Raw genomic sequence first — 52,263 nt, 5'->3', positions numbered from 1 at the left:
CGCGAGCGGTCGCGGCCTCGCGTGGTTCGAACTCTGCCTGCCGGACGAGAAGGCGCGTACCGCCGCCCGTGACCGACTCGCCGACGCCGGGTACGAGGTGCGAAGGCACGACGACGGCGTCTCGGTGAGTGACGACGACGGCATCACGCTTCGACTCCGGACGTGAGTTCGGACTTGGTGTGCCATTTTCTGACACGCGCTACTGAAAAGGATTGACCGGGTATGCCGTGTATGGCGACCGGAGACAGCAGCGACAGAGCGCAGGGGACAGACATCGAGACACCGGAGGCCGGACGATGAGCGGTCCGCATCAGGACCAGCAACTGCTGACAGCGGGGACCGACCTCGGGGAGGCGGAAGCGGCGATGGTGCTGGTCCACGGCCGCGGGGCGACGGCCCGGAGCATCGTTCAGATGGGTCGCGAGGTCCACCGCGACGGGGTGGCGCTGCTCGCGCCACAGGCCGCCCGGAACACGTGGTATCCCAACTCGTTCCTCGCGCCGGTCGAGCAGAACGAACCCGGCCGAACGTCGGGCCTACAGGCCGTCGAAGACGCCGTCGAGACGGCGACCGACGCCGGGATTCCGCTGTCGAAAGTCATCCTCCTCGGGTTCTCGCAAGGAGCCTGTCTCGCCAGCGAGTACGTCGCGCGCAACCCCGGCCGCTACGGCGGACTGGTGGCGCTCTCCGGGGGTCTCATCGGCGAGTCTATCGACCGGAGCGAGTACGAGGGGGACCTCGACGGGACGCCGGTGTTCGTCGGGTGTAGCGACGTCGACCCGCACATCCCGCTGGAGCGAGTGAAGGAGACGACGGCCGTCTTCGAACAGTTGCACGCGGACGTCGACGAACGCATCTACGAGGGGATGGGCCACGGGGTCAACGAGGACGAACTCGACGCGGTCGGGGCGCTCGTCGAACGCGTCCTCGAAAAGTGAGGCCTATTCGACGTCGGTGAGCGTCCCGAACTCGTCGACGGGGACCACGGAGTAGTCGATGTTGAGGGTGTCTTTCGTCGCTCGAATCTTTCCGACGAAGGTCGAAATCTCCGCCAAGTCGCCCTCTAAGACGAACAGTTCCATACAGCGGTGTTCGCCGACGTGACTGTGGAAGTTCGAGGCGACCAGTCCCTCGTGTTCGTGGCGCAGGTGCATCATCTTCTCCTCGACGGCGGTGGTGTCGTAGTCGAAGAGGACGGTGACGATGCCCATCAGTTCGCGCCCCTCCAGACGCTTGTCCTCGAACTCGCCGAGTAGGTTCCGACTGGCCTCGCGGATAATCTCGCTGCGGCCGGTGTAGCCGTGTTCCTCGGCGAACTCGTCGATGCGTTCCAGTAGCGACTCCGGCATGGAGACACTGACGACGGTCATGTATTAACTGACACCCTCTTCCATATTAAGGATTATTGAATGAGTGTGGAACCGACCGACGGCGGGTCGTTCGTTCCGCGACGGGGGAAACTTATAACTAGCTCGTAAGTCCGTCTTACCAGTATGACAGCTAACGTCGTGACCGACGTTAACCGGCCGTCCGTCCCCGCGTCGGGGGCGAAACTCACCGCCGAGATAGAGGTCGAGCCGGGACAACAGACGGCGCGGCCGACCCGACAAATCGCGCTGTGTATCGACGCGAGCGGGTCGATGGCGGGCGACGACATCGAGCGCGCGAGGGCGGGGGCCGAGTGGGTGTTCGGGTTGCTGGAGGACGACGACTACCTCTCCATCGTCGCCTTCGACACCGAGGTAACTGTCGCGCTCGAAGCGACCCGATGGGGAGGTATCACTCGGGACGAGGCGATGGACTGCCTCGACGACATCGCGGCGGGCGGCGGCACAGATATGTACAGCGGACTCGCGGTGGCCGCGGACTCGCTCGACCACCTCCCCAACGACGGGAACACGGCCCGGCGGATACTCCTGCTGTCGGATGGCAAGGACAACACGAACGGTCCCGAGGAGTTCGAGGCGCTCGCACGGGAGATAGACGAGGCGGGTATCCGCATCAAGTCGGCGGGTATCGGCGAGGAGTACCGCGAGGAGACGATTCGCACGCTGGGGTCGACGGCCCGCGGCGAGTGGACCCACCTCGCCGCGCCCGGGGACATCGAGGACTTCTTCGGCGAAGCCGTCGAGGAGGCCGGAACCGTCGTCGCGCCGGACGCGCAACTCGAACTCGACGTGGCCGACGGCGTCGAGGTGAGCGAGGTGTACCGCGCGCTTCCGCAGACACAGCAGGTCAGACCGGGGTGGCGGGACAACTCGGCGGTGGTGAAGCTTCCGGACCTGCTGGACCGCGAGACACAGCGCGTCGTCCTGAAGATTCACGCACCCCAGAACGAAGTCGGAGAAACCGTCACGCTCGCGGACGTGACGCTCACCGCGAGCGGCGAGACGGCGACCGGCGAGATAGCCGTCGAGTACACCGACGACGCCGAGAAACTGGGCGAGCACAACGAGGAAGTCGACCTCGACCATCGGCAGACGGTCATCCAGACGGAACTGGGGAAGGGCAACGTCGCCGAGGCCCAGACCCAAATCGAGCGGATGACCCAGATTCACGGCGCGGACACGCGGGCGGTCAAATCGGCCGAACGACAGACAGAGATGGTGATGGAGGGCGGCCGCGAGGAACAGAGCGATGCGACGAAAATCGTCACCGACGAGGGTATCCAGAAGTGACCGACGGTCGACCGGGCGACCACCGCGGGCGGGACGGTCACGGGACCTGATCGATGACGTGGGAACCCGAACCGGGCGACGTAATCGGCAGTCGATACGAACTCGGAGAGTTCCTCGGACAGGGGGGGTTCGCGAAGGCCTACCGGGCGGTCGACGGGCAGACCGGCCGCGACGTGGTGGTGAAACACCCGAACTACAGCGAGTCCCGCAACGACGTTGGCATCATCGAGGAGTACTTCGAGAAGGAGGCCGAGTCGCTCGAACGCATCGCCGCGGCGGGCGGCCACGAGAACGTGATGGCGCTGTACGACACCGTCGAGGAGCGCGACACGCCGTTTCTCGTGGTCGAACTCGTCGCGGGCGGTATCGAACTCGACGAGGTTATCGAGCAACACGGGCCGATAGAGGACACCGAGCGAGTCCGGCAAATCGGCATCGACCTCGCGGACGCGATGGGCTTCCTCCACGAGAACGAAATCGTCTACCGTGACCTGAAACCCGAGAACGTGATGCTCACGCCCGACATCACGCCGACGCTCATCGACTTCAACACGGCGACGGGGTTCGACGCGGCGGGCGACCCGTCGACGGGTAACAGCGGCACGACCATTCTCGGCCCGTTCAAGCCCCGCGAAGTCGCCGAAGCAAGCCGGAGCGACGTGCGACAGGGACCGTGGTCGGACGTGTACTCCATCGGGAAAATCCTGCTCTTCCTGCTGAAAGGGAGCGTCCCGAAGAAAGACGGCGTCAACCCCCACGACTTCGGGGCCGACTGCGACGACTACCTCGCGGAAATCGTCGAACGGGCGACGCAGTCGGACTACCGCCACCGCTACCGGAACGCGACGGTCCTTCGGGACGTGCTGGAAGCGAAGGACCCGACGCCACCGGCGACGGCCTCGGTCCGGTACATCCAGGCCGACGAGACTTTCGCGGTCGAACCCGGCGACACCATCGGCCGGGCGGGCGCAAGCGGGCCGCCCGCGTCCATCACCATCGACGACCCGCAGGGAGAGTACATCTCGTCGGTGCAGGTCCAGTTCGACACGAAGGGCGACGACTGGTACCTCGTCGACCGAAGCCTGAACGGGACGTTCGTCCAGAAGGGGTCGGGGTGGCAGCGCGTCCTGTGTGAGACGGGGCGGGAGCGACTGCGGCGGGAGGGCGAGGACCCGACCGACCGACACGGGAACGTCCCGCCGGAGTCGATTCGCCTCCGCGACGGCGACCTCGTCTCGCTGGTCCACCCCACCTACGGGGTCACGTTCGAGTTCCACTCCGAGTAACCATGCGATACAGCACCAACTACGACATCGGCGACCGGAAGCGCGGCGCGGGAATCAACGAAGACAGCGTCTCTATCACCGTCTTCGAGGAGGGGCATCGGGAGGGCTACCTGGGGCAGACGCGGGTGGCAAGTGAATCAGAGGAACGTGAAGATGCGGACGGCCGCCCCGCGAACCGCTCGGCCGCCGCGTTCGTCCTCGCGGACGGCGCGGGCGGCCACGACGCGGGCGACGCGGCCTCGTACATCGCGACCACCGCCCTCGCGGAACGACTCGCGCCGGTCGCGATTCGGGCGGTTCGGACCCATCCGGACACGTTTGACTTGGACATCGACGCCGGGGTCCTGCCGGAGACACTCGGACCGGAAGACGTACAGCAAGCCATCGAAGAGGCCGTCGTCGAGACTCACCGCGAGATACTCCGTTACGCGAGCGAGTCGGGAACCCAGTCGTACACCACCGTCGTCGCGGGCGTCTACGCCGACGGCAAACTCCACCTCGGATGGGTCGGCGACAGTCGCGCCTATCTGGTCAACAGCGCCCGCGAGGAAATCGTCCGCCTGACGAAAGACCACGCCGTCGTCCAACAGTGGGAAGACGCCGGGGAAATCGACGCCGTCGAGGCGCACGTCCACCCCAACGGCAACGAGATTACCCGGGCTCTCGGCGGGTCCGGCCACGAGGACGCCGAGCGAGCGACCGTCGACGTGGACACGCGGACGGTCAGACTGTTCGCGGAGGACACCGTTCTGGTTACGAGCGACGGTCTCATCGACGCCCAGACCGATGCGCCGAATCTGTACGAGGCGTACGTTGAGTCGAGGAAATCCGACGAGGCGGCCGACCGCGTTCTCGACGCCGTCGTCACCGACGACGAGATCCGCGACGTGTTGCTGGACGCCGACCACCTCGACGCGGCCGCCGAGCGGTACGTCTCCCTCGCCAACGAGCGAGGTGGGAAAGACAACATCTCGGTCTTGCTGTTCGACGATGCGACGCTCCCGGCGACGCCGACTAACGGGGGCTTACCGGTCCGCGCGGTCGACCCGGCTGTCGATATCACGGACCGCGAGACGGTCATGTTCACCGAGGAATGACGGCAGTAACTGTTTTCTTACTCCCCGCAAAACCCCGTTACGAACCAGAATGTCTGACGCCAACACGGAACAGTCAGTTGAGTGCCCGATTTGCGGGGAAGCGTTCGACCCGGCGATAGCGGGCGGGTGGTGTACGAACACGGACTGCGGCGAGTGGCAGTACACGGACGACGCAGCCGACGCGGGGGACGCGGACTCCGAATCGGACGAGGAAGAGAGCGAGGGGAACCTCATCTCGCAGGGGACCGAGCGGTCGGCGGACGAGGAGTTGGCGGCGGATGACGGGGGCGATTCGGAAGCGGACAGCGAGGCGGAAGACGCCGACGAGACGAGTTCCGAGGAGAGCGTCGCCGAGGAACCGGACGGTACGGAATCGACGACCGACGACACGGAGGCCGCGGCGACGGACGCGGAAGCGGTCGACCCGGTTGACCTCGACACCGAGGACGGGGGCGACACCGACCCCGTCGGAGCAGATGCGGAAGCCGCCGACCCGTCTGCGGACGTCGAGTCGGACACGGAGGCATCGAGTCCGCCCGAGGAAACAGGCGTCGAGAGCCCCGACGAGGGGGATTCGGCGGGCGAGGACAGCGCAGACGCAGACGCCGCGGACACTCTCGAATGCCCGGACTGCGGGACCGAACTCGACGGCGACGCCAACTTCTGTGCGAACTGCGGGGCCGACGTTCAGGATGTCGCGCCCGTCGAACCGCTGACGGAATGCCCGAGTTGCGGGACGGGCGTAGACGAGACGGACAGTTTCTGCGTCAACTGCGGCGAGGACCTCGAAGTCCATCGCTCGGGCGACACCGAGGACGACGAGACAGACGCCGTCGACGCGCTCCGCGCGTCGAACGACGAATCGGTCCCCGAGTCGCTGGTGCTGGAGGTGAGCGGGCGTGAAATCGAGGTTAGAGACGGCGACACAGTGGGACGAGAAGTCCGGGCGGCGCTGACAGACGCGGGACGGCCCGAGGACGAGGCGGTCCGCATCCACCGCGAACACGTCCGCTTCGTGCGCGAATCCGACAGTTTCTACCTCGTCGACCTGGGCGACAACCCGACCCGACTCGGCGGGCGCATGCTCCAGAAGGGCGACCGGGAACCGGTGGCCCCCGGCGACGAAATCGAACTGTCCGGGGTGGCGACGTTGACCGTCCACACCTCCTGATTCGCGCGGTCCTTCACACCACTACACCCTCATGTCGACTCGCCTTCCACGCTCGGAGTTTCGACGGTCCCTCGCGCTGTTGCGGAGCGAGTGGTGGGTCGCCGTCGGCGGCGGCCTCGGCTATCTGGCGTACGGCGCGTGGGTCGCCGCATCTGGCATCGGCCTGCGGCGGTTCGCACCGAGATTCGCCGACGGTACACTCGCGACCGTCGGCGGCGAAGCGGTGACCGGCCTCGCGGCCGCGGCCGTCGTCCTGTGGCTCGTGCTCCCCGCGCTGGTCGCGTCCCGACTCACGGGCGGCCGGTTTCTGAACCAGACCGGCAACCTCGCCTCCCGCTATCGCCTCGACCACCCGAGTACACTACTCGCGCCGCCGGGGCTGGTCATGCTCGGCTGTCTCGTCGCATCGCTCACGGTCGGTCGGTCCGCACCGCTCACGGCCGTCGCGCTGGTGGCGAGTGTCCACCTCCTCGTTCGAACTATCGCGTACGGTTACCGCGTGTACGCGCTGTCGGTTCCCCGTCTGTTCGGCGCCGTCCGCTGGGTGTCTGCCGTCGCGCTGGGTGCGGCGTGGCTCGTCCACGCGACCGCGCTGGCGGGACTGAGCGAGCAGTTCGCCGAAGTCGCGACGGCGAGCGGCGTCTCGGGTGTTGTCTCGATAGGCCTCACCGTGGCCGGGGTCGACAGCGGCATCGCGCTGCCGGCTCTCGTCTCGGTACCGGCGGTTCTGGCGAGCGGCTACCTGCTTGCACAGACCGCCGCCGGGGCCGCCGTCCGCCGCCGCGCACCGCTCGAAAACCCGACTCGTCGGGCCGGACAGCGGTTCCCGACGATGCGGCCCGGGGCGCACGCGTCCGGTGGTGGGGGGCCGCCGACAGGCGGGCGGGACGAGAGCACGGCGACCCACGACGCCGATGCAGTTGCCGAGTCCACCGACGCGCCGACGGGGGCAGTCGAGGACGCGGCGGTGTCGGACGGTCCGGCACCGGATGGGACAACCGGGGACGACGACTCGAGTACCCGAGTGTTCTCGCCGGGCCACGCCGCGGACGCCGCCGAAGCGGATACCGCGCTGGCCGCCGTCGACGATCTGTCCACTGACGACAAGGGCGAGGACGAGGGCGAGGACGAGGGCGAGGACGACCCGTTCGAGGACACGGCCGTCTTCTCGCCCGACCGGGCCGGATTCGCCGGGGACCGCACCTGTGACGAGTGCGGCACGGAACTGCCCGCCGACCGAACGCCGACGTTCTGCCCGGACTGCGGCGAACGGCTGGACGGCTAGACGTCGAAGACGACGTAGGCGCGCCACCCCTTCTCGGTCTCTCCTACGGCCATCTCGGAGTACGTGACCGCCTTTATTTCCCGGGCAGTCACCGCAGACAGCGGGACGCCGCGGGCGCTGGCGTCGACGCGCCAGTCGCCGTCGCCCGCCTCGACGCTGGCCTCGTTGTCCGTCGGGAGGACGTTCCGAACGTCCCGCTCGTAGATGAGTCGGTCGAGGTAGTCGAACAGGAGCGCCTCGCGGGATTCGGCGCTGACTGTCACTTCGAACCGGTCGCCGTCGTCGGGTATCGCATCGCACATCGCCGCGGCGAGGCCGTCGGCGACGGCGGCGAACGTCGCGCCGAGCGTCGGCCCCGTGGCTTCGACGGCGATGTCGGCGGTATGAGTACGGAGTTCGAACGGCATCGTCTGTGAGTGGGGCCGCCGGGGAGAAAGTCCTAGGCCGACCCGGTCAGTCGAGGTTCCGACGGACGACGGCGGCGAACGCCAGCGGCGAGAAGAAGGCCATCGAGATGACGGCGACGAGCGCCGCGACGGGGCCGTCGGCGGACCCAGTGCGTCCCGATTCCGCGGTACCGTTTTCGGCCCCGCTCTCGGCGCTCCCTGCCGCGTTTTCCGTGACCGTCGCCGTCGATTCGTCGCTCGCGTTCGCGCTCGTAGTTCCGCTTTCACCGCCGCCGCTCCCGCCACCGGCGGACCCGACGACGACGGCCCCCTTCATTCCCAACGCCTCGTGTGGCTCACACACGTACTTGTAGACGCCCTCGCTGTCGAAGGTGTGCGAGTAGCTTGTCCCCTCGTCGGAGGTGAGTTCGCCAGAGTCGAGCGGACCATCGCTCGGGGAGACGACGTTGTGACTGCCGCCCTCGCCGGTCCACGTCCAGACCACCTCCGTCCCGGGGGAGACGCGAACGGCGGCGGGGCTGAACGCGAACGCGCCGTTGTTGCCCTGCGCGCCGACGGCTATCTCGACGGTGTCCTGTCCCGTTTCGTCGACGGTCCCGTCGTAGTTCGAGACGCCGTCGAACCATCCGCCGTAGTCGGGTTCGGACGATTGCTGTGCCGATACCGTCGCCGTAGCGCCCAGCGCGGCCGCTCCGGCGGCCGCCTGCGCGAACTGTCGCCGTGTTATCGAACCAGTCATGCGTAGTTCCGGGGACGACGCGGGTGTGTCCGTCATCGGTCGTCCGTACGCAGTCGTCGTCGGCACAGGCGGGTAAAAACCGCAGACGGTTCTCACCGCGCAGGAATACCACCGACTGTGCGATGTGGTATCAACCGTACAACAGAATTAATATACGCCATCGCATTGTTGAAAATACACTCGACGTTTCGACTCGGTGAACCCATGACTATGACCGCACCAATCCCAGCGTCCGACGCCGCCGCCCGCCTGTACGCAGGCGGGCCCGTGGCCGCCGGACGCCTCGTGGCTCCGGTTTCCCTTCTCGGGGATTGGTGTGGTCGGGTCACCGCTCGGCCGCCCCTGCCCGGAGTGTAAGGGGCACGGCACACCGTGGGACGGCCGTCCGGTCGCGCGGACACCTACTGCGGTGCGCCCTCGATACGACATCCCGCCACCGCCGGTTCTCCGCTCCCCGGACCCGGCAGTACCGCTGACCGGCGTGCGATACCGCCCGTGTGTCGGCTCAGACCCCCGCTGACGCCGCGCCGTCGGTGGTCGGGAATCACGCATCGACACAGAGAGACATCGCTACCCGCCGGTAGCCGCGGTGCCGACTGGCTCGCCCGGTGAGCCCCCGTCCCGTCTTTCGGGGCCGGTTCGACTCCGGTCGTCGGCGTATGTCGCTCCAAGCGACTCCCCCTGTCGACGCATCGGTCGACGTCTCGCTTCGGGTCCCCCGCGGCGAGACCGGTGACCTAGAGAGCGGCGTCGCCGCCGTTCTCGGCCGCATCGACGGCGTGGCCGCCGTCACGGTCCAGCAAGTGACGAGCGTGCGGCCGACGTTCACCGACATCCGCGTCTCGGCCGACGCGACGGTACGAGTGGCGGTTCCCGCGGAGACGGACCCGCGGACGGCCGTCGCAGAGCGACTCGCCGACGGGTTCGGCGTCACCGCTGTCGACGACATCGCCGTCGACTCGCGGTAGCCCTTCGCCACCACCCGCTCGACGCCCTGTGTCCACCGGCGGACACCGGCCGCGGCCGGTTTCGGGTTCGACCCCCGACGGGGCGAGGAGAAGCATGCGAACGACGTATCTCATGGCTCTCGAAATGCAGCGACGAACACGGACAGATGGCGACGACGACTACCGACGCACCCGCCGTCGGTGACCACGCGGGATTTTGCGGTTCCGGTTTCGAGGGGTGACGCCGGTTCGAAAATAGCGGTGCGACCGCGTCAGGCCGCGTCTTCGACTTCGGTTATCTCGACGAGGTCCTCGTCCGCGTCGTCTTCGTCGTCCGCGTCGTCCTCGGGACCCAGTTCTCCGGCGAGCAGTCCGGTCAGGCCGGTGACGAGCATGCCGACGCCTGCGATCCGGGTCGACCGAACGTACCAGTCCTTGGGTTCGAGGTCACCGGGGTTCTCGTAGCCCGAGAGGAGGAGCTTAGCGTTCAGTTTGATCGCCTGCCGTGGGAGGAAGACGGCGAGGAGACCTTGGACGACCATCCACGCGTATCCGGCCGGGAGGAGTCGACGTATCATCGTGTCAAGATAGCGACTCCAGATACCTGAACCCTCGCATCGGGGCAGTTACTCGCCCTCGGTCCAGAGCGCGTCCGAGAGGGTTCGCTGGACGGCTTCCTCGCCGACGGCCCGCGCCAGCGTCTCGAACCCGCTCCGCTCGACGGGGTCGCCCGCGTTGGCGACCAGTCGGGAGACGATGAATTCCGGCGTGGACTTCCCGACCGTGCCGAAACGCGGCTGGTAGTCCACCTGCAAGTCCAGGTCCTGGTTCAGTCCCTCGGCGAAGATGCCGTCGGTCCGGGCCTCCTCGGGGAGCGGTTCGAGGTCCGCCGCGAGGTGGGTGACGAAGACGCCGAGTGCCGAGCGTTCGACGGTCAGCGTGACGAGGCCGTGGAGCAGGTTCGCCGCCGACCCGGGTTCCGTGATGGCTTCGAACTCGTCGACGAGCATCAGCGTCCGGTCGCCGCCGGTCAGCGGCGGGACGACCGACCGGAGCGTCGATTCGAGGACGCCCGCGTTGAACGAGGCGTGGCGGCGGTGGAAGACGACGGTGTCGACCAGTCCGACTTCGGCGGCCTCCGCGGGAACGGGCAACCCCATCTGCGCGAGCAGTTGCACCTGACACAGCGTCTCTAAGAGAGTGGTCTTCCCGCCGGAGTTCGCGCCGGTGAGGACCGCCACGCGGTCGCCGCTCGGCGGCGCGTTGGCGCTGTGGACCTCCAGGTCGTGGTCGCCCACGGCGTAGGTGACCGGTTGGACCGCGTCGACGTCCGCGAGCGCGAGGTTTCGGGCGTTACGAACGGCGATGGTCTCGCGGTCGACGAACGTCGGCCGTGTCAGGTCGTAAGCGACGGCGAACCGCGCCAGCGACACCGAGAGGGCGAGCGAGTCGACGGCGGCGACGGCGGCGTCCACGTCGTCGCGGGCGGCCGCGAGGTCGTCTTCGAGGCTCTCGGCGACGGTCCGTTCGCGCTCCTCGACGGCCGTCCGGAGCGCCCGCCGCAGTTTGCGCAGGGCGGCGTCCACGAAGTCCTGTGCGTCCGTCGCCTCGCTCGGCATCGCGTCCCGGACCCGCGTCCCGTCGACGCCCGTCTGGTCGGTGACGTGTCGCACCAGCGCGTCCTGAAACTCCGATGGTCGTCGCGCTCCGTCTTGGACGGCCTCGGCCACCTCGGGGGTCGCCGCCGCGAGGTCCTCGATTTGCCCCAACTGCGTCCGCAGGCGGTCGAGTTCGTCGTCGGCCCCGTCGCCCACGCGGTCGCCCTCGCCCGCGAGTCCGACGAGCGCGGCCCGCGCGTCTTCGAGGGCGTCGGCGTCGAGGTTCGCGGTTTGCTCGAAGATACCGCCCTCGATGCCCGTCTGCTTGAGGGCGAGCGCCGTCTCGACGGCCGAGCGTTCGCCGCCCTCCACGTCGTACGTCTCGAAGGCGTCGAGGACGGCCCGTTGGTCCGCCTCGCCGAGCGTCCGCCACGTTTCGGTCGCTTCGAGCACCTCGTCGAGGCGGTCGGTCATCGCTTCTCGCGTCGGCAGCGGCGTCAGGACTCGAATGCGGTCGGCGGCGTCGGGCGTGACGGCGTACTCCTCCGCCAAGTCGAGCAGTTCCTTGTACACGTCGCGGGTGTCCCGCGTCGCCAGCAGGTCCATCGACTCCGCGCCGGTGGCCCGCCGGAGGATGCGCGTCGCGCGGCCCCGCGAGAGTCCGGCCGCGGTCAGCGCGCGCGTGTCCGCCGCCTCGATAGCCTCGATGGCCCGTTCGACGCCCAGTTCCTCGGCCAACAGGTCGGACGTTTTCGGGCCGATACCCCAGTACTCCTCCAGTCGCATGGACGGCCCGACGAGCGGGGCCGATTTAGGCGTTTATCATGCTCTCCCTCGCGCTCGACGACGGTTCACGGCGTCACTCGGTCTCCGTTTCGGTTCCAGTGCGTCCCCGTCGGGAACGGGCGACTGGCGGCCGGGCCACTCAAGCCCCCGGGGGAGTAAGCGGGTCCTATGGACGAGTGGCGCGCCGACGAGGCCCCATCGTGTCCGGCCTGCGGCGAGTCCGCCCCGCCGGTGACGGTCGAATGCCCGTCCTGCGGCGAGCAACTACTCCCGCCAGCGGTGGCCGCGGCGCTCGACGAACGGATGGACGCGGCGTTCGACGCCGGACCGCGGGAAGCCCCTCGCTGGGCGGTGTTACTCGCCGGTCTCGCGCTCGGTATCGCCATCAGTCCGCTCGTCGGCTACGCCGTCGTCATCGCCGTCGGGGGCCTCTCGCTCCCGGTGCTCGCTGGGTTGCTGTTCGTCGGGTGGGTCGCCCCGGCGGCGTACTTATCACGCCTTCCGAACCCCAGCGCGGCCCTCGCGCGCGGTCTCTATCTCGTCGTCGCTGGCGTCGGTGCGGTGGTCCTCGCCGTCGCCTCCGACGCCCTCTCGGGCGGGCCGTCCGTGGTACCGGACGGAACCGCCGTCGTCGTCAGTGTCCTCGGTTTGGCCGCCGTCGTCGCCCTTCTGCTCGCGCGCCGGGTCGCCGGACGCGCCGCGCGACAGGCCCGCGGCGAACCCGGCCCGCTCCACGAGATGGCCGGACTCGACGAGGACGAGACGGACGACGACCCCTGACGGACATCTCGAAGGCGACTCGACGACCCACTCAGCCGTCGCTCCGCGAGTCGATTCGGCAACTGAGCTGAGCCGAGCGAACGCCTACCCCCAGAACGACTGGGTCCGGGCGTACTCTCGCTCCTGCCGGAGGATGTCGCGGTAGAACTCGTCTTCATCCTCGCGCAGGCGATTGATGATGCGCGCGGCGTTGTGCGGCCCGACGCCGCGGGCCGCGAGGGCGACGACGGCCTGCTTCCCGTGGCTCTGGACGAGCGACCCGGCGCGGTAGGCGCGTTCGGTCATCTTCTCTTGCTCGTCGTCTTTCTCGTCGGCCCGCACTGCGGCGACGACTTCCTCCGCCCACGGGTTCAGCGCGGCGACGTGCGTCGACCCGCACTCCGGACATTCGGGTTGGTCGCGGACGCGGCCGACCTGCTGTTTGCGGTCCCACTCCTGACAGTGCAGGCAGAGGAGGATGACTCGGTCGCTCTGGATGCGCTCTCTGACCGTCTCGATGACGCTCGCGTCGGCGTTCTCCGGTGAGAGGAGTTCCCGACCTGAGGAGCGCCCGCCGAGGCCGACCGGCGTGCGGTCTGCGACGGTTTCGAGGGCGATATCGCCGGATTGCAGGTCCCGAAGGAGGTCCGCGGTCTCGTCCAGCGCCAAGTCCTCGTGACGAACCTCTCGCAGGGCCTCCTCGTACATCGGCGTGTCCTCCAGCGCCGCGAGCAGTCGGTCGCGACCGAAGTTCGTCGACCCGCGGCCGCGCCAGCGCTTGAGCGACCCGAACTTCGTGGCGACCTGCGCGAGTTTGAACTTCAGCGCGTCGGCGTTCTTCAGGCTCAGTTCGACGAGGGGACCGAGGTGGTCCGGGTCGGTCTCCTCCAACACTTCGACCACGTCGCCCGCGGTGATGCGCCGCGGGACTTCGAGTTCGATGCGGTAGGGGTCCACCTCCATCGCCACGGAGGACCCGGCCCGCTGACCCAGTAGCGACGACAGCACCCGGCCCAGCGTCTCGTTTATCTGGTGACCGTTGCAGGTGTTGACGACGACTTCCCGGCCGTGGAACTCGACGAGCATCGTCCCGTCGTCGGGTATCGGGGCGTCGTGACCCTCCAGTTGCGAGAGGCCGTCGGCCACCGTCTCGGCGTCGGCGTCGTACCGGGCGGCGACGTGGTTGGCGACCGAATCGGCGGGCGCACCCTCTTGCAGTTGCCGTCCGGCGACGCGCCGCAGCTCGCCCACCTCGCGGGCGACGGCTTTCGGGACAGGAATCTCCGACCCGGTCCACGACGGCACCTCCCCGGCGGGGTCCTCGATGGGTGAGACGGTGACCGTCTCTTCCTCCTCGTCGATGTGGGTGATGCGCCACATCTCGCCGCGCTGGACGAACACCTCGCCGGGGGTGGCGAAGTTGACGACGAACCGCTCGTCGAGCGTCCCGACTTGCTGGCCCGAGGCCACGTCCTCCACGTCGTAGGTGGCCTCGTCGGGAATCATCGAGAGGTTCTGGTAGAAGTACTGCCACGTCCCGCGGCGCTTCTCGACGGTGTCTCGCTTCTCGTCCAGCCAGACGACGTTGTTCGCGGCCAGTTCCCGAACCACCGATTTGAACGCGTCCTCGTCCACGTCGCGGAACGGGTACGCGCGAGTGAGTATCCGGTAGGCGTCCATCGCTCGCACCTCGCCGAAGTCCATCACGATGCCCGCAATCTGGTTGGCGACGGTGTCGAGGCTCCCGTCGTGAATCTCGGCCGGTTCCACGTCGCCGTTTCGCGCCTGTCGGGCGATTGCGAGCGCTTCCAGCGTGTCGTCGGCGTGGGTCGTCACCACCGTCCCCGACGATATCTGGTCGCGGCGGTGGCCCGCGCGGCCGACACGCTGGACCAGTCTGGACACCTGTCGCGGACTGCCGTACTGAACGACGTGGTCGACGCGGCCAACGTCGATGCCCAGTTCCATCGAGGAGGTACACAGAAGCGCGTCGAGTTCCCCGGCTTTGAACCGGTCTTCCACGTCGATGCGGGCCTCCTTCGAGAGGGACCCGTGGTGGACGCCGAGGTTCGTCCCGAGTTCCTTGAACCGCGAGCCGAGCGCTTCGGCGGTCTGTCGGGTGTTGACGAACAGCAGGACCGACTCGTTCTCGGCTATCAGGTCGTCGATGAACCGGACGTGACTGGCCGTCTCGGCGTCCGTGACGAGTTCGCTGGAGAGGCGTTCGTCGCGGTCGGTGACCTCCGGGCGGACCACTTCTACGTCGAGGCGACTGCCGATGTCGACTTCCACGACCGAACACGGGCCGCCGCCGGTCAGGAAGCGGCCGACTTCCTGCGGGTCCCCGACCGTCGCCGAGAGGCCGATTCGCTGGAACCTGCCCGCGACTTCCCGCAAGCGTTCGAGGCCGACGGTCAACTGCGCGCCCCGCTTGGCGGCGGCGAGTTCGTGGACCTCGTCGACGACGACGTGTTCCACGTCTTCCAGCGCGACCCGGAGTTTCGACCCGGTGAGCATCGCCTGCAGGGTTTCGGGGGTCGTCACCAACACGTCCGGCGGGTCGTCGGCCTGCTGGCTCCGCCGGTACTGCGTGGTGTCGCCGTGGCGCACGTCCACGTCGAGGCCGAGCGTCTCGCCCCACCACTCCAACCGCTCGCGCATGTCGCGGTTCAGCGCCCGGAGCGGGGTGATGTACAGCGCGCCGATGCCGAACCGCTCGCCCTCGTCCTCGTCGCGCACGAGGGCGTCAAGCACCGGAAGCATCGCCGTCTCCGTCTTGCCGGTGCCCGTCGGCGCGACGACGAGGGCGTCGTCGCCGCGCGCCAGTTTCGGGATGGCCTTTCGCTGTGGCTCCGTCGGCGTCGCGAACCCGCGCTCCGAGAGGGCGGCGCGAACCTCGTTCCCGAGCGCCGTGAACGCGTCTTGGCCCTGCGTCACCCCGTCGCTCATCGCCCTCTCCTAGCGACTACGTCGGGTTAAGCACACCGTGTCCCGAGTTGTCGGGTACGTTGAAGGGCGTCCCGAACGGACGTGACGTATGTATCTCGCCGACGAGGCGTGGCCGGACCTCGAATCGTACTTCGAGTCGGAGTCGCTCGCGCTGGTTCCGCTCGGGTCGACCGAACAGCACGGGCCGCACCTCCCGGAGGGAACCGACCACATCATCGCCGAGTCGTTGGCCCGCGCCGCCGCCGAAGAGACGGGCTATCTCTGTACGCCGACAGTCAATATCGGCGTGAGTTCCCACCACCGGCAGTTCCACGGCACGATGTGGGCCGACGCGCCCGCGTTCCGGGACTACGTCGAGAGCGTCACTCGGAACCTCGCGTCACACGGCATCGACCGCGTCGTCTACGTCAACGCCCACGGCGGTAACGTCGAACACCTGCGGGAAGTGGGCCGTCGTCTCCGCGACGACGGGACGATGTACGCCATCGAGTGGATGTGGGACGAGAGCATCATCGAGCGCATCGAGGAACTGTTCGAGACGCCCGGACCGCACGGCGGGCCGAAAGAGACGGCCCTCATCCAGCACCTCGCGCCCGAACTGGTCCACGAGGACCGTATCGCGGACGCTCGCGACGGGGGACTGGCCGAGTTCGACGAAACGACCGGCCGCGTCCACGGCGCTCGCACCTTCTACGATGCAATCGACACCACGGACAACGGCGTCTTCGGCGACCAGACCGACGCCTCCGCCGACGCGGGCGCGGAACTGTTCGCGGCAGCGCTCGACCATCTCTGTCGGCTCTGTGACTGGCTGGACGACCAGCGGTTCGACGACCTGCTACCGAAGGGACACGTCTAACCTTATGTCGGTGGGCGTTCGACCTCTCGGTGACATGCACACGAGCGCGGACCGAGCGAGGGCCGAGCGATGAACACGCTGGACGACATCGAACGCGCGGTGAAAGACACCGCCCATTACCTCCGGAGCAACCTCGCCAACTACGCCAACCGGTCGGGAACAGAGAACCCCAGCGGCGAGCAACAGGTCGGCGGCGACGTGTGGGCGGACGACCTGTTCTGGGACGCGCTCAGCTACGTCGACGGCGTCGGCGGCTACGCGAGCGAGGAGCGAGAGGACGTGGTCGACTGCGGCGAGGGGTACACCGTCGCCATCGACCCGCTGGACGGGTCGGCCAATCTCGCCTCGAACAACTCCGTCGGCACTATCGTCGGCGTCTACGACTCGGACCTCCCGGCGACGGGCCGTGACATGGTCGCCTCGATGATGGTGCTGTACGGCCCGTACACCACGATGACCGTCGCTCGCGAGGACCGCGACGTGGTCCAAGAGTACCTCCTCCGGGACGGCTACAGCGAGCGCTGGGGGACGTTCACGCTCCCCGAGGAAGCCACCGTCGTCGGCATCGCGGGCAAGACGGGCGAGCGCACCGACCGGGTCAACGAGTTCGCCCAGCAACTCGCCCGTGAACTGAAACTCCGGTACGGCGGTGCGACCGTCGCGGACCTCGCGCAGGTCTTGGAGTACGGCGGCCTCTTTGGCTACCCGGCCACGGAGACGTATCCCGGCGGGAAACTGCGCGTCCACTTCGAGGCCGCGCCGCTGGCGTACCTCGTCGAGGCGGCCGGTGGTGGCTCGTCGGACGGCCAGCAGTCGCTACTCGACGTGGACCCGGACGGCCTCCACGGCCGGACGCCGACGTATCTCGGCAACACGGAACTCGTCGACAGACTCGAAGCCGCGCTGGCGGAGTAGTTCTCTCAGACTCGGCGGTACTGCCCGAGGCGCGTTCCATCGAGTAAGAACGCCTCCGTTCCGGTCATCCCGTCGGGGAGGAACGGTGCGAGAAAGTCCTGCCCGTCGACGTTGACCCACGTTCCGCCCGAGCGGTCGTTGAACGCCGGGAAGACGACGAGGTCGGCCGTCGGCGCCACGTCGTGCCCGTAGTGGTCGGTAAAAGGGTCGGCGACGAGCGACCCGCGGAGCCACGTCCGCTCCTTTCGCGTCCCGCCCACCTCGTCCTCCAGACGGACCACGGGGTGCTCGTGGCCCATACAGACTACCTCCGCCGTCAGCACGTCCGGCGACGGCCACGTGTGGCCGTGGACGAATCCCACTTCGCCGAGGCGGACCCCGTGGCCCGGCGTCATCGTCACGTCGACGCCAAAGGCCTCGAACACGCTCTCCAAGTCGCCGTCGTGGTTGCCCTTCACGAGCGTCACGGGCACGTCGACGGCGTCGAACAGGGCCGCCAACTCCTCGCGCTCGTCGTCGAACGGGTCGCCGATGGCGTGGCCGAGGTCACCGAGGACGACGAGGCGGTCCGCGCCGGTCCGGTTCAGTAGGGCCAGCACTCGCTCGCGGCGGCGCTCGGCGGCCGACTGGAGCTCTACGCCCTCGTAGCGCAGGCCTGCTTCGAGGCCCGCGTGGTAGTCTGCGAGGACTAACAGACGGTTCCCGTCGGCGCGGACGGTGGCGGCGGGTTCGCCCGGGACCGGTTCGACACGCATCGCTGTCGGGTTGGCGACGACGGGAGAAAAGCGGCCCGCCTCAGATGGGCGTGAGTTTGCCGTCGTCGGGTTCGTAACAGCGCCCGCCCATCAGCGCGTCCTGAATCGCGTCCTCGACGGCGTCCGAATCGGCCCCGTACCGTTCGACGACCGTCTCGCGGACAGCCTCGCGGTCCGCGCCGCCGCCGTCGTTGAGTTCTTTCATGGCCTCCATGACCGCGTCTTCGAGGTCCACGTCCTCGGCGGGTTCGGCGGCCTCGTCGGCCCCGGCTTCGGGCGTCGTCTCGTCGGCGGCTTCCTCGGTTGCCGTCTCCGGCGTCTCGACGGGCGCGTCGCTGGTGGCCGCCGCGGCGTCGGGTTCGACCGACTCGTCGCCGACGGGCGCACCGCCCGCGTCGGTGGCCGTGTCCGCGTCGGCGGCCCCCGCGGGCGCGCCAGCGTCGGTCGCCTCGGCCAACTCGTCGGGGTCCGGCGTCTCGATGTCGGCCTCGCCGGGGTCGTCGACTTCGGTACCGGTCTGGAAGTCGGTCCCGTACTCCTGTTCTATCTCCTCGCGCTCGTCGTCGTCGAGTTCGAACTCGCCGTCGAAGTCGTCCACCTCGTCCCCGTCGTCCGCGCCGCCCTCGTCTCCGTCCTCGTCGCCGACGCCGCCAGCGTCGAAGTCGCCGAGTTCGTCGTCCGCGGTGAGGTTCTCGCTCGACGCCGAGGCCGTCTCGGTCTGTGTCTCGGTCGGCGCGACCGTCTCGCCCGCGTCGGCGGTGGCGTCGGCCGTCCCGACGCTCTCCGTCTCTGTCGCGGTCTGCTCGGCCGTCGTCGATTCGGTCTCCGTTTCCGGTTCGGACGACGGTTCGGGTTCTGACTCTGGCACCGGCGCTGATTCCGGTTCAGTCGTCGACTCAGCGGCGGGTTCGGTCGCCGTCTCTGCCGTGGACGGTGACTCGGCGTCCGCCTCGGTCTCCGATTGTTCGGTGTCCGCGGCTGAGGCGGCGTCGGCGGCGCTCACGTCGCGGTCCGCCAGCAGCGCCAGCGGGTCGTCGCCGCCCTCGCCGGGCGACAGCGACAGCGACCCCGCTTCGTCGAGGTCACCGGAGACGACGCGGGCGGCGTCGAGCGACAGGTCGCGAACCGCCTGTAAGTAGTCACCCGTCGTCCCGTAGTGGTCCAACGCGAGCGTGATTCCGGCGGCGAGACTCTCCTCGACGCCCGACTCGACCAGCGAGGCGTGGAGTTCGTCGCCGGTGAGGGCCGACTGTTTCGCGCCCGCCATCGCGCCGACGCGGGCGACGGTCTGCTCTGCGGCCTGGACCACCCAGCGGTCGCGCGTCTCGGCGTCGACCTCACTGATGGACTCCGGCCGGATAGAGGTGAACACCCGGTCGCCGTCTTCCGGTTCGAAGGTTCGGGCCTTCCCGGTGACCGCGACGAACAGCGGCGGCGTCGCGGCTTCGAGGAACGCCAACGCGTCGGGTTGGTACTGCCCGGCGTAGACGACGAAGGGGCCGGTCGGGTCGACGATGCGCGCCCGCAGGACCTCCTCGTTCACGTTCTCGATTTCGGTGAGGACACCGACGACGAACATCCGGTTGACGCGCGCGCCGGTCGGCGTCACGACGTAGTTCGGGGCACGCTCCTCGTCGGATTCGGAGTACGAGAAGTCCGAGTCGTCGAACTCCGCGGCGAACAGGCGGTGGGCCACCTCGCGGCGTCCCGGTCCGCTGTCCTCGGACTCGCTCATGCCTCGACCTCCTCGATGAGGGCGGCGGCGCGGTCGGCGGGGTCGTCGTCGGCCTCGTCGAACTCGCTGGCGTTGAGGTTCGCGCCGTACTCGTCGACCGACAGCGACCCGCGGACGACGTACTCGCGGCCGACCACTCGCTCGGCGATGCGGTCGGCGACGACTTCCTTGTCCATCGCGTCGCGAGCGTGTTCGCGGGCGTCGTCCAAGTCGCCGCCGTAGATTTCGGCGGTGAGGTCCGCGCCGAGGATGGCGGTGACCGTCGCCGTCCCGTCGTCCAAGATGGCCTTCGTCCGCAGGTCGTCTTCGCCCTCGACGGCCCCGTGAGAGCGACACTGGCCGTTCTGGACGACCCGACTGCACTCGGGACAGCGTTCGATGAGGCCGGAGCCGTCACGAATCTGGATGACGTTGCCGACCAGTTCCACGTCGAACTGGCCGCCGCTCTCGACGGCCTCCCGAATCGACAGCCGCGGAGCGTCCTCGGTCACGGCGACCGACTCGGACAGCGGCGTCACCGTCGAGAACTCCGAGACGTTGACCGACGGCGCGCCGCGGAACTCGCGGACGAACGTCTCCTCGATGCGGACGGACGCGCCGGGTTCGATGCCGTCGTGTGGCTCCCAGTCGGTGAAGGGGAGGCGGCCCGAGTCGTCGCCGATGACGCCGCTCAGGATGGTCGTCTCGCCGTTGCGGCCGTCGATGACCTTCTCCTCGCACTCGAGTATCTGCACCTCGACGGTGATGCCCCGGTCGCCGGGTTCGAGGTCCGCGAGGCGGGACTCGCCGCCCACGGCCACGTCGATATCGAGCGTCTCGTCCACGACGGTGGCCTGGGTGCTCTGTCCGAGGTTGAGTTCGGGCTTGCCGTCCCACTCGCGGACACCGGCGTTCCCGAACTGCACCGTCTGTCCGGGTTCGAGGTCGGCGTCGAAGCCGTCCCACGCGGTGTAAGAGATGGTGCCCGATTCGTCGGCGAGTTCGCCCTCGCGGATGACGTGTTCCTCGCCGTTGTACTGGATGGACCGGCGACCAGACGTGCGGACGACGGCGGTGACCGTCACGTTCGAGTCGTCGGTCGACACCTCGCTGATGGCCTTACTCGACGGCGTGCCGTCACCACCGCCGCCGGAACTGCCGTCGCCGTACTTCCGTCTGAGGCTCTGCTTGGCCTCGTCCATCGGCACGGAGTAGTTGACGAGGTTCTCTAGGTCGCGTTTGACCTCCGCTTTGTCGACGCCGAGGTCGGAGGCGAGCTCCTCGGCATGGTCTTCGAGAGACATCAGGGAGTCGTTCGAGGGGGGTGGAGAAAAGGGTTTGTGGGGCGCTCTGAGTCTATCCGTCACTCGGGACACAAGTCGCGGTACGCTTAATTGCGACAGCCCGAATGATTCAGGACGTGGTGGGCCACTTCGGAACCAGAGTCGACGGACCGAGCGTGTGGTTCGCGGGGTCGCGACCGACGCGAGTGGCGCCGACTGCGGCCGCTACGGGGGTCGTGCGATAGCGTGGCCGGTATCTTCGGCTCCAAGCCGTCGAACTCGCACGTCATCTGGCGGAGCGGCCGCGACGACGACGGCAAGAAGCGGTTCGACTTCGAGTATCTGGAACTGTGGGCGGCGCAGTTCGGTGTCGACTACGAGACGTGGTCTCGCGTCGACCACGACAGGGGCGACGAACCGCGACAGCAGCACGCCTGCGTGTTCCGCTGGGCGAAACGCGGCGGGCAGGAACTCTCTATCGGGGGCGAAACCTGGACGATGGGGGCATCGAAGAAACCGCGGACGTTCATCGAGATAGACGAGGCCGGGATGGTCCGGTTGCGCGGTTGGACCAGCGAGACGACGCTCGACGTGGACGAACTGCTCATCGACGGGACGACGCTCAAACTCCGGACGGCGGCCGGGCAGACGAAGTCGCTCGACGTCAACAAACTCGCGCGCAAGCCGGACTCGGACTCCTCGTGACGGGGTGAACCGAAACCCGTTTTTCCCCCACTCGCTTGGCCCGTGGTATGCACGTGGTTGTCAACGCCGCGATGAGCGCCGACGGCAAACTCTCCTCGCGGCGGCGCGAACAAATCGCTATCTCCGGCCCGGAGGACTTCGACCGGGTCGACCAGTTGCGGGCCGACAGCGACGCGGTCATGGTCGGCGTCGGCACGGTGTTGGCCGACGACCCGTCGCTGACCGTCGACGACCCCGAACGACGGGCCGCCCGGCGCGAACGCGGCGACTCCCCGAACCCGGCCCGCGTCGTCGCCGATTCCCGGGTCCGGACGCCGCCGGACGCCCGGATTCTCGACGACTCGGCGGAGACGTATCTGTTGGTCAGCGAGGCCGCGCCGCCGGACTTCATCGAACAGATGGAGGAGACGGGCGCGTACGTCATCGCCGCCGGGGAGGACCGGGTCGACCTGCGGACGGTGCTGGCGAAACTCGAAGGCGAGGGCATCGACCAGTTGATGGTCGAAGGCGGCGGCGAACTCATCTTCGGCCTGTTCGAGGAGGGCCTGGTCGACGAACTCTCTGTGTTCGTCGGGCCGAAGATACTGGGCGGGAGGGACGCGCCGACGCTCGCCGACGGCGAGGGGTTCGTCGAGGACTTCCCGGCGCTCGAACTCCGAGATGTCGAGCGTCTGGACGACGGCGTCCTGTTGACGTGGTCGGTCGAAGAATAGCGCGCGGTTCGTTTAGTGGTCGTGGCCGGTCAGTTCGCCGAAGGAAGCGCCGAACCGCTCCTCGAAGAGGTCGAGCGTGAGCGATTCGAGGTCGGCGATTTCCTCGGCGGGTTCGCCCTGACTGTGGTGGACCGCGCCGTGGATGCGCTGGGCCAGTCCGAACATGGCGATGTCGCCGACGACTTGAGGGTCCGACTCGTCGGCCTCCTCGCGGAGCATGTCCAGCAGTTCCGTCGGCACGGTGAGTTCGTCGCTCGCGTCGTCGCTCTCGATGGTCAGGGTGACGGTGTCGTCAGCCATAGCACCCCTTTCGTCGACCCGACGGAAGGGTCTATCGGGTTCGTGCGTGAGAAAACTGGCTGCGTCGGTCGGCTATCGGTTCGCGGGCCGCTCTGTGAGTTTCGTCCTCAGTCGTCCGCGGCTTCGGGGGCGGCCTCGGATTCGGCCTCGCTCTCCGCTTCGGCGAGGTCTTCGAGGTAGTCGTCGGCGTCGATGGCGGCCTGACAGCCCATCCCGGCGGCGGTGACCGCCTGCTGGTAGTGGTAGTCCACCACGTCGCCAGCGCCGAACAGACCGTCGACGTCGGTGGCCGTCTGGTTCGCGCCCTTCCCGCCTTTCGTCACGATGTAGCCCGTCTCGTCGAGTTCGACGCCGGTGTCTTCGAGGTAGTCCGTGTTCGGCGTGTGGCCGATGGCGACGAACACCGCGCCCACGTCGAAGTCGAACACCTCCGTCCCCTCGTCGTCGAGGTTCTCGCTGGGGTAGCCCGACTCGTTCCGTGCGAGGGTGACGTGGTCGACGCCCTCCTCGGGAGAGCCGTGCATCTCCAGCACCTCGGTGTTGCGCATGATTTCGATTTCGCCCGCGTCGACCTTCTTCTGGACCTTGTCTATCCAGTAGTCCTCGGCGCGGAACTCCTCGCGGCGGTGGGCGATGTACACCGTGTCGGCGAACTTCGTGAGGAAGTGTGCCTCCTCCATCGCGGCATCACCGCCGCCGACGACCAGCATGTCCTCGCCGCGGAAGAACGCGCCGTCACAGGTCGCACACGTCGAGATGCCGTAGCCCATCAGTTCGTCCTCGCCGGGGACGCCCAGCGTCCGAGCGCTGGCCCCCGAGGCGGCGACGAAGGCGTCGGTCGTGTACACGTCGCCGTTCGAGAGTTCGACCCGGAACGGGCGCTCGCTGTCGTCTACGGACTCCACGATGCCGTGTTTCAGGTCGGAGCCGAACTGCTCGGCCTGCTCTTTCATCTTGTTGATGAGGTCCGGGCCGGAGATTCCCTCGGGGAACCCGGGGTAGTTCTCGACTTCGCTGGTCAGCGTCAACTGCCCGCCCGGTTCGTCCCCTTCGAGGACGAGGGGGTCGTTGTTCGACCGGGCGGCGTAGATGGCCGCCGTCAGTCCGGCGATACCCGTTCCCGCGACGATGAGTCGGCGGTGTTCCTCGGCGTCTGTCATTACTCGTGTTACTCCGCAGTGGCGTATTTACCTTGCGCTGTCGTGTCGAGCGCGTGCAGTGGCCCCCGACACGTTTACGCCGCCGCCGTCGCTCCGGTCGGGTATGGCCGCCGACATCCACGAGAAGACCGACCGCTACGAGGGACTGCTGGCCGAGGCGCTGGACGCCGCCGAAATCGCCCCGCCAGAGGGAACGCCGATGCACGACGCCGCTCTCGACTGCGAGGAGATGGCATCGGCGTATCTGGACGACGGGCGACACTTCCGCGACGACGACGACCTCGTGAACGCGCTGGCGTCGTTCTCCTACGGGCACGCGTGGCTGGACGCGGGCGCGCGAATCGGCCTGTTCGACGTGCCCACAGAGGGGCATCTCTTCACGCAGTGACGGTCGTGTACGCAACCTTGCGGTGGGCTTACGTATCGGCCCCGAGTCTACCCCGACGATGGAGGCCGTGCTGTGGTACGTCTTGACGAGTACGCGGGGCGGAGCGAACCGCATCCGCATCCTCAAGGCGTTGGACGAGCGGCCTCGAAACGCCAACAAACTGTCCGAGAACCTCGATTTGGACTACAAGACGGTCCGGCATCATCTGGACGTGCTCGCCGACAACGACATCGTCGTCGACAGCGGCGACGACTACGGGGCCGTCTACCTCCCCTCCGACCGCGTCCGGAACTACTGGGACACAGTCGAGGAGATAATGGAGGCCGCAGAGTGAGTCTGGTTGAATTTGGGAAAGAGTATATCCGCCGGAGTCTGGAAGGAGTGAACAATGGTCGGTTGGATTGACGTCGCCCGTGTCGCCGTCGCCCTCAACATGGCCTTACTGGTCGTGTTGGTCGCTGTTTGGGGGCGGAACTACGTGCAGATACGGTCGAAACACACGCTGGGTCTCCTGCTGTTCGGGGTGTTCCTGTTCGGCGAGAACGCGTTCGCCCTGTACTTCTACCTGCTGGACCCGCTTCTCGCGGACTGGTTCAGCACCGCGGTCCCCGACCCGGCGTGGCAGGCGATGGTCGTCCTGCACGTCCTCGAAACGGTGGGGCTGGCGGTGCTGGCGTGGGTAACGTGGGACTGACGAGCGACTGAAATGTACGTTTTGAGTCTCTTCGGTGACCGGACTTCATCTCGTCAGCCGTCGCGGACGTGACCATCGCGATACCGGCCGCGGACGGCGAGACGGAGGTGACGACCGGTGGGTCGGGGCCCGGATTCACCGCGGTGGTGGCACTGCTCGCGCTACTCGCTGTCGCGTTCATCGCCAGCCGCCGGTAGCTATAAGTATCTCTCTTTTGCGACATGATACCACGTGTCCTGTCGTTGTCTGTCGATTTTGGGCTAGAGTTGGGGAAACATTTAAATAGTTGTCGGACTTACTATTGGTAACGAGCGCTTCGGCAAGGGCGTTTATAAATTACGCACCCGGCAACCCGGGACCATCCCCATCATGAGTGAATCACCAGTCCACGAAAGTACCAGAGAACGAACGCAGGAGAGCGAAATCGAAGAGCAGACGACGGAACGAGAAGACGTCTGTCCGGAGTGTGGCGGCGACGTCACCACAGACACGGAGCACGGCGAGACGGTCTGTCGAGACTGCGGTCTCGTCATCGAGGAAGACAGCATCGACCGCGGGCCGGAGTGGCGCGCCTTCGATTCCTCGGAGCGTGACCAGAAGTCCCGCGTCGGCGCGCCGACGACGAACATGATGCACGACCGCGGCCTCTCGACCAACATCGGGTGGCAGAACAAGGACGCCTACGGGCGGTCGCTGTCGTCGCGCCAGCGCCAGAAGATGCAACGCCTGCGCACGTGGAACGAGCGCTTCCGCACTCGCGACTCCAAAGAGCGCAACCTGAAGCAGGCGCTCGGCGAAATCGACCGCATGGCGTCTGCGCTCGGCCTCCCGCAGAACGTCCGCGAGACGGCCAGCGTCATCTATCGCCGTGCGCTGGACGAGGACCTCCTCCCCGGACGGTCCATCGAGGGCGTCGCCACGTCGGCGCTGTACGCCTCCGCCCGGATGGCCGGGAGTCCCCGGTCGCTCGACGAGATGGCCGTCGTCTCACGGGTCGACAAGATGGAACTCACGCGGACCTACCGCTACATCGTCCGGGAACTGAACCTCGAAGTCCAACCCGCGGACCCCGAGCAGTACGTCCCGCGATTCGTTTCGGACCTCGAACTGTCCGACGAGACGGAACGACAGGCCCGCGAACTCATCGACAAGGCGCGTCGGGCCGGACTCCTCTCCGGGAAGTCGCCGGTCGGTCTCGCGGCGGCCGCGGTGTACGCGGCGGCCCTCCTCACCAACGAGAAGGTGACCCAGAGCGAAGTCGGCGAAGTCGCCAATATCTCGGAGGTCACTATCCGCAACCGGTACAAGGAACTCCTCGAAGCCGAGGACGTACCGGCCTGAGCGCGGTCAGGAAGCCCGTGCGCCGAAAGCAGAGGCAGTAGACTGGGGCGAAGGCAATCTTTTTCTGGTGTCGCTGTGTGTCAATACCACACATGGAAGAAGCGTACGTTCGGTTACTCTGTCCTGAATGCACGAAAGATTGGGAGTCGACGCCGAGCGACCTACCGACACACGATACGCTATTTCACTGTCCGAACTGCCACGCGAGCAGACGGCTCGCGGAGTTCACGCGCACGGACCGCGACTTGCAGACCCTGAAGGGGTTACAGTAAGGACTCGTCCTACTCCCCGGTCGGCGACCGGGCACCACAGGCCTCACAGCGGAGGAGCACGGCGTCTCCCTCGCGTTCGAGACGGGTGTCGGGGAGGCCACACTCCGGACACAGCACGAACTCGTCGAGATACGCGTCCAGCACGTCGGCGAGTCGGTCCGCGCCGAACGACCCCTTGAGGCGGGCGCGGCCGCGCTCGTCGATGTGGGCGCTCGTCCCGACTTCCGTCTGGATGAACTGGAGGACGTGGTCGGGGTCGCGGTTGAGCCGGTCGCAGATCGCCTGAAAGTTCTCGACGACCGTCGCGTTCCCCTCCGTCCGCGTCTCCGGGTCCGGGACCTCGAACCGCTCGGAGGTTCCCGAAATCTCCGGGGTCTGCTCGTCGGCCCGATCGAGCATATCGTCGTAGTCCATATCACGGTGTGGTCGGTCCGACGGCAAAAATCTTTCAGGCCGACGGCCGTGGTCACTGCTGGCACGTCTCGATGGCTATTCGGGCCGGACGGGGGCTGTCGTACACGTTTTATCATCCCCGGGTCGTGTGTTAACCACTTTCAGAGTAATACTATAACCCTCTACCTACTAGACTCGGGTGACCATGAAGAAGCAGGAGCTCATCCATCTTCACGGCCTGCTTGCACAGGTACAGGATCACTACGAACAAGAATCCGGCTCCACCGTCGAACACGACGAGTACGCCGAACTCGGTGTCAAGCCGACATCCATCCACAAGTCGAAGACGGACCACAAGGCCGCTGTCTTCGCCATCGCCGACGGAATCACCTCGGAGATGACTGCTGACGAGAAAGAACCTGTTTCTGCCGCCGCGGACTGAATCCTTCCCCACTCCTCCATAAGTGACGACCACGAGCCACAGCGCTCGCATTCGTTGGACGGCCGCGCCCGCTACTCGTCGATGAGCTCCTCGAACTCCGGTAAGATGTCGTCGTCCGATTCCTCGCTATCCGCGTCGGCCGCCGTCGTCTCTGCCTCGTCGTCCTCGTCCTCGTCTTCGTCTTCGAGGCGTTCGATTTCGAGCACTTCGAGCGGGATGTTCGTCAGTCGCTGACCGATTTCCTTGCGGGCGATGCGGGCCGCGTGCTCGTTTCGCTCGACGTTGAACACCGTCATTTCGAGTTCGAGTGCCACGAGGCTCTCGTCGGCGGCGATGAACGCCGGTTCGAGTTCTTCGCCGCAGTGAGGGCAACTCCGCTCGCCCATGTTTATCTCGACGTAGTTGAGGTCGGGATTGAGCATCTCGCCCGTCTTCGAGATGGCAATCCGTACGGCCTCGTCCGCCGTGCCCACGTCGTAGACGGGGACGGCTGCCTCGACGACAACTCTGCAGTCCATACGAGAGTGTTTGTGAGCCTATATAATGAAGGTTGGCCTGAAGGTTCAATCAGACTCAAAGCCGGTCGCTTCCTCGCCGACGCCGAGCCTGTCCGTCGAAATCGACGGCGATTCGCTGGGTAGAGACGCCCAGTCCGGGCGCGGGAGGGACTCGCCGCCCAGTATCACGAAACCGACGAATACGGTCAGGAAGCCGAGGACGGTCAGCTCCGAGATGGCTTCGTTCAGCAGTGCCCACCCGGCCACCGTCGAGACGACGGGGACGACGTAGAACACGAGGTTCGCGTTGGTCGCGCCCACGTCGTCCAGGAGGCCGAAGTACGCCACGTAGGCGATTGCCCCGGCGAAGACGCCGACGTAGAGGAGCGCCGCGAGCGCAACGGGGGTCCACGCCACAGCGGCGGGCGATTCCCCGGCGGTCCAACTGAGCGCGTGGGTCAGCGCCGCGCCGAACGGAAGTCCCCACGCGGTCCGGACGGTACTCGACAGCGTCCCCGAACTCCAGCGGACGAGCACGCTTCCGAGGGCACCGGTGACGGCACCGGCGAAGAGGAGCGCCTTCCCGCCGCCAGCCGACAGCATAGACGGGTCGGGGTCGACCACCAGTGCGACGCCGAGGAGGGCGACGAGCAGGCCCGTCGCTCCGCGAGCGGACAGGCGCTCGTCGGCCAGGAGGAGCGCCGCGAAGACGGGGGTCAGCACGGGGTTGAGGCTGAACACGATAGCGCCGACGGCGCTCGACGCGTCCTGCTGACCGACGAACAACAGCGCGTTCGTCAGCCCGAGCGCCAGCAGACCGGTCGCGAGGATGCCGACCACGTCACCGCGACTCCGCGGGAGTAACTCCTCGCGCGAGCGGGTGAGGACCACGTAGCCGAACAGCACAATCGCCGCCACGTCGAAGCGCAACGCGACGAACAGGAGCGGCGGGATGTAGTCGAGTCCGGCCTTCGCCGCGACGAACGTGCCGCCGAACAGCAGACTGGCGGCGACGCCGAACACGAGTTCTCGTCGTGACACCATCAGTAGCGGAACACCTCACGTACCGATATCGGCGGTGCGAGGAATCCGCGAAGAAGCGGAGAGAGATACCGTATCATCGTACTTCGGAGTACGAGACAGACGGGTATAATCTCGTTCAGAAATCCTTACACGACGGGAAAACCGCGACACGTTGGCGGCGCCTTTCACGGCGTGAAATAGTTTCACGACCCGAAACCGGTTTGTGTGGGGTCGCCCAACGGCGAGTATGGAGTCAGCACTGGCCGACATCGAGTTCCTCGCGCTCTCGCCAAACCGCGTGACGGTGCTGAAACGACTGGCGGCGGGCCGACACACGCGGCGGGAACTCGCCGACGTGACGGGGGCCTCGCAGGCCACGCTCGGACGCATCCTGAGCGACTTCGAGGACCGGCGGTGGGTCCGACGGGCCGAAGGGGGCTACGTCGCGACGGCGACGGGGGAACTCGTCGCCGAGGGGTTCGGTGACCTCCTCTCGATTCTGGAGACGGAACGCGAACTCCGCGATATCGTCCCGTTTCTGCCGACCGAGGCGATGGACTTCGACCTCCGACATCTCGCCGATGCGACCATCACGACGCCCTCCCAGACCCATCCGAACGCGCCGCTCCAGCGACTGTTGGCGCTCATGCGCGATGCGGACGAAGTGACGGCGTTCTCGCACGCGTTCAACGACCAGAGCCTCTCGGTGGCCGCCGACCGAACGGACGACCAGCGGTTCCGGGCCGTGCTGTCTCGGACCGCAGTCGACGCACTCGCCGCGGAAGCGCCGCTCAAGAATCGTCTCCGGTCGCTGGTCGACGCCGAGAGCGCGGCAATCCGGGTGTACGACGACGACATCCCGCTGGCGGTGACTGTCGTCGACGACGTGGTGAACCTCCTCGTCCGCGACGACCGCGGGGTGTTGCAGGCGTCGGTCGACACCGACAGCCCCGCGGTCAGGTCGTGGGCGATGGCGCGCTTCGACGCCTACTGGGACGCGTCGACGCCGCTGGACCGCGACTCGCTGGCCTGATTACCGGACCCGCCAGAGCGCGTCGCCGGGCAGGAATCGCCCCAGTTCCGCCTCTTGTCGGTAGTCCGTTTGGAGCAGTGCCGTCAGCGCCGCGACGAGTGTGTCCTCGTCGTCGTCGGTCCACTCCGCGGGGTCTTTGACGGGGTAGACCAGCCACCCGCTCCCCCGGACCTCTGTCGCGTGGAGTGCCGCCATGTCGACCGTGTCGGGGTGTTCGGGCGTCATGTTGGCGAAGACGTGCTTCGTCGCTCGCTCGCCGACGGGGAACAGGACGTGAGACGTGATGGCCCGAACCTCGGTGTCGAACATGGGTTCGTGGTCCCGGTAGTCATCCTCGGTCGGTGTCTGGCCGCCGCACATGAACAGGTACGAGAGGTACGTCTTGTCGACGGTCGGTGGCGTCCCCGCCTCTTCGAGGAGGCCGCCCGCGACGAGCGCTCGCTGGAGTCGTTCGGCGGCAGGGGTCCCCGTGAAGGGGATGCCCGACTCGCTGCCTCCGTGGACGGTGGGGTTGTCGCCGATGACGTGGAAGTCTGCGTTGGCGTCACCGTACCCCGGAACGAACGGCTCACACGGCGGGTCGAAGCCAAACGGGTTGTGCTGCGTAGCCGTGATGTTTTTCACGGGCGTCTCAAGGCAGAGGGGTGGCAAAACTCCGACGGTCTGTGACGCGCGGTCGACGCCGCGCCCGGTCCGGCCGTCGGGCAACGCTTTTCTCGGATGCACGCAACGACTCGGATATGCTCTGGTCCGGGAGCCGTGATGTCGCGTGAACCACGAGGACCGCGTCGACGACCTCCGTGAGCGGAAGGCGGAAGCCGAACGCGGCGGGGGCGAAGACCGCATCGAGTCCCAACACGAGAAGGGAAAACTCACCGCCCGCGAGCGAATCGATTACTTCCTCGACGACGACACGTTCGTCGAAATCGACGCCCTGCGGGAACACCGCTCGACCAACTTCGACATGGACGAGAAGCACGTCCCCGGGGACGGCGTCGTCGTCGGCTACGGGGAGGTCAACGGCGAACGCGTCTACGTCTTCGCCCACGACTTCACCGTCTTCGGCGGGTCGCTCGGCGAGGCGTTCGCCCAGAAGGTGTGTAAGGTGATGGACAAGGCCATCGAGAACGGCGCGCCCATCATCGGCCTGAACGACTCGGCGGGCGCGCGTATCCAGGAGGGCATCGACTCGCTCGCCGGATACGCGGACATCTTCCACCGCAACCAACAGGCCAGCGGCGTCGTCCCGCAGATTTCGGCCATCATGGGGCCGTGTGCTGGCGGCGCGGTGTACTCGCCCGCCATCACGGACTTCGTCTACATGGTCGAGGAGACGAGCCACATGTTCATCACCGGCCCGGACGTCATCGAGACGGTCACGGGCGAGGAAGTCGGGTTCGACGAGTTGGGCGGGGCACAGACCCACGCCACCGAATCCGGCGTCGCGCACTTCACCGCCGCCGACGAGAAGGACGCGATGGACGACATCCGCTATCTCCTCTCGTTCCTGCCGCAGAACAACGTCCAAGACCCACCGAGCGTCGACTCGTGGGACGACCCCGACCGGCGCGACGAGGGCCTCATCGAGACGGTGCCCGACCAGCCACAGAAACCGTACGACATGCTGGACGTCATCGACGGCGTCCTCGACAGGGACTCCTTCTTCGAGGTGGCCGAGGGGTTCGCCCGCAACATCGTCACCGGGTTCGCCCGACTCGACGGGCACTCGGTGGGCGTCGTCGGCAATCAACCGCGAGTGAACGCCGGGACGCTGGACATCGACGCCTCGCGGAAGGGCGCGCGCTTCGTCCGCTTCTGTGACGCGTTCAACATCCCCATCGTCACGTTCGTCGACGTGCCCGGGTTCATGCCCGGGAAAGACCAGGAGCGCAACGCCATCATCAACCACGGCGCGAAACTCCTCTATGCCTACTCCGAAGCCACGGTTCCGCTCCTGACCGTCATCACGCGTAAGGCCTACGGCGGGGCCTACGACGTGATGGCGTCGAAGCACATCGGCGCGGACGTGAACTACGCGTGGCCCACCGCCGAAATCGCCGTGATGGGACCACAGGGCGCGGTGAACGTCCTCTACGACGACGAACTGACGACGGCCGAGGACGTGGAAGCGCGCCGCCAGCAACTCATCGACGAGTACCGCGACGCCTTCGCCAACCCCTATACGGCGGCCGAACGCGGCTTCGTCGACGACGTGATCGAACCGCAGGACACGCGCCCCCGTCTCATCGAGGACTTGGACCTCCTGCGCGGGAAGCGAAAAGACCAACCCGACCGCAAACACGGAAACATCCCACTGTAACGATGGCCGCAGACACCGCAGCGACAGTCGACGACGCGTTGCTCGCCGAGGTACTCGACCAACTCCCCAACGCCTCCGCGTCGGAGGCGGCGGCCATCGCCGTCGCCATCGGCGCACACCTCACGGACCGAGAGCGCGCGGCGGCAGCGGCCGCCGTTGCCGCGGCCGCCGATGAGGCGACGTGGGACGGCAAAGAGTGGTCCTTCTCGGGCCGGGTCGACGAGACGCAGAAACGCCACGTCCGCGTCCACAAAGACGCGCCGACGGACCCGTGGAGCGCGGCCGGACGAACCGACTGGATGTGACCGCCCACGCTCGATTCCGTCGTGGGTCACCGACGGCGTCGTCGTTCGTTCCATCGATGCGACATTCCGCATAGTTTTATAGGGCAACTCTCGGTATGAGGGGATATGTTCGATAAGGTGCTCGTCGCCAACCGTGGAGAAATCGCGGTGCGCGTCATGCGCGCGTGCGAGGAGTTGGGAATCGACACGGTGGCAGTCTATTCTGAGGCCGACAAACACGGGGGGCACGTTCGCTACGCCGACGAGGCGTACAACGTGGGACCGGCGAGAGCGGCGGACTCCTATCTGGACCAGGACGCGATTGTCGACGCCGCCAAGCAGGCCGACGCCGACGCTATCCACCCCGGCTACGGGTTCCTCGCTGAGAACGCGGATTTCGCCCGGAAAGTCGAGAATACGGAGGGCGTGACGTGGGTCGGCCCGGAGGGCGACGCCATGGAGAAACTCGGCGAGAAGACGAAGGCCCGCAAAATCATGCAGTCGGCCGACGTGCCCATCGTCCCCGGGACGACGGACCCCGTCGAGGACCCACAAGAGGTCATCGACTTCGGCGACGAGAACGGCTTCCCGGTCGCTATCAAGGCCGAGGGTGGCGGCGGCGGCCGCGGGATGAAAATCGTCCACGGCCCCGACGAGGCCGAGGAGCAACTCGAATCCGCCAAACGAGAGGGCGAGGCGTACTTCTCCAACGACTCGGTCTACCTCGAACGCTATCTCGAGAACCCGCGCCACATCGAAATCCAGATTATCGCCGACCATCAGGGGAACGTCCGCCACCTCGGCGAACGCGACTGTTCGCTCCAGCGCCGCCACCAGAAGGTCATCGAGGAGGGGCCATCGGCGGCGCTTTCGGACGAACTTCGCGAGAAAATCGGCGAAGCCGCGCGCCGCGGTGTGCGAGAGGCCGACTACTACAACGCCGGGACCGTCGAGTTCCTCGTCGAGGAGGACCCGGACCGCGAGGCCGGTGAGGTGCTGGGGCCGGACGCGAACTTCTACTTCCTCGAAGTGAACACCCGGATTCAGGTCGAACACTGCGTCACGGAGGAGATTACGGGCATCGACATCGTGAAGTGGCAACTGCGGGTCGCACAGGACGAGGAACTCACCTTCGAACAGGACGACGTGGAAATCGACGGCCACGCGATGGAGTTCCGCATCAACGCCGAGAACGCGGCCAAGGACTTCGCCCCGGCCAACAGCGGGTCCTTGGAGACGTACGACCCGCCGGGCGGTATCGGCGTCCGGATGGACGACGCCCTGCGGCAGGGCGACGACCTGGTGACCGACTACGACTCCATGATAGCGAAACTCATCGTTCACGGGTCGGACCGCGACGAGGTCATCAAGCGCGGTCAGCGCGCCCTCGCGGAGTTCGAAGTCGAGGGCTTCCCGACGGTCATCCCGTTCCACAGGCTGATGCTCACCGACGAGGAGTTCGTCGCCTCGACACACACCACGAAGTACCTCGACGAGACGCTGGAGAAGTCCCGTATCGAGGAGGCCCAAGAGAAGTGGGGGAGCGTCACCGAGAGCGACGAGGCGGACGACGAGGAAGTCACCGAACGCGAGTTCACCGTCGAGGTCAACGGCAAGCGCTTCGACGTGGAACTCGAAGAGCGCGGCGCACCGCCCATCAACGTCGGCGACGTGGACGCCAGCGGCGGGGGTGACCGTCCCCAGCGACCCACGAGCGGCGACTCCGGCGGCGGTGGTGGCGGGTCCAGCGCCGAAGGGCAGGAGGTCACCGCCGAGATGCAGGGAACCATCCTCGAAGTGAACGTCGACGAAGGCGACGAAATCGAGTCCGGCGACGTGCTCTGCGTGCTGGAAGCGATGAAGATGGAGAACGACATCGTCGCCGAACGCGGCGGCGTCATCAACGAGATAGCCATCGGCGAGGGCGACTCCGTGGACATGGGCGACTTGCTGTTCGTCATCGGCTCTGCCTGACGCGACTGACGCCTTTTTCACCGTCGCCGTCGAACCGCTGTTCATGAACGAGACACGCCATCGAGTCCTGGATGCGCTCGCCGACGGCCCCGTCTCGGGGCCGACGCTGGCCGACGAGTTGGGCATCTCCCGGTCGGCGGTCTGGAAGCACGTCGAGGCCCTGCGCGACGCGGGGTTCGAAGTCACCAGCGGCGACGACGGCTATACGCTTTCGGCCGTCCCCGAGTTCGGCGGCCCGGCCGTCGAGTACGGCCTCGACGCGCCCTACACCGTGGAGTACCACGACAGCATCCCGAGCACGAACGCTCGCGCCCGGGAACTCGCGGCCGAAGGGGCAGAGAACGTGGTCGTCCTCGCCGACGAGCAGACCGGCGGGCGCGGCCGACTGGACCGCGAGTGGGCCTCGCCCAGCGGCGGTATCTGGCTCTCGCTGCTGTTCCGCCCCGACGTGCCGATGGCCCACGCGCCGGTGTTCACGCTGGCGGCCGCCGTCGCCGTGGCGCGGGCCGCCCGCGAGGCGGGGGTCGAAGCGACCATCAAGTGGCCCAACGACGTCCTCGTGAGCGTTGCGAGCGAGGGCACGTCGTCCGGGGAAGATGACGACGTGGTGGTGACCGCCGGGGACGAGGGCGAGGAGCGGAAACTCGTCGGCATCTTGACCGAGATGGAGGGCGAGGCGGACCGCGTCTCGTGGGTCGTCGTGGGCATCGGCGTCAACGCGAACGTCGACCTCGCCTCGCTGCCGTCGGCGGCAAATCCGACGAGTCTGGAGGCCGTGCGGGGGGCCCCTGTCGACCGGCGAGTGTTCGTACAGCGTCTCGTCGAGACGTTCGATGAGTTATCCCAGGACGTCGACTCGGTGCTCGACGCGTGGCGCGAGTACGCGACGACGCTCGGCAAAGAGGTGCGAGTCGAGACGCCCGGCGGCGTCGTGGAGGGAACGGCCGTCGACGTCCAGTTCCCGGGGAGTCTCGTCGTGGATACCGGCGACGGACAGGTGACCGTCTCGGCGGGGGACTGCGAACACCTCCGCCCGGTCGCTGACGACTAGTTCGGCAGGCGGGTCTGCGGTTCGCCCTCGGGTGGTTCGAGGGGCACGTCGCTGACGGGCATCGTCACGACGGGAACGGGCGACGTTCTGACGACGCGTTCGGCGACGCTCCCGAGCAACAGACGGTCGATGCCGCCCCGGCCGTGGGTGCCCATGACGATGGTGTCGCAGTCGTGCTCGCGAGCGTACTCGACTATCTCGTTGCTCGGTCCCCCTTCGACGATGGCCGTCTCGACGGGGATGTCCGCGTCCGCGGCCATCCGTTCGATGCTCTCCAGCGACTGTTCGCCCTCCTCGCGGAGCATCTCGGTGACGCCGTCCCACGTCGTCTCGACGGGGAGCGTGGCGTACCGTCCGGTATCGACGACGTAGAGGCCGTGTATCTCGGCCCCGTGGACCGTCGCGAGTTCGATGGCGTGAGCCACGACGCCACGCATGCTCTCGGACCCGTCTGTGGGTACCAGTATCCGGTGGTACATGCCATCACCTTGGATGGCCGATAGCTTAGTTGTTTGTGGCGTGATAACACGCGACAAAATTAGCCACGGCGGGTCAGGGGAGGATGACCTGTTCCACGTCGTCAGTCCCCGCCCGGCGGACGACGGCCCGGATGGCGTTTTTCGCGCCCGCGAGGTTGTCGGAGTCGCCGTCGAGGACGAGGAGTCGGGCGGGGCGACCTTCTTCGACGAGGCCGCAGTCGAGACCGGCGAGTTCGGCCCCGTTGACCGTCGCCATCCGGAGCACGTCGCGGGCCGAGATGTCGTACAGTTTCGCGGTGAACTCCATCTCGCGGAACATGGAGGGGCTGTTCAGGAAGACGTTGTCCGTGCCGAGAGCGACCGTGGTACGTTTCATCAGTTCCTCGACGGGAGGGCGGCCGACGCCGGTGACGAGGTTCGAACGGGGGCACACGGCGACCGGTATCTCGCTGTCCTCGACGCGTTCGAAGTGGAGCGATTCGGCGTGGACCATGTGGACCAGAAAGTCGGGGTCGAGGTCCAAGGCGGGGTTGATGTCGGAACTGTCGACTTCCCCGGCGTGGATGCCGAACAGTTTGCGGGCGTCGCGGGTGGCCCGTCGCTCCTGCTGGAACTCGGCGTCGTTGGCTCCGCTCGCGCCGAAGCCGTCGGCTATCTCCATCGCGTCGGTCGTCTCGCGGCCCAGGACGACGCTCTGAAGCGGGGAATCGGCGAGGGCCGCGCGGATGGCGCGCACGCCTTCGACGCCGCCTTCGCGGAACTCGACGAACGTCCCGGTGCCCGAGCGCTTCATGAACGACAGCGACCGCACCATCGCCGCGACGAGTTCCTCGCGGTCCGCTTCGCGGAGGAGGCGATGTTTCAAGCCGTCCGGCGGTGCGACCAGTTCTTCGAGCGTGAGGCCCTCTCCGGCCTCTTTGGCGATGGAGTCGCCGATGTGGGTGTGGGCGTTGACGAACGCGGGACAGACGATGGCGTCGCTGTCGACGCTGTCTTCCTCGACGGCGGCAATCTCGCCGTTCTCGACGACGACCCGGCCTTCGATGGGTTCGAACGCGCGTCCGCGCAGAATCGTGCCCTCGACAATCATGCACTCAGGTCGACGCGACGCTCAGTTAAATTCATCGAGGGTCGCGTGGACGCCGGGGCGTACCTCGCGCACCCGAGCGCCGTCGAGGTCGAGACCGAGTTCGCGGATGGCGGCGTCGCCGACTTGCTCGCGCTTCGATTCGGGAGCGTAGACACCGAGACGCCACTGGTCCCGTTGGGCGGCGCGGATGGCGTTGACGAGGGTCGACTGCTCGCCGAGGCGGCGCACCTCGCCGTTGACGAGGACGCGACTGCTCGATTCGGTCATGCTCGGTTCCGAGGGGATGTCGAGGATGATGGCGTCGGCGTCGACGCCCGCGGCATCGGCGATGCTGTACTCCATCGCCCGCACGTCGCGGTGGTCCGCTTCCAGCAACTCGTCGGGGACGGCGGTCCACTCGGCCCAGACGGCCCGCTTGAACAGGTCGCGTCGGGTGAGTCGCCGCGCGAACTGGTCGGTCTCGTCGCACTGGCGCAACCGAACGAGGAGGTCGCTGTCGTCCCAGCGCCGCAGGTCCGATGCGGTGAAGTTCGTCGCCGCCAGCAATCGCTCGGTCCCGCGCCGGAGCATGGACTTCGCGATGCGGGCGACGTGGTGCTGATAGACGGTCGGATTCATCAGCGCGCGTGCGAGGAGGAGAGACTCGGCGGTCTGGACGTTGCCCTCGTCCAGGACGAGTTCGCCGTCGACGAAGCGCAGTTCCCGGACCAGTCGTTCGGTGTCGATAGTGCCGTACGGAACGCCGGTGTGGTGGGCGTCGCGCACCAGATAGTCCATCCGGTCCACGTCGAGTTCGCCGGAGACGAGTTGGCCGAGTTCGCCGTCGCCCGCGACCATGTCGGCGACCCTGTCGGTGTTGAGGCCGTGGTCGGTCAGGACGCGGGCCACCTCGCCGGTGTCGAGCAGTTCGTGTACGTCGTCGTGGTACTTCCCCGTCTCGCGGTAGACGACTTCCTCGACGTTGTGGCTATACGGGGAGTGGCCCACGTCGTGGAGGAGGGCCGCGGCGCGGACGCGTTCGGCTTGCTGACCCTCGATACCGAGGTGGGACAGCGCCCGGTTGGCGAGGTGGTAGACGCCCAGCGAGTGCTCGAAGCGGGTGTGGTTGGCGGAGGGATACACCATCGTCACCGTCCCCAACTGCTTCACGTGACGGAGACGCTGGACGGGGGGCGTCTCCAACAGCGCCTCGGCCACGCCTTCGACCGCGATGTGGTCGTGGACGCTGTCCTTTATCGTGGTCATCTGAGACGAAATTGGCGGGCCACCGGCAAAACGGTACTGCCGCCCGCTTCACAGTCGAGCGACCGAACTGAGCAGGTCGAATAGCTCTTGCTCCGTGGCGTTCCCACAGTCGACGGGGTCCGCCGGGGCGCGGCCCACGTCCCGGACTGTCTCGATAGCCTCGTCCGGGCCGTAGTCGCGGTTGTAGATGAGCCACGCCGCGAGCACCTGTCCGGTTCGACCGATTCCGGCCAGACAGTGGACGACGACCGGTTCTTCCGCGTCTCGCGCGTCGGCGAGGAACGGCAGTATCTCGCCGTGGAGGCGGGACTCGGGGACGAGGTGGTGGTCGGGAACCGGGGCGTGGCGAACGTTCGATTCGCCGAACGCGGTTCGGTAGCGGTCGAGGTTCGCGCCGCTCCGGTCCAGTTGCCGACCCGGCAGGAGACAGCAAACGCGTTCGATACTCGCCTCGCACATCGCGGCTATCCAGTCGTCGATAGCCGTCTCGTGGTCGGCAGCGGTGTGCCAGCCCGGCGTACAGGCACCATAGACGTACTCCTCGTCTGGTGCGGCCGGTGCAAACCGGTGTGCGTTCACGGTGCGCATGTCACCTATCTAAATAGTTCTCACCGTCCACCGTCTTGAGTGTCCCCCCGCAGTTCTCAGGACTGATTCTTCGACGGTTGACAGGACGGCGGCGCTCGTCGCCGTGAGGGACCACGCTTATACTGTCAGTCCACCGTACGTCGGCGTATGGTGACGTTCCTTGCCGGCGGGACGGGGACGCCGAAACTCCTCGCCGGTGCCGACGACGTGTTCGACCCCGCGGCGACGACGGTGGTCGCCAACACCGGCGACGACGTGGAACTGGGCGGCCACCTCGTCTGCCCGGACCTCGATACGGTGCTGTTTCTCGACGGCGGCGAACTCGACCGGGAGACGTGGTGGGGCATCGCCGACGACACGGCGGCGACCCACGACGAACTCCACCGCCTCGCAGACGCGGCGGCCCTCGAACCCGGCCCGCGATACCTCCCCGCCAACCGCCAGACGACCGGCCGAGACATCGCTCGGTGGCGGCGCTTCTCGGGCGTCGCGGAGTTCATGCACATCGGCGACCGCGACCGCGCGGTCCACGTCACGCGGACCTCGCTGTTGGACGAGGGGCACACGCTGACCGAGGTGACTCGGACCCTCGCCGACGCGTTCGGCCTCGACCGGACGCTGTTGCCGATGAGCGACGACCCCGTCGCCACTATCGTCCACACGCCGCAGGGACAGATGCACTTTCAGGAGTGGTGGGTCGGGCGAAACGGCGACCCCGACGTCGAAGACGTGGAGTTCCGCGGGAGCGAGTTGGCGACGACGACGGAGGCCGTCCGCGACGCGCTCGACGCCCCCGTCGTCCTCGGCCCCTCGAACCCCGTCACGTCGCTCGGGCCGATGCTCGCCGTCGAGGGCATCCGAGACGCACTCGAGAACACGCCCGTCGTCGCCGTCTCGCCGTTCGTCGAGGACGAGGTGTTCTCCGGCCCGGCCGCGGACCTGATGGATGGCGTCGGCCGTGAGCCGAGTACGGCGGGTATGGCCGAGGGCTACCCGTTCGCAGACGCGTTCGTCCTCGATACCGAGGACGGGACCGAACTGGACCGCCCAGTCGTCCGAACCGACACGACGCTGGACGACGAGGCGGACGCGGACCGCGTGGCCCGCGCCGTCGCGGACGCCCTCGACGAGGTGGCCTGATGTTCGAACCGCGCCTCGCGCTGGCGAGTCTCAGCGGCGAGGCAGACGCCGACTGGGCGCGCGCTGCGGCCGACCACGCCGGATGTGCCTTCCTCGGCGGCATCGCCCTCGACGACGCTACGCGGGCGGCCGCACGCGAGATGGTCACCGGGCGGGACCGCTCGGAGTTCCTCCCAGAGGACCCCGTCGCGTTCGTCGACGCCCAGTTGGCGGCGCTCGCGGACGCACCGCTCCGCCCGGCGTTCAACGTCCGGAGCGCCACGCTCGGCCCTCTCGAACGGGCGGCAACGGTCTGCGAGCGACACGACGCGATTATCGAAGTCAATGCCCACTGTCGACAGGCGGAGATGTGCGCGGCGGGCGCGGGCGAGTCGCTGCTCCGGCATCCCGACAGACTGGCCGAACAGGTTCGTACGGCCGCCGACACCGGTGCTGACGTTTCGGTGAAGGTCCGGGCCGAACTCGACGGCGTCGACCTCTCGGCCGTCGCCCGACGTATCGAAGACGCGGGGGCCGCGGTCATACACGTCGACGCGATGGACTCCGAGGCCGTGGTCGGTGCGGTGGCCGACGCGACCGACTGCTTAGTCGTCGCCAACAACGGCGTCCGTGACCGGCAGACTGCGACCGAGTACTTCGAGTACGGGGCCGACGCCGTGAGCGTCGGGCGGCCGAGCGACGACCCCACAATTCTCCGGACGGTTCGGACGGCCGCCGACGAGTGGTTCGGACGAGAGGTGGCCCAGTGAGCCGTCGCTCTATCGCGCAGAACGCCGAACTCGCCCTCCTGTTGGAGGTGACCGGGACGCCGAAACCGGGCAACGTCGACCGCGAGCGAGACTTCGACGACCTGCGATTCGAGCACTTCATGGCTGGCGCGGTCGGTGCGCGACCGGGCTTCGAACTCGCCGAGGCCGGAGAGCCAGTGGGCCACGCCTTCGAGCGAGCGGTCGCCGGGATGGCCGACCAGTCGGCGGGCAACACCCAGTTCGGGGCGCTGCTGGTGCTGACGCCGTTGGTCGCCGCGGCCAGCGGCGGCGACCTGACGCCGGAGGGGGCCGCCGAGGTGGCCCGAGCGACCACCGTCGACGACGCCGCGGACTTCTATCGCGCGTTCGAACACGTCGAGGTGGCCGTCGACGACCCGCCCGCGGGGATGGAACCCCTTGACGTGCGCCGCGGGGCAGACGCGGTACCGACGCTCGAAGACCGCGGGCTGACGCTGTACGACGTGATGGACGGGAGCACGGACGCCGACGGACTCGCCGTCGAGTGGACCACGGGGTTCCGTCGGGTCTTCGACGCCGCCGACGGGATTCTCGACGACGACGGCCCTGTCTCGGACCGCGCCGCCCGCGCGTTCATCGAACTGCTGGCCGAGGAGGTGGACACGTTCGTACTCACGCGAAACGGCCCCGACGCCGCCGCTGAAGTCAAACGACGCGCACGCGCCGTCTTGGACGGCGAGGAGGACGCGACGGAACTGGCCGAGGAACTGGTCGCGCGTGACATCAACCCCGGCACGACGGCCGACCTCGTCGCCGGGGCGCTGTTCGTCGCCCTCGAACGGGGGCTGGTCGTCTGATGAGCGAGGTCGGATGGCCGGTCGAACTCGCGGGCGTCACCGAGTCGGTAGTGACGACGCACGGGCCGAACGACCGCTGGAACGTCGCGGCGCTCGGTCTACACGAACCGGAGGGCGGTGGTCCTGCCACGGCGACGACGTGGGGCCGCACCCGGACGTGGCGCAATTTCGACGCGGGTCGCGAGGCGTACGTCCAGTTCACGCGAGACCCGGTGGACTTCGCGAACGCGGCCCTGTCGGTGTGGGAGGTGGACGACCCCGTTCTCCACAGCGTCGACGCGTGGGTCGAAGTCCGCGCCGACCGACTCGCCGACGGCAGGGAGAGCGAGACGCAGTGGGTCGAGTGGGGTCTCTACCCGGAGAGTGTCGGCGTCGAGCGACGCGTCGTCCCGACGACGAACCGGGGTCACGCCGCCGTGGTCGAAGCCACCGTCGCGGCCTCGCGGCTAGACGTGGACGCTTACGACCGCGAGACGCTACTGGACCGACTCGCGTACTTCGAGTCGGTCGTCGACACGGCCGGGAGCGACCGCGAACGGACGGCCTTCGAGCGGATTCGCGAACTCGTCGACGCGGAGTGGTGACCGCTGCGTGTTCGGCATCGGTCGGGGGGCGACGACACCGACAGGGACTCACACGCTGACAGAACCCGAAGTCGAACCCTTTTTGAACGCAACCTAGCAACAAACGCGCATGGCAATCAAGCCCGCCTACGTCAAGAAGACTGGGACACTGCTGATGGAGCGATACCCGAACGCCTTCGGTGCCGACTTCGAACACAACAAGGACGTCGTCGAGGAAGTCACCAACATCGAGTCAAAGGGCGTGCGCAACCGCATCGCCGGCTACGTCACGCGCAAGTACAACAACCCCGTCGAAGCGTAATCCGGTCTTTCTCTCTGCTCTTGCCGCCGAGCGATAGCGACGGCTCCTGCTACTGCTCGGCCTGCCCCGACTGCCGTTCGGACTGTCGCCGCCGGTGGACGATGCCCTGCATGTTGGCCGCTCGTCCGGCGATGTTCCGGAACGCGTCGCCCGTCTCGTCGTCCTCGTCCAAGACGAGTGGCTGCCCGCTGTCGCCGCCCTCGCGCACGCCGGGGTCCAGCGGAACCTCGCCGAGGAACGGCATGTCCGTCTCGTCGGCGAACTCGCGGCCGCCGCCGCTCCCGAAGATGTCGTGGTCCCCGCCGCAGTCCGGGCAGACGAACGTCGACATGTTCTCGACGATGCCCAGCACGGGCGTCTCGTGACGACCGAACATCCGCAGGCCCTTCCGGGCGTCGTCCAGCGCGACTTCCTGCGGTGTCGTGACGATGACGGCCCCCGAAACGGGCACGCGTTGGAGCATCGTCAATTGCGTGTCGCCGGTCCCCGGCGGCAGGTCGACCACCATGTAATCGAGGGTGCCCCAGCGAACGTCGTTCCACAACTGCGTGAGGACGTTGTCGACCATCGGGCCGCGGAAGATGACCGGGTCGTCCTTGCCGACGAGGAAGTCCATGCTCATCAGTTTCATCCCGTACTTCTCGACGGGGATTATCTGCTCGTCCTCGGTGGCCTGCGGAGACTCGTCGGCGTCCAGCATCCGCGGGACGTTCGGGCCGTACACGTCGGCGTCGAACAGTCCCACGCGTGCGCCCAGACGAGATAGTCCAGCGGCGAGGTTGACGGCGATGGTCGACTTCCCGACGCCGCCCTTCCCCGAGGCGACGGCGATGACGTTCTTGACGTTCGGGAGCGGGTCCTCTTCCTCGGAGACGCCGCGGTCGACGCTGGCCGAGAGCGCTATCTCGCGGTCGAGGTCCGAGAGCGCCTCGCGCACCTCGTTGGCGATGTCTGTTTCTGTCGGCGAGTAGGGGGCACCGAGGGCGAGGTCGACGTGAATCTCGCCGTCCGCCATCTCGATGCTGTTTACCAGCCCCAGCGACACGATGTCGTCCCCGAGGTCCGGGTCCTCGACGGTCCGGAGTCGCTCACGAACGTCGTCCTCGTTCATGCCTTCGGTTAGGCCACGGAGGTGCGATAAGGATTGTGACAGGCCTGTGGGTCACGGCCGCCGGAACGTGTAGGAAACCCCGCCGTCGGCCTCGACGTGGAGTTCGCCAGCCCGGTGGTCGAAGACGAGTCTCTGGGCGGTCCCGTCGAATCCGTGGAGCGGCATCCCAGTCGAGACGGCCCCGTTCGGACCGACGGCGACGAACGTCGACCGGCTAAATTCGACGGTCAGCGTGCCGTCGTCGGCTTCGCTCACCGCCGTACTCCCGGCGAACCGTCCGAGGTGTTCGCGGAGGGCTTGGCGGTCCGCCGGGTCGACGGTCGTGGTGTCTTCGTCGGGTGCGTGCTCGTCCATAGCGGTGCGTCGGTCGCCGACCGCAAATCGGTTGTGTATCGGTGCCATACCGCGCCCGTGCAACGGAATCACGCGCCCGAGCCGGTTCGTTGCGTTTAAATACAATCCCAGAATAGGTCATCTCACACTCGTGTAGGGGGACCGGCCCCCGAGTCCGTGCGACGCGGGCGCGAGTTTCAGAGACAGCGTGTGTCGTGGTAGCCAAGCCTGGCCCAAGGCGCAGGGTTGCTAACTCTGTGGCGTACAGCCTCCTGGGTTCGAATCCCAGCCACGACGCTCACCCCTAACCGATTACCCATATATGAGTGCAGAAGACCCCAACGCGGGCGAGGACGCGGATGCAGAGGAGGAGGACATCCGCTATTTCGTCCGTATCGGACAGACAGACCTCGACGGGACGAAGTCCGTCGAACGAGCACTGACAGAACTGAACGGCATCGGCCACCGCGCCGCCCGCATCATCGCCCAGCAGGCTGGTGTGGACCGCCGCGCGGTCTTCGGGAAACTCGACGACGACGTCATCGACACCGTCGTCGAACACGTCGAGAGCTTCGCCGACGAGGTTCCCGAGTGGATGACCAATCACCAGAAGGACTACTTCACCGGTGAGTCCTCCCACGAGACGGGCAACGACCTCCAGCTCACCCGTCGGCAGGACATCAACCGCATGAAGATGATCGACTCGTACCGCGGCGTCCGCCACAAGCGCGGGCAGAAGGTCCGCGGTCAGCGCACGAAGTCCACCGGTCGTACCGAGGGGACCATCGGCGTCAACGTCGAGGCGATCAAAGAAGAGCAGGCCGAAGCTGCCGAGGAGGGTGACGAATAATGGCGCTCGGCTCCAACACGAAGTTCTACGAGACGCCGAACCACCCGTTCCAGGGCGAGCGAATCGCCGACGAGAGCAATCTCCTCGGCCGCTACGGCCTGAAGAACAAGGAGGAGCTCTGGCGCGCCCAGTCCGAGCTTCGTGGCTACCGCCGCGAGGCCCGGAAACTGCTCGGCCAGACCGCCGACACGGACGAGGCCGACGAGTTCCTCGCCCGCCTCAAGCGCTACGGCATCCTGAGCGAACAGGACACGCTCGACGACGTGCTGTCGCTCGACGTGACCGACGTGCTCGAACGCCGACTCCAGACCGTCGCCTACCGCAAGGGCTACGCGAACACGCCCGAGCAGGCGCGACAGTTCATCGTCCACGGCCACATCGTGCTGGACGGCCAGCGCGTCACGCGCCCGTCGATGAAAGTCGACGTCGCCGTCGAGGACACGGTCGGCTTCGACGAGAACAGCTCCCTTTCGGACGAACTGCATCCTGAGCGCGCGGAGGCCCAAGAATGAGCGAATCACAGAACGACGGCATCTGGGGCGTCGCCCACGTCTACGCATCGTTCAACAACACCATCATCACCATCACGGACCAGACCGGCGCGGAGACGCTCGCAAAGAGCTCCGGCGGGACGGTCGTGAAGCAGAACCGCGACGAGGCGTCCCCCTACGCCGCCATGCAGATGGCAGAAGTCGTCGCCGAGAAGGCCCTCGACCGCGGCGTCGAGGGCGTCGACGTCCGCGTCCGCGGACCCGGTGGGAACCAGCAGACCTCCCCCGGGCCGGGCGCGCAGGCGACCATCCGAGCGCTGGCCCGTGCCGGCCTCGAAATCGGTCGCATCGAGGACGTCACGCCGACGCCGCACGACGGCACTCGCGCACCCAAAAACTCCGGATTCTAATCCATGACACAGGACTACGAGGTTGAGTTCGTCGAACGCGGCGACCGAGAGTCGCTCGTGCTGATTCGGGGCATCACCCCGGCGTTCGCCAACGGCATCCGCCGGGCGATGATCGCCGACGTGCCCACGTTCAGCATCGACACGGTTCGGGTCATCGAGAACACCAGCGTCATGTTCAACGAGCAGATCGGCCTCCGACTGGGGCTGGTCCCGCTCACGACCGACCTCGACGACTTCGAGGTCGGCGACGAAGTGACGCTGTCGCTGTCTGTCGACGGCCCGAACACGGCCTACTCAAGCGACATCGTCTCCAGCGACCCGCTGGTCGAACCCGCCGACGACAACGTCCCCATCATCGACCTGAAAGACGGCCAGCGCCTCGAATTCGAGGCCGAGGCCGTCCTCGACACCGGCAAGGAACACGCCAAACATCAGGGCGGCGTGGCCGTCGGTTACCGACACCTTCAGCGTGTCGAGGTCGTCGGGGACAAAGGCGAGTTCGAAGACGACGAGCCGAACATCCTCCGTGGCGTCATCGAGGAGGGCGCGGCCGAACACGCCGCCGACCCCGACGCGACGGACGGGGACCTCGTCCCGACCGAGGCGTTCGACAACGACCTCAGCAAGCGCTACCCCGGAAAAGAGGTCGAAGTGACCGACGTCGAGAACGCCTTCGTGTTCCACGTCGAGACCGACGGCTCGTTCACCACGGACGAACTGGTCCTGCGCGCGGTCGACACGCTGCGTGACCGCGCGACCGAACTGAAAGACGCAGTCCAACTGTAACGACACATGCCCCGAAACACCCATTCGACGCCGATGACCGCCCGCTCCCCGAGCGCGAGGACCGAAAGGGGTTTTACGGGGCACGCAATACGCAACAATGCGAGCAGGGATAGCCAAGTCTGGCCAACGGCGCAGCGTTCAGGGCGCTGTCCCGTAGGGGTCCGCAGGTTCAAATCCTGCTCCCTGCACTTTTCCTACAAAGGAGGAACTCTATGAGCAAGACGAACCCGAGACTCAGTAGTCTCATCGCCGACCTGAAGTCGGCCGCCCGCTCCGCGGGTGGCAACGTCTGGGGCGACGTCGCCGAGCGCCTCGAAAAACCACGGCGCACGCACGCGGAAGTCAACCTCGGTCGTATCGAACGGTACGCCCAGGACGACGAAACCGTCGTCGTGCCCGGTAAGGTGCTCGGCTCCGGTGTCCTGCAGAAGGACGTCACCGTCGCCGCAGTCGACTTCTCTGGAACCGCCGAGAAGAAAATCGACCAGGTCGGAGAGGCTGTATCACTCGAACAGGCAATCGAAAACAACCCAGAGGGCTCTCACGTGCGGGTGATTCGATGAGCCTCGCAGAGTTCGACGCCGACGTGGTCGTCGACGCCCGTGATTGTATCATGGGCCGCGTGGCATCGCAAGTCGCCGAGAAAGCCCTCGACGGACAGTCCGTCGCCGTCGTCAACGCCGAACGCGCGGTCATCACCGGTCGTGAAGACCAGATTACCGAGAAGTACAAGAAGCGCGTCGACATCGGCAACGACAACGGGTACTTCTACCCGAAGCGACCGGACGGCATCCTCAAGCGCTCGATTCGCGGCATGCTGCCCCACAAGAAGCAGCGCGGCCGCGAGGCGTTCGAGAACGTCCGTGTCTACGTGGGCAACCCCCACGACAAGGACAGTGATGTCCTCGAAGGCACCTCGCTGGACCGACTGTCGAACATCAAGTTCGTCTCGCTCGGCGAAGTGAGCGAGACACTCGGAGCGAACAAGACATGGTAACGAACACGTCTGGAAAGAAGAAGACCGCCGTCGCCCGCGCGACTATCCGTGAGGGCGAGGGCCGCGTGCGTATCGACTCCCAGCCGGTCGAACTGGTCGACCCGGAGCTGGCCCAGCTGAAGATGCTGGAGCCGTTCCGCATCGCGGAGGACGAACTCCGCGACGACGTCGACGTCGACGTCACCGTCGAAGGTGGCGGTGTCATGGGGCAGGCCGACGCCGCCCGAACCGCCATCGCCCGCGGTCTCGTCGACTTCACGAACGACGCGGAACTCCGCGACGCGTTCATGGAATTCGACCGCTCGCTGCTGGTCAACGACGTTCGCCAGTCCGAATCCAAGAAGTGGGGCGGTCCCGGCGCTCGGGCCCGCTACCAGAAATCCTACCGCTGAGGTGATTCAAGTATGATGGTACCGGTCCGGTGTTTCACCTGTGGTAACGTCGTCGGCGAGCACTGGGAAGAGTTCAAGGCACGCACGCGCGAAGCCGAAGACCCGGAGGACCCGGAGAAGGTCCTCGACGAACTCGGCGTCGAGCGACACTGCTGTCGCCGTATGCTCGTCTCACACAAGGACCTCGTCGACATCGTCGCACCCTACCAATGAACGCACAGGAAAGCCGCTACGAGAAGGCCCGCAAACTCGGCGCGCGAGCGCTGCAGTTGGCGCACGGCGCCCCGGTCCTCATCGAGACGGAACACACCCAGCCAATCCTCATCGCGGCCGAGGAGTACGACGCCGGTGTGCTTCCGTTCACAGTCAAACGAGGTGACCACAAATGACGCTCATCACTGACGTACGACTCCGCCGCGTCCTCGACTCGCGTGGGAACGCGACCGTCGAGGCCGACGTCCTCACCGAGAGTGGGGGCTTCGGCCGCGGCAAGGCACCGAGCGGCGCAAGCACCGGCGAGTACGAGGCCATCGAACTCCCGGCACAGGAAGCCATCGCGAACGCCCGCGAGGAAGCGTTCCCGCGCCTCATCGGTGAGGTCCACGCTGGCAACCAGCGTGACGTCGACGCGGCGCTACACGCCGCCGACGGCACGGACGACTTCTCGGGTATCGGCGCGAACAGCGCCGTCGCCATCTCGATGGCGGCCGCGAAAGCCGGTGCCGACGTGCTGGGCGCACCGCTGTTCCAGCACCTCGGCGGCACGTTCCGGGGCAACGAGTTCCCGACGCCGCTGGGTAACATCATCGGTGGCGGCGAACACGCCGCGGACGCGACGAACATTCAGGAGTTCCTCGCGGCCCCCGTCGGCGCGCCGAGCGTCGAGGAAGCGGTGTTCGCCAACGCCGCGGTCCACCAGGAAGTCCACGACATCCTGCAGGACCGCGACCTGCCCTCGGGCAAGGGAGACGAAGGCGCGTGGGCCCCATCGGTTTCGGACGACGAAGCGTTCGAAATCATGGACGAAGCCGTCGAAACCGTCGCGGACGACTTCGGCTTCGCCATCGCCTTCGGCCTCGACGTCGCCGGTGCGGAACTGTACGACGACGGCGAGGACGGCTACGTCTACGACGACGGCGTCAAGACGACCGAAGAGCAGATAGACTACATCGCCGAGAAGGTCGAGGAGTACGACCTCGTCTACGTCGAGGACCCCCTCGACGAGAACGACTACGAGGCCTTCGCGACGCTGACCGACCGGGTCGGCGACCAGACGCTCATCTGCGGGGACGACCTGTTCGTCACCAACGTCGAGCGACTGCAGGCCGGTATCTCGGCCGGTGCGGGCAACTCCATCCTCATCAAGCCCAACCAGATCGGGACGCTCACCGACGCGGTGGACGCCATCGAACTGGCGACCGAGAACGGCTACGAGTCCGTCGTCTCCCACCGGAGCGGCGAGACAGAGGACACCACCATCGCACACCTCGCCGTGGCGACCGCGGCCCCGTTCATCAAGACGGGCGCGGTCGGGGGCGAGCGCACAGCCAAACTGAACGAACTCATCCGTATCGAAGACAACGCAGTATGAGCGGCAACGAAAAAGAGGGTCTCGACGCGTCCGAATCCGACTTCGACCCGTCCGACGAGGACGAGGAAGTCGCCGACGCCGAGGGCCAGACGGAAGCCGAACAGTCCGCTGAAGTCGCCGAAGAGGCGGCCGACGCAGAGACAGTCGAAGACGAGGCGGAAGACGCCGGACCCCAGCTCGACGAGGACGTCATGCCCGACGAGCAGTCCGAGGCCGACCTCCTCATCCCCGTCGAGGACTACCTCGGCGCGGGTGTCCACATCGGGACCCAGCAGAAGACCCAGGACATGGAGCGGTTCATCCACCGCGTCCGTAACGACGGTCTGTACGTGCTGGACGTCTCGATGACCGACCAGCGCATCCGCACCGCCGCGGACTTCCTGGCGAACTACGACCCCGAGCAGATTCTCGTGGCCTCGTCGCGCCAGTACGGTCGGTTCCCGGCCGAGAAGTTCGCCGAAGCGGTCGGCGCTCGCGCCCGCACCGGTCGGTTCATCCCGGGAACGCTGACCAACCCGGACTACGACGGCTACATCGAACCGGACGTCGTGGTCGTCACCGACCCCATCGGTGACTCCCAGGCGGTCAAGGAGGCCATCACGGTCGGCATCCCGGTCATCGCGATGTGCGACTCCAACAACACCACCTCGAACGTCGACCTCGTCGTCCCGACGAACAACAAGGGGCGAAAAGCGCTGTCGGTCGTCTACTGGCTGCTGGCCAACGAGACGCTCGACCGCCGCGGGGCCGAACCCGCCTACGGACTCGACGACTTCGAGTCCGACCTGTAACCGACGCTCGAATTCTCGCTATCACTTCGCTTTCCCGAACCCCCGCCGAGTGGCGACGCCGGGCACAAGAGCTACCACAGACCCGCGAGTAGCCCGCGGCGATGGCAGAGCAAGATACCCTCCTCAACGCAGTTATCGGTGCCGTCGCGACGGCACTTCTGAGCGGTTTCGTCCCGTTTGCCCCCGTCTTCGGCGGTGCGCTCGCTGGGTACCTCGAAGGCGGCGACCGAAACGACGGCCTCCGCGTCGGCATTATCTCCGGCGTCATCGGGCTGGTGTTCGCCGCCGTCCTGTTCGCGCTCGTGTTCGTGGTGTTCGCGTTCGTCCTCGCGGGCGCGCCGCGGGCCGTCGGTGCGCTCGGCTTCCTGTTCTTCGTGGTCGGCGTCCTGTTCGCGGCCGTCTACGTCGTGGGTCTGAGCGCCGTCGGTGGGTGGCTCGGCAACTACGTGAAGTACGACACCGACATCGGCAACTGAACGGTCTTCGGGAGACACCTATTTACTGACAGCCGTCGACAGCGCCACGTGATGCGTGAGACGCTTCGAGACGCCGGGTGGGGCGCGCTCGTGACGCTCGTCCTCTCGGTGATTCCGTTCTCCTCAGTCGTCGGCGGTGCCGTCGCGGCGAACCGTCGCGGTGGGGGATACGCGCGTGGGATGTGGCTGGGGACGCTCGCGGGCGTCGGCGCGATGGTCCCGCTACTCACCATGTTCCTCCCGGCCGTGTACATCGCGGGGTTGCTGGGATTCGGTATTCCGCCGTCGTCGCCCGCGTACGCCCTGTTTCTCGCCCTCGTCGTCGGATTTTTCCTGTGTTACACCGTCGGCCTGAGCGCCGTCGGTGGCCTCGTCGGCGCGTGGGTCGCGGCGAACAGGGACTGGAACCTCGACCCCGGCCGGTGGCTGTAAGCGCGAGCGGGGCCGAACGGCGCGATTTGGCACACGATTCAAACGTGCGTAGTCCTAACCCCCGCCAATGTCGCGAACACCACCCGGGCCGAAGGGGGAACCGCTGTTCGGGAGCAGTCGGACGTACGCGAAGAACCCGTTCCGGTTCATCTCGGCGCTGGAACGGGCCTACGGCGACGTGGCCCGGTTCGACATGGGGCCGATGGACACGGTGATGCTGTGTGACCCGACGGCCATCGAGCGGGTGTTGGTGTCGGAGTCCGACCGGTTCCGGAAGCCGGACTTTCAGGGGGACGCGCTCGGCGACCTGCTGGGAGACGGCCTCCTGCTGAGCGAGGGCGAGACGTGGGAGCGACAGCGCCGCCTCGCCAATCCGGCGTTCTCGATGGCGCGCCTCTCGGGGATGGCGGGACGCATCACCGGCCACGCCGAGGACCGAATCGCCGACTGGAGCGCGGGCGACGTAGTCAACGCCGAACAGGCGATGACGCGAACGACGCTCGACGTCATCCTCGATTTGATGATGGGCGTCGAACTCTCGGAGGAGCGGGTCCGGACCATCGAGGAGCAACTGATGCCGCTTGGCCAGCGGTTCGAACCGAACCCGCTCCGGTTCGCCGCGCCGGAGTGGATGCCGATGCCGGACGACGCCGCGTTCGACACCGCCGTCGAGACGCTGGACGAGGTGTTGGACGACATCATCGCCGTCCGCGAAGACGCCCTCGGGACTGACGAGGACGGCCCGATGGACTTCCTCTCGGTCCTCCTGCGGG

General features: G+C 67.1%; 65 protein-coding genes and 2 tRNA genes (2 of these 67 only partly in view). 46 read left to right on the top strand and 21 right to left on the bottom strand.

Annotated features, from left to right (window positions below; translation table 11 throughout):
• Together NJQ44_RS11800 and NJQ44_RS11795 are read left to right on the top strand one after the other, a co-directional pair.
• On the top strand, positions 1–166 hold the 3' end of the coding sequence (locus NJQ44_RS11800; RefSeq protein ID WP_254271550.1) for a VOC family protein. The gene continues 668 nt to the left of window position 1, outside the view; 166 of the gene's 834 nt are visible here — the last part of the coding sequence; its start codon lies beyond the left edge, outside the window; it ends in the stop codon at positions 164–166.
• A 130-nt stretch (positions 167–296) separates the two neighbouring features.
• Positions 297–938, top strand: a complete 642-nt coding sequence (locus NJQ44_RS11795) for an alpha/beta hydrolase (protein WP_254271549.1) — start codon at positions 297–299, stop codon at positions 936–938.
• A 3-nt stretch (positions 939–941) separates the two neighbouring features.
• Here NJQ44_RS11795 and NJQ44_RS11790 read toward each other — a convergent pair whose 3' ends face one another.
• Positions 942–1,370: a CopG family ribbon-helix-helix protein gene (locus NJQ44_RS11790; RefSeq protein WP_254271548.1), complete on the bottom strand. Its 429-nt coding sequence runs from the start codon at positions 1,368–1,370 to the stop codon at positions 942–944.
• A gap of 123 nt (positions 1,371–1,493) precedes the next feature.
• Here NJQ44_RS11790 and NJQ44_RS11785 point away from each other — a divergent pair, with 123 nt between their 5' ends.
• The 5 genes from NJQ44_RS11785 to NJQ44_RS11765 are packed head-to-tail and all read left to right on the top strand — an operon-like array spanning position 1,494 to position 7,517.
• A complete protein-coding gene (locus NJQ44_RS11785) occupies positions 1,494–2,678 on the top strand; it encodes a vWA domain-containing protein (RefSeq protein WP_254271547.1) in 1,185 nt (394 codons plus the stop codon).
• Between the two features lie 53 nt (positions 2,679–2,731).
• The gene (locus NJQ44_RS11780) at positions 2,732–3,964 is read left to right on the top strand and encodes an FHA domain-containing serine/threonine-protein kinase (RefSeq protein WP_254271546.1); all 1,233 of its coding nucleotides are present in this window, start codon (positions 2,732–2,734) and stop codon (positions 3,962–3,964) included.
• A 2-nt stretch (positions 3,965–3,966) separates the two neighbouring features.
• Positions 3,967–5,061 (top strand): PP2C family protein-serine/threonine phosphatase, encoded by a 1,095-nt coding sequence (locus NJQ44_RS11775; RefSeq protein ID WP_254271545.1) that lies wholly within the window; start codon positions 3,967–3,969, stop codon positions 5,059–5,061.
• A gap of 49 nt (positions 5,062–5,110) precedes the next feature.
• Positions 5,111–6,232 (top strand): double zinc ribbon and FHA domain-containing protein, encoded by a 1,122-nt coding sequence (locus tag NJQ44_RS11770; RefSeq protein ID WP_254271544.1) that lies wholly within the window; start codon positions 5,111–5,113, stop codon positions 6,230–6,232.
• A 31-nt stretch (positions 6,233–6,263) separates the two neighbouring features.
• Positions 6,264–7,517: a zinc ribbon domain-containing protein gene (locus tag NJQ44_RS11765; RefSeq protein ID WP_254271543.1), complete on the top strand. Its 1,254-nt coding sequence runs from the start codon at positions 6,264–6,266 to the stop codon at positions 7,515–7,517.
• On the opposite strand, the gene NJQ44_RS11760 is transcribed toward NJQ44_RS11765, so the two are convergent.
• The gene (locus tag NJQ44_RS11760; protein WP_254271542.1) at positions 7,514–7,924 is read right to left on the bottom strand and encodes an archease; all 411 of its coding nucleotides are present in this window, start codon (positions 7,922–7,924) and stop codon (positions 7,514–7,516) included. The two genes, NJQ44_RS11765 and NJQ44_RS11760, sit on opposite strands and share 4 nt — an antisense overlap.
• Positions 7,925–7,970: 46 nt before the next feature.
• A complete protein-coding gene (locus tag NJQ44_RS11755; RefSeq protein ID WP_254271541.1) occupies positions 7,971–8,699 on the bottom strand; it encodes a halocyanin domain-containing protein in 729 nt (242 codons plus the stop codon).
• Between the two features lie 623 nt (positions 8,700–9,322).
• Between NJQ44_RS11755 and NJQ44_RS11750 the strand changes: the two genes are divergently transcribed.
• Entirely contained in the window at positions 9,323–9,631 is a 309-nt protein-coding gene (locus NJQ44_RS11750; protein WP_254271540.1) for a hypothetical protein, read from the top strand.
• 251 nt (positions 9,632–9,882) lie between these two features.
• Here NJQ44_RS11750 and NJQ44_RS11745 read toward each other — a convergent pair whose 3' ends face one another.
• Complete coding sequence (locus NJQ44_RS11745) at positions 9,883–10,188, bottom strand: DUF6199 family natural product biosynthesis protein (protein WP_254271539.1); 306 nt, start codon at positions 10,186–10,188, stop codon at positions 9,883–9,885.
• A 48-nt stretch (positions 10,189–10,236) separates the two neighbouring features.
• A complete protein-coding gene (locus NJQ44_RS11740) occupies positions 10,237–11,994 on the bottom strand; it encodes a MutS-related protein (RefSeq protein WP_254271538.1) in 1,758 nt (585 codons plus the stop codon).
• A 168-nt stretch (positions 11,995–12,162) separates the two neighbouring features.
• Between NJQ44_RS11740 and NJQ44_RS11735 the strand changes: the two genes are divergently transcribed.
• A complete protein-coding gene (locus NJQ44_RS11735; protein WP_254271537.1) occupies positions 12,163–12,774 on the top strand; it encodes a zinc ribbon domain-containing protein in 612 nt (203 codons plus the stop codon).
• An 84-nt stretch (positions 12,775–12,858) separates the two neighbouring features.
• Here the strand turns inward: NJQ44_RS11735 and NJQ44_RS11730 are convergent, their stop codons facing one another.
• Positions 12,859–15,702: a DEAD/DEAH box helicase gene (locus NJQ44_RS11730; protein ID WP_254271536.1), complete on the bottom strand. Its 2,844-nt coding sequence runs from the start codon at positions 15,700–15,702 to the stop codon at positions 12,859–12,861.
• An 88-nt stretch (positions 15,703–15,790) separates the two neighbouring features.
• Between NJQ44_RS11730 and NJQ44_RS11725 the strand changes: the two genes are divergently transcribed.
• Positions 15,791–16,561 (top strand): creatininase family protein, encoded by a 771-nt coding sequence (locus tag NJQ44_RS11725; protein ID WP_254271535.1) that lies wholly within the window; start codon positions 15,791–15,793, stop codon positions 16,559–16,561.
• Between the two features lie 69 nt (positions 16,562–16,630).
• Complete coding sequence (locus tag NJQ44_RS11720) at positions 16,631–17,476, top strand: class 1 fructose-bisphosphatase (RefSeq protein ID WP_254271534.1); 846 nt, start codon at positions 16,631–16,633, stop codon at positions 17,474–17,476.
• Between the two features lie 5 nt (positions 17,477–17,481).
• On the opposite strand, the gene NJQ44_RS11715 is transcribed toward NJQ44_RS11720, so the two are convergent.
• The 3 genes from NJQ44_RS11715 to NJQ44_RS11705 are packed head-to-tail and all read right to left on the bottom strand — an operon-like array spanning position 17,482 to position 21,249.
• Entirely contained in the window at positions 17,482–18,231 is a 750-nt protein-coding gene (locus tag NJQ44_RS11715; protein WP_254271533.1) for a metallophosphoesterase, read from the bottom strand.
• A gap of 40 nt (positions 18,232–18,271) precedes the next feature.
• Entirely contained in the window at positions 18,272–19,966 is a 1,695-nt protein-coding gene (locus NJQ44_RS11710) for a hypothetical protein (protein WP_254271532.1), read from the bottom strand.
• Entirely contained in the window at positions 19,963–21,249 is a 1,287-nt protein-coding gene (locus tag NJQ44_RS11705) for a Single-stranded DNA binding protein (RefSeq protein WP_254271531.1), read from the bottom strand. Before NJQ44_RS11705 ends, NJQ44_RS11710 begins: the two co-directional genes overlap by 4 nt.
• A 225-nt stretch (positions 21,250–21,474) precedes the next feature.
• Between NJQ44_RS11705 and NJQ44_RS11700 the strand changes: the two genes are divergently transcribed.
• Both NJQ44_RS11700 and NJQ44_RS11695 read left to right on the top strand, forming a co-directional pair.
• The gene (locus NJQ44_RS11700; RefSeq protein ID WP_254271530.1) at positions 21,475–21,933 is read left to right on the top strand and encodes a hypothetical protein; all 459 of its coding nucleotides are present in this window, start codon (positions 21,475–21,477) and stop codon (positions 21,931–21,933) included.
• Between the two features lie 47 nt (positions 21,934–21,980).
• Positions 21,981–22,646 carry a 2,5-diamino-6-(ribosylamino)-4(3H)-pyrimidinone 5'-phosphate reductase gene (locus NJQ44_RS11695; RefSeq protein ID WP_254271529.1) on the top strand — a complete coding sequence of 222 codons (666 nt, stop codon included), beginning with the start codon at positions 21,981–21,983 and terminating at the stop codon, positions 22,644–22,646.
• Positions 22,647–22,658: 12 nt separating this feature from the next.
• Here the strand turns inward: NJQ44_RS11695 and NJQ44_RS11690 are convergent, their stop codons facing one another.
• Together NJQ44_RS11690 and NJQ44_RS11685 are read right to left on the bottom strand one after the other, a co-directional pair.
• Positions 22,659–22,946: a DUF7545 family protein gene (locus NJQ44_RS11690; protein ID WP_254271528.1), complete on the bottom strand. Its 288-nt coding sequence runs from the start codon at positions 22,944–22,946 to the stop codon at positions 22,659–22,661.
• Positions 22,947–23,053: 107 nt separating this feature from the next.
• Positions 23,054–24,106 (bottom strand): NAD(P)/FAD-dependent oxidoreductase, encoded by a 1,053-nt coding sequence (locus NJQ44_RS11685; protein ID WP_254271527.1) that lies wholly within the window; start codon positions 24,104–24,106, stop codon positions 23,054–23,056.
• Between the two features lie 103 nt (positions 24,107–24,209).
• On the opposite strand from NJQ44_RS11685, the gene NJQ44_RS11680 reads away from it, so the two are divergent.
• The 6 genes from NJQ44_RS11680 (at position 24,210) to NJQ44_RS11655 (ending at position 26,801) form a co-directional block, all read left to right on the top strand.
• Positions 24,210–24,494: a DUF357 domain-containing protein gene (locus NJQ44_RS11680; protein ID WP_254271526.1), complete on the top strand. Its 285-nt coding sequence runs from the start codon at positions 24,210–24,212 to the stop codon at positions 24,492–24,494.
• Positions 24,495–24,552: 58 nt separating this feature from the next.
• Positions 24,553–24,828: an ArsR/SmtB family transcription factor gene (locus NJQ44_RS11675; RefSeq protein ID WP_254271525.1), complete on the top strand. Its 276-nt coding sequence runs from the start codon at positions 24,553–24,555 to the stop codon at positions 24,826–24,828.
• A 54-nt stretch (positions 24,829–24,882) separates the two neighbouring features.
• Positions 24,883–25,188 carry a DUF8036 family membrane protein gene (locus tag NJQ44_RS11670; protein ID WP_254271524.1) on the top strand — a complete coding sequence of 102 codons (306 nt, stop codon included), beginning with the start codon at positions 24,883–24,885 and terminating at the stop codon, positions 25,186–25,188.
• 68 nt (positions 25,189–25,256) lie between these two features.
• A complete protein-coding gene (locus NJQ44_RS11665) occupies positions 25,257–25,385 on the top strand; it encodes a PGF-CTERM sorting domain-containing protein (protein WP_254271523.1) in 129 nt (42 codons plus the stop codon).
• A gap of 172 nt (positions 25,386–25,557) precedes the next feature.
• A complete protein-coding gene (locus NJQ44_RS11660; protein WP_254271522.1) occupies positions 25,558–26,529 on the top strand; it encodes a transcription initiation factor IIB in 972 nt (323 codons plus the stop codon).
• A 92-nt stretch (positions 26,530–26,621) separates the two neighbouring features.
• Positions 26,622–26,801, top strand: coding sequence for a DUF7836 family putative zinc-binding protein (locus NJQ44_RS11655; protein WP_254271521.1), 180 nt, complete (start codon positions 26,622–26,624; stop codon positions 26,799–26,801).
• A gap of 9 nt (positions 26,802–26,810) precedes the next feature.
• Here NJQ44_RS11655 and NJQ44_RS11650 read toward each other — a convergent pair whose 3' ends face one another.
• Positions 26,811–27,215 carry a translation initiation factor IF-2 subunit beta gene (locus NJQ44_RS11650; RefSeq protein WP_254271520.1) on the bottom strand — a complete coding sequence of 135 codons (405 nt, stop codon included), beginning with the start codon at positions 27,213–27,215 and terminating at the stop codon, positions 26,811–26,813.
• Between the two features lie 184 nt (positions 27,216–27,399).
• Here NJQ44_RS11650 and NJQ44_RS11645 point away from each other — a divergent pair, with 184 nt between their 5' ends.
• A complete protein-coding gene (locus NJQ44_RS11645; protein ID WP_254271519.1) occupies positions 27,400–27,636 on the top strand; it encodes a UPF0058 family protein in 237 nt (78 codons plus the stop codon).
• A 71-nt stretch (positions 27,637–27,707) separates the two neighbouring features.
• On the opposite strand, the gene NJQ44_RS11640 is transcribed toward NJQ44_RS11645, so the two are convergent.
• The gene (locus NJQ44_RS11640) at positions 27,708–28,154 is read right to left on the bottom strand and encodes a DUF555 domain-containing protein (RefSeq protein WP_254271518.1); all 447 of its coding nucleotides are present in this window, start codon (positions 28,152–28,154) and stop codon (positions 27,708–27,710) included.
• 45 nt (positions 28,155–28,199) lie between these two features.
• A complete protein-coding gene (locus tag NJQ44_RS11635; RefSeq protein WP_254271517.1) occupies positions 28,200–29,177 on the bottom strand; it encodes a DMT family transporter in 978 nt (325 codons plus the stop codon).
• A 226-nt stretch (positions 29,178–29,403) separates the two neighbouring features.
• Between NJQ44_RS11635 and NJQ44_RS11630 the strand changes: the two genes are divergently transcribed.
• Complete coding sequence (locus NJQ44_RS11630; RefSeq protein WP_254271516.1) at positions 29,404–30,189, top strand: helix-turn-helix transcriptional regulator; 786 nt, start codon at positions 29,404–29,406, stop codon at positions 30,187–30,189.
• Here NJQ44_RS11630 and NJQ44_RS11625 read toward each other — a convergent pair whose 3' ends face one another.
• Positions 30,190–30,813 (bottom strand): uracil-DNA glycosylase family protein, encoded by a 624-nt coding sequence (locus NJQ44_RS11625; RefSeq protein WP_254271515.1) that lies wholly within the window; start codon positions 30,811–30,813, stop codon positions 30,190–30,192. It abuts the gene before it with no gap.
• Between the two features lie 145 nt (positions 30,814–30,958).
• Here NJQ44_RS11625 and NJQ44_RS11620 point away from each other — a divergent pair, with 145 nt between their 5' ends.
• From NJQ44_RS11620 to NJQ44_RS11605, 4 genes are all read left to right on the top strand, one after another.
• Positions 30,959–32,509, top strand: a complete 1,551-nt coding sequence (locus NJQ44_RS11620; RefSeq protein WP_254271514.1) for an acyl-CoA carboxylase subunit beta — start codon at positions 30,959–30,961, stop codon at positions 32,507–32,509.
• Positions 32,510–32,511: 2 nt separating this feature from the next.
• Positions 32,512–32,814, top strand: coding sequence for a DUF8022 family protein (locus tag NJQ44_RS11615; protein ID WP_254271513.1), 303 nt, complete (start codon positions 32,512–32,514; stop codon positions 32,812–32,814).
• Between the two features lie 105 nt (positions 32,815–32,919).
• Complete coding sequence (locus NJQ44_RS11610) at positions 32,920–34,767, top strand: acetyl-CoA carboxylase biotin carboxylase subunit (RefSeq protein WP_254271512.1); 1,848 nt, start codon at positions 32,920–32,922, stop codon at positions 34,765–34,767.
• Between the two features lie 43 nt (positions 34,768–34,810).
• On the top strand, positions 34,811–35,818 hold the full coding sequence (locus tag NJQ44_RS11605; RefSeq protein ID WP_254271511.1) for a biotin--[acetyl-CoA-carboxylase] ligase: 1,008 nt from the start codon (positions 34,811–34,813) through the stop codon (positions 35,816–35,818).
• Here NJQ44_RS11605 and NJQ44_RS11600 read toward each other — a convergent pair.
• From NJQ44_RS11600 to NJQ44_RS11585, 4 genes are all read right to left on the bottom strand, one after another.
• Positions 35,815–36,297, bottom strand: coding sequence for a universal stress protein (locus NJQ44_RS11600; protein ID WP_254271510.1), 483 nt, complete (start codon positions 36,295–36,297; stop codon positions 35,815–35,817). The two genes, NJQ44_RS11605 and NJQ44_RS11600, sit on opposite strands and share 4 nt — an antisense overlap.
• A gap of 73 nt (positions 36,298–36,370) precedes the next feature.
• Positions 36,371–37,387, bottom strand: coding sequence for an amidohydrolase family protein (locus NJQ44_RS11595; protein ID WP_254271509.1), 1,017 nt, complete (start codon positions 37,385–37,387; stop codon positions 36,371–36,373).
• A gap of 21 nt (positions 37,388–37,408) precedes the next feature.
• Positions 37,409–38,632, bottom strand: a complete 1,224-nt coding sequence (locus tag NJQ44_RS11590) for an HD domain-containing protein (RefSeq protein WP_254271508.1) — start codon at positions 38,630–38,632, stop codon at positions 37,409–37,411.
• A gap of 48 nt (positions 38,633–38,680) precedes the next feature.
• Positions 38,681–39,220, bottom strand: coding sequence for a protein-tyrosine phosphatase family protein (locus NJQ44_RS11585; protein ID WP_254271507.1), 540 nt, complete (start codon positions 39,218–39,220; stop codon positions 38,681–38,683).
• 147 nt (positions 39,221–39,367) lie between these two features.
• On the opposite strand from NJQ44_RS11585, the gene cofD reads away from it, so the two are divergent.
• From cofD to NJQ44_RS11560, 5 genes are all read left to right on the top strand, one after another.
• Entirely contained in the window at positions 39,368–40,360 is a 993-nt protein-coding gene (gene cofD / locus NJQ44_RS11580; protein WP_254271506.1) for a 2-phospho-L-lactate transferase, read from the top strand.
• Positions 40,360–41,109: a tRNA-dihydrouridine synthase gene (locus NJQ44_RS11575; RefSeq protein WP_254271505.1), complete on the top strand. Its 750-nt coding sequence runs from the start codon at positions 40,360–40,362 to the stop codon at positions 41,107–41,109. Before cofD ends, NJQ44_RS11575 begins: the two co-directional genes overlap by 1 nt.
• Positions 41,082–41,945 (top strand): triphosphoribosyl-dephospho-CoA synthase, encoded by an 864-nt coding sequence (locus tag NJQ44_RS11570; RefSeq protein ID WP_254271504.1) that lies wholly within the window; start codon positions 41,082–41,084, stop codon positions 41,943–41,945. The genes NJQ44_RS11575 and NJQ44_RS11570 overlap by 28 nt, the downstream gene beginning before the upstream one ends.
• Entirely contained in the window at positions 41,945–42,529 is a 585-nt protein-coding gene (locus NJQ44_RS11565; RefSeq protein WP_254271503.1) for a DUF447 domain-containing protein, read from the top strand. Before NJQ44_RS11570 ends, NJQ44_RS11565 begins: the two co-directional genes overlap by 1 nt.
• A gap of 109 nt (positions 42,530–42,638) precedes the next feature.
• Positions 42,639–42,830: a 30S ribosomal protein S17e gene (locus tag NJQ44_RS11560; protein ID WP_254271502.1), complete on the top strand. Its 192-nt coding sequence runs from the start codon at positions 42,639–42,641 to the stop codon at positions 42,828–42,830.
• A gap of 49 nt (positions 42,831–42,879) precedes the next feature.
• Here the strand turns inward: NJQ44_RS11560 and NJQ44_RS11555 are convergent, their stop codons facing one another.
• Both NJQ44_RS11555 and NJQ44_RS11550 read right to left on the bottom strand, forming a co-directional pair.
• Positions 42,880–43,941 carry an Mrp/NBP35 family ATP-binding protein gene (locus NJQ44_RS11555; RefSeq protein WP_254271501.1) on the bottom strand — a complete coding sequence of 354 codons (1,062 nt, stop codon included), beginning with the start codon at positions 43,939–43,941 and terminating at the stop codon, positions 42,880–42,882.
• Between the two features lie 51 nt (positions 43,942–43,992).
• Positions 43,993–44,295 (bottom strand): hypothetical protein, encoded by a 303-nt coding sequence (locus NJQ44_RS11550; RefSeq protein ID WP_254271500.1) that lies wholly within the window; start codon positions 44,293–44,295, stop codon positions 43,993–43,995.
• 191 nt (positions 44,296–44,486) lie between these two features.
• Between NJQ44_RS11550 and NJQ44_RS11545 the strand changes: the two genes are divergently transcribed.
• The 16 genes from NJQ44_RS11545 to NJQ44_RS11470 form a co-directional block, all read left to right on the top strand.
• Positions 44,487–44,571, top strand: a tRNA-Ser gene (locus NJQ44_RS11545).
• Positions 44,572–44,596: 25 nt separating this feature from the next.
• Complete coding sequence (locus NJQ44_RS11540; RefSeq protein ID WP_254271499.1) at positions 44,597–45,124, top strand: 30S ribosomal protein S13; 528 nt, start codon at positions 44,597–44,599, stop codon at positions 45,122–45,124.
• Positions 45,124–45,636 carry a 30S ribosomal protein S4 gene (locus tag NJQ44_RS11535; RefSeq protein ID WP_254271498.1) on the top strand — a complete coding sequence of 171 codons (513 nt, stop codon included), beginning with the start codon at positions 45,124–45,126 and terminating at the stop codon, positions 45,634–45,636. Before NJQ44_RS11540 ends, NJQ44_RS11535 begins: the two co-directional genes overlap by 1 nt.
• Positions 45,633–46,025: a 30S ribosomal protein S11 gene (locus NJQ44_RS11530; protein WP_254271497.1), complete on the top strand. Its 393-nt coding sequence runs from the start codon at positions 45,633–45,635 to the stop codon at positions 46,023–46,025. The genes NJQ44_RS11535 and NJQ44_RS11530 overlap by 4 nt, the downstream gene beginning before the upstream one ends.
• 3 nt (positions 46,026–46,028) lie before the next feature.
• Entirely contained in the window at positions 46,029–46,811 is a 783-nt protein-coding gene (locus NJQ44_RS11525; RefSeq protein WP_254271496.1) for a DNA-directed RNA polymerase subunit D, read from the top strand.
• 103 nt (positions 46,812–46,914) lie between these two features.
• Positions 46,915–46,999, top strand: a tRNA-Leu gene (locus NJQ44_RS11520).
• 24 nt (positions 47,000–47,023) lie between these two features.
• Positions 47,024–47,374: a 50S ribosomal protein L18e gene (locus NJQ44_RS11515; protein ID WP_254271495.1), complete on the top strand. Its 351-nt coding sequence runs from the start codon at positions 47,024–47,026 to the stop codon at positions 47,372–47,374.
• Positions 47,371–47,808, top strand: a complete 438-nt coding sequence (locus tag NJQ44_RS11510) for a 50S ribosomal protein L13 (RefSeq protein ID WP_254271494.1) — start codon at positions 47,371–47,373, stop codon at positions 47,806–47,808. The genes NJQ44_RS11515 and NJQ44_RS11510 overlap by 4 nt, the downstream gene beginning before the upstream one ends.
• The gene (locus tag NJQ44_RS11505; protein ID WP_254271493.1) at positions 47,802–48,200 is read left to right on the top strand and encodes a 30S ribosomal protein S9; all 399 of its coding nucleotides are present in this window, start codon (positions 47,802–47,804) and stop codon (positions 48,198–48,200) included. The genes NJQ44_RS11510 and NJQ44_RS11505 overlap by 7 nt, the downstream gene beginning before the upstream one ends.
• Before the next feature lie 12 nt (positions 48,201–48,212).
• Positions 48,213–48,413, top strand: a complete 201-nt coding sequence (locus NJQ44_RS11500; protein WP_135303169.1) for a DNA-directed RNA polymerase subunit N — start codon at positions 48,213–48,215, stop codon at positions 48,411–48,413.
• Positions 48,410–48,589 carry a DNA-directed RNA polymerase subunit K gene (locus NJQ44_RS11495; RefSeq protein WP_135303168.1) on the top strand — a complete coding sequence of 60 codons (180 nt, stop codon included), beginning with the start codon at positions 48,410–48,412 and terminating at the stop codon, positions 48,587–48,589. The genes NJQ44_RS11500 and NJQ44_RS11495 overlap by 4 nt, the downstream gene beginning before the upstream one ends.
• Positions 48,586–49,791, top strand: a complete 1,206-nt coding sequence (gene eno, locus NJQ44_RS11490; RefSeq protein ID WP_254271492.1) for a phosphopyruvate hydratase — start codon at positions 48,586–48,588, stop codon at positions 49,789–49,791. The genes NJQ44_RS11495 and eno overlap by 4 nt, the downstream gene beginning before the upstream one ends.
• The gene (rpsB, locus tag NJQ44_RS11485) at positions 49,788–50,582 is read left to right on the top strand and encodes a 30S ribosomal protein S2 (RefSeq protein WP_254271491.1); all 795 of its coding nucleotides are present in this window, start codon (positions 49,788–49,790) and stop codon (positions 50,580–50,582) included. Before eno ends, rpsB begins: the two co-directional genes overlap by 4 nt.
• Positions 50,583–50,683: 101 nt before the next feature.
• Complete coding sequence (locus NJQ44_RS11480; protein WP_254271490.1) at positions 50,684–51,058, top strand: DUF5518 domain-containing protein; 375 nt, start codon at positions 50,684–50,686, stop codon at positions 51,056–51,058.
• Positions 51,059–51,109: 51 nt separating this feature from the next.
• The gene (locus NJQ44_RS11475) at positions 51,110–51,490 is read left to right on the top strand and encodes a DUF5518 domain-containing protein (protein WP_254271489.1); all 381 of its coding nucleotides are present in this window, start codon (positions 51,110–51,112) and stop codon (positions 51,488–51,490) included.
• A gap of 67 nt (positions 51,491–51,557) precedes the next feature.
• A protein-coding gene (locus tag NJQ44_RS11470; protein WP_254271488.1) for a cytochrome P450 crosses the window boundary here: on the top strand, positions 51,558–52,263 show its 5' portion. Its footprint extends 632 nt past the window's final position; the window shows 706 of its 1,338 coding nt (coding positions 1–706); its start codon is at positions 51,558–51,560; its stop codon lies off the right edge, out of view.

This window comes from Haloarcula marina (assembly GCF_024218775.1).
GTDB classification, from domain to species: domain Archaea; phylum Halobacteriota; class Halobacteria; order Halobacteriales; family Haloarculaceae; genus Haloarcula; species Haloarcula marina.
The sequence above is the reverse complement of the archived record's forward strand: the minus strand, read 5'-3'. Positions and strand labels throughout refer to the sequence as shown.

Excerpts from the sequence above, each read along its gene's own strand:
- NJQ44_RS11765 (WP_254271543.1), top strand. The coding sequence starts at position 6,264 with ATGTCGACTCGCCTTCCACGCTCGGAGTTTCGACGGTCCCTCGCGCTG.
- NJQ44_RS11755 (WP_254271541.1), bottom strand. The coding sequence starts at position 8,699 with ATGACGGACACACCCGCGTCGTCCCCGGAACTACGCATGACTGGTTCG.
- NJQ44_RS11500 (WP_135303169.1), top strand. The coding sequence starts at position 48,213 with ATGATGGTACCGGTCCGGTGTTTCACCTGTGGTAACGTCGTCGGCGAG.
- cofD (WP_254271506.1), top strand. The coding sequence starts at position 39,368 with ATGGTGACGTTCCTTGCCGGCGGGACGGGGACGCCGAAACTCCTCGCC.
- NJQ44_RS11505 (WP_254271493.1), top strand. The coding sequence starts at position 47,802 with ATGGTAACGAACACGTCTGGAAAGAAGAAGACCGCCGTCGCCCGCGCG.
- NJQ44_RS11760 (WP_254271542.1), bottom strand. The coding sequence starts at position 7,924 with ATGCCGTTCGAACTCCGTACTCATACCGCCGACATCGCCGTCGAAGCC.
- NJQ44_RS11745 (WP_254271539.1), bottom strand. The coding sequence starts at position 10,188 with ATGATACGTCGACTCCTCCCGGCCGGATACGCGTGGATGGTCGTCCAA.
- NJQ44_RS11590 (WP_254271508.1), bottom strand. The coding sequence starts at position 38,632 with ATGACCACGATAAAGGACAGCGTCCACGACCACATCGCGGTCGAAGGC.
- NJQ44_RS11635 (WP_254271517.1), bottom strand. The coding sequence starts at position 29,177 with ATGGTGTCACGACGAGAACTCGTGTTCGGCGTCGCCGCCAGTCTGCTG.
- NJQ44_RS11605 (WP_254271511.1), top strand. The coding sequence starts at position 34,811 with ATGAACGAGACACGCCATCGAGTCCTGGATGCGCTCGCCGACGGCCCC.
- NJQ44_RS11720 (WP_254271534.1), top strand. The coding sequence starts at position 16,631 with ATGAACACGCTGGACGACATCGAACGCGCGGTGAAAGACACCGCCCAT.
- NJQ44_RS11495 (WP_135303168.1), top strand. The coding sequence starts at position 48,410 with ATGAACGCACAGGAAAGCCGCTACGAGAAGGCCCGCAAACTCGGCGCG.
- NJQ44_RS11640 (WP_254271518.1), bottom strand. The coding sequence starts at position 28,154 with ATGGACTGCAGAGTTGTCGTCGAGGCAGCCGTCCCCGTCTACGACGTG.
- NJQ44_RS11595 (WP_254271509.1), bottom strand. The coding sequence starts at position 37,387 with ATGATTGTCGAGGGCACGATTCTGCGCGGACGCGCGTTCGAACCCATC.
- NJQ44_RS11730 (WP_254271536.1), bottom strand. The coding sequence starts at position 15,702 with ATGAGCGACGGGGTGACGCAGGGCCAAGACGCGTTCACGGCGCTCGGG.
- NJQ44_RS11775 (WP_254271545.1), top strand. The coding sequence starts at position 3,967 with ATGCGATACAGCACCAACTACGACATCGGCGACCGGAAGCGCGGCGCG.
- NJQ44_RS11790 (WP_254271548.1), bottom strand. The coding sequence starts at position 1,370 with ATGACCGTCGTCAGTGTCTCCATGCCGGAGTCGCTACTGGAACGCATC.
- NJQ44_RS11475 (WP_254271489.1), top strand. The coding sequence starts at position 51,110 with ATGCGTGAGACGCTTCGAGACGCCGGGTGGGGCGCGCTCGTGACGCTC.
- NJQ44_RS11715 (WP_254271533.1), bottom strand. The coding sequence starts at position 18,231 with ATGCGTGTCGAACCGGTCCCGGGCGAACCCGCCGCCACCGTCCGCGCC.
- NJQ44_RS11525 (WP_254271496.1), top strand. The coding sequence starts at position 46,029 with ATGACACAGGACTACGAGGTTGAGTTCGTCGAACGCGGCGACCGAGAG.
- NJQ44_RS11740 (WP_254271538.1), bottom strand. The coding sequence starts at position 11,994 with ATGCGACTGGAGGAGTACTGGGGTATCGGCCCGAAAACGTCCGACCTG.
- NJQ44_RS11795 (WP_254271549.1), top strand. The coding sequence starts at position 297 with ATGAGCGGTCCGCATCAGGACCAGCAACTGCTGACAGCGGGGACCGAC.
- NJQ44_RS11735 (WP_254271537.1), top strand. The coding sequence starts at position 12,163 with ATGGACGAGTGGCGCGCCGACGAGGCCCCATCGTGTCCGGCCTGCGGC.
- NJQ44_RS11535 (WP_254271498.1), top strand. The coding sequence starts at position 45,124 with ATGGCGCTCGGCTCCAACACGAAGTTCTACGAGACGCCGAACCACCCG.
- NJQ44_RS11705 (WP_254271531.1), bottom strand. The coding sequence starts at position 21,249 with ATGTCTCTCGAAGACCATGCCGAGGAGCTCGCCTCCGACCTCGGCGTC.
- NJQ44_RS11670 (WP_254271524.1), top strand. The coding sequence starts at position 24,883 with ATGGTCGGTTGGATTGACGTCGCCCGTGTCGCCGTCGCCCTCAACATG.
- NJQ44_RS11785 (WP_254271547.1), top strand. The coding sequence starts at position 1,494 with ATGACAGCTAACGTCGTGACCGACGTTAACCGGCCGTCCGTCCCCGCG.
- NJQ44_RS11515 (WP_254271495.1), top strand. The coding sequence starts at position 47,024 with ATGAGCAAGACGAACCCGAGACTCAGTAGTCTCATCGCCGACCTGAAG.
- eno (WP_254271492.1), top strand. The coding sequence starts at position 48,586 with ATGACGCTCATCACTGACGTACGACTCCGCCGCGTCCTCGACTCGCGT.
- NJQ44_RS11610 (WP_254271512.1), top strand. The coding sequence starts at position 32,920 with ATGTTCGATAAGGTGCTCGTCGCCAACCGTGGAGAAATCGCGGTGCGC.
- NJQ44_RS11690 (WP_254271528.1), bottom strand. The coding sequence starts at position 22,946 with ATGGCTGACGACACCGTCACCCTGACCATCGAGAGCGACGACGCGAGC.
- NJQ44_RS11615 (WP_254271513.1), top strand. The coding sequence starts at position 32,512 with ATGGCCGCAGACACCGCAGCGACAGTCGACGACGCGTTGCTCGCCGAG.
- NJQ44_RS11565 (WP_254271503.1), top strand. The coding sequence starts at position 41,945 with ATGAGCGAGGTCGGATGGCCGGTCGAACTCGCGGGCGTCACCGAGTCG.
- NJQ44_RS11645 (WP_254271519.1), top strand. The coding sequence starts at position 27,400 with ATGAAGAAGCAGGAGCTCATCCATCTTCACGGCCTGCTTGCACAGGTA.
- NJQ44_RS11560 (WP_254271502.1), top strand. The coding sequence starts at position 42,639 with ATGGCAATCAAGCCCGCCTACGTCAAGAAGACTGGGACACTGCTGATG.
- NJQ44_RS11725 (WP_254271535.1), top strand. The coding sequence starts at position 15,791 with ATGTATCTCGCCGACGAGGCGTGGCCGGACCTCGAATCGTACTTCGAG.
- NJQ44_RS11655 (WP_254271521.1), top strand. The coding sequence starts at position 26,622 with ATGGAAGAAGCGTACGTTCGGTTACTCTGTCCTGAATGCACGAAAGAT.
- NJQ44_RS11600 (WP_254271510.1), bottom strand. The coding sequence starts at position 36,297 with ATGTACCACCGGATACTGGTACCCACAGACGGGTCCGAGAGCATGCGT.
- NJQ44_RS11550 (WP_254271500.1), bottom strand. The coding sequence starts at position 44,295 with ATGGACGAGCACGCACCCGACGAAGACACCACGACCGTCGACCCGGCG.
- rpsB (WP_254271491.1), top strand. The coding sequence starts at position 49,788 with ATGAGCGGCAACGAAAAAGAGGGTCTCGACGCGTCCGAATCCGACTTC.
- NJQ44_RS11555 (WP_254271501.1), bottom strand. The coding sequence starts at position 43,941 with ATGAACGAGGACGACGTTCGTGAGCGACTCCGGACCGTCGAGGACCCG.
- NJQ44_RS11770 (WP_254271544.1), top strand. The coding sequence starts at position 5,111 with ATGTCTGACGCCAACACGGAACAGTCAGTTGAGTGCCCGATTTGCGGG.
- NJQ44_RS11710 (WP_254271532.1), bottom strand. The coding sequence starts at position 19,966 with ATGAGCGAGTCCGAGGACAGCGGACCGGGACGCCGCGAGGTGGCCCAC.
- NJQ44_RS11695 (WP_254271529.1), top strand. The coding sequence starts at position 21,981 with ATGCACGTGGTTGTCAACGCCGCGATGAGCGCCGACGGCAAACTCTCC.
- NJQ44_RS11675 (WP_254271525.1), top strand. The coding sequence starts at position 24,553 with ATGGAGGCCGTGCTGTGGTACGTCTTGACGAGTACGCGGGGCGGAGCG.
- NJQ44_RS11510 (WP_254271494.1), top strand. The coding sequence starts at position 47,371 with ATGAGCCTCGCAGAGTTCGACGCCGACGTGGTCGTCGACGCCCGTGAT.
- NJQ44_RS11540 (WP_254271499.1), top strand. The coding sequence starts at position 44,597 with ATGAGTGCAGAAGACCCCAACGCGGGCGAGGACGCGGATGCAGAGGAG.
- NJQ44_RS11660 (WP_254271522.1), top strand. The coding sequence starts at position 25,558 with ATGAGTGAATCACCAGTCCACGAAAGTACCAGAGAACGAACGCAGGAG.
- NJQ44_RS11530 (WP_254271497.1), top strand. The coding sequence starts at position 45,633 with ATGAGCGAATCACAGAACGACGGCATCTGGGGCGTCGCCCACGTCTAC.
- NJQ44_RS11780 (WP_254271546.1), top strand. The coding sequence starts at position 2,732 with ATGACGTGGGAACCCGAACCGGGCGACGTAATCGGCAGTCGATACGAA.
- NJQ44_RS11480 (WP_254271490.1), top strand. The coding sequence starts at position 50,684 with ATGGCAGAGCAAGATACCCTCCTCAACGCAGTTATCGGTGCCGTCGCG.
- NJQ44_RS11750 (WP_254271540.1), top strand. The coding sequence starts at position 9,323 with ATGTCGCTCCAAGCGACTCCCCCTGTCGACGCATCGGTCGACGTCTCG.
- NJQ44_RS11685 (WP_254271527.1), bottom strand. The coding sequence starts at position 24,106 with ATGACAGACGCCGAGGAACACCGCCGACTCATCGTCGCGGGAACGGGT.
- NJQ44_RS11630 (WP_254271516.1), top strand. The coding sequence starts at position 29,404 with ATGGAGTCAGCACTGGCCGACATCGAGTTCCTCGCGCTCTCGCCAAAC.
- NJQ44_RS11680 (WP_254271526.1), top strand. The coding sequence starts at position 24,210 with ATGGCCGCCGACATCCACGAGAAGACCGACCGCTACGAGGGACTGCTG.
- NJQ44_RS11650 (WP_254271520.1), bottom strand. The coding sequence starts at position 27,215 with ATGGACTACGACGATATGCTCGATCGGGCCGACGAGCAGACCCCGGAG.
- NJQ44_RS11585 (WP_254271507.1), bottom strand. The coding sequence starts at position 39,220 with ATGCGCACCGTGAACGCACACCGGTTTGCACCGGCCGCACCAGACGAG.
- NJQ44_RS11575 (WP_254271505.1), top strand. The coding sequence starts at position 40,360 with ATGTTCGAACCGCGCCTCGCGCTGGCGAGTCTCAGCGGCGAGGCAGAC.